The following is a 57,671-nucleotide window of genomic DNA, read 5'->3' on the forward strand; positions in this document are numbered from 1 at the left end:
CAATAGGTTGAATTTGCTGGATAAGAGAAGATGGATTACTGAGAATAGTTTATTAACATGTGGTGTACAGTTTTCAAGGCATGATTATATAGATAAAAGCTTTAGAAGTTCCGATGGTGACATCGGGGCTTTTTTCTTTTATATGTACATACAAAAAATAGTATGTCAAACATACAATAATATATATTTTACTGTATTCATCCTGCCAAATTATAATGAAAATAGAGTTATTAAAGTTCATATGATGAGCAGAATAAGCAAATGTCAGAAGCAAATGTCAGACCAACCCCATAGGACAGGAGAAAACATATGAGAAAATTTAAAACAGTATTTATGCGTGGCGGTACATCAAAAGGATGTCTTTTTAAGAAGGAAGACCTCCCTGCAGACAGAGCCGAGTGGGATGAAATATTTCTACAGGTGATGGGTTCACCGGATCCAAAGCAGATAGACGGAATGGGCGGAACAGTATCTTCAAATAACAAGATCGTTATCATTTGGAAGTCAGAAGAGCCTAACGTTGACATCGAGTATCTCGTAGGACAGGTCATAGTAGGAAAGCGACAGGTGGATTATAAATCAAACTGTGGTAATATGACTGCGGCTGTTCCGGCTTTCTGTGTCGAAGAGGGAATGGTGGAAATCAAGGAACCTGTTACTACAGTAAGGATGTTAAATAAGAATACGGATAAGTATATAAACGTTGACGTACCTATAGATCCCGAAACGCACACCTTTGCGAATGACGGTGACTGTGAGATCGCCGGTGTGGATGGTACAGCTGCAGAACTTAAGGTTGATTTCCTAAATCCTGCGGGTTCTAAAACAGGTAAGCTTCTTCCTACAGGAAATATTACAGATACTCTGGATATTCCGGGATTCGGTAAAATCGAAGCAACTATTATCGATGTTTCAAACCCTATAGTTCTTGTCAGAGCCGAGGATATCGGAATGAAGGGAACAGAGCTTCCGGAGCAGATAAACAACAATAAGGAAGTTATGGATCTGCTTGAGAAAATCAGAGGAACAGCATGTGTCATGATGGGATTTGCCGGTGATCTGAAGGAAGCGACCGATAACCAGCCGGGAGTACCAAAGGTCGGATTCGTGACTAAGCCGGAGGGATACATTGACATCGAAGATAATGAGGTTACAGCAGATAAGATGGATATTTGCGCAAGAGTGATTTCTGTCTTCAAATGTCATAAGGCTATTCCTCTTACGGCGGCAAGTTCTGTCTCTACCGCAGCTTTCCTTGAAGGGACAATAGTTAATAAGATCGTTGATGTAAAGAACGATCAAAAGACTGTTCGAATAGGACATCCAAGCGGCGTTATGACCATGGTACCGACTGTTGTCAAGGAGGGAACGAATCCTGCAGATTATAAGATACCGGGAGTGGCAGTACAGCGAACAGCCAGACGTATAATGGATGGATATGTCTATATAAGGAAATGAGCTGTTATAAAAAATAAGGACTGTAAGAAGAATTTTCCGTAAGTTAAGGTCTCAACAAAGTGTGTATGAGTTAATTTAATATATTTACTTCTGAAGATGCAGATATCAGGGGATGCCTGAGTCTGCATCTTTTTACGTTGAGATAAAGAAAAAGAGTAAAGAAAAAACAGAAAAATAATAAAGAATAAAAATGTTTGATATACTTATACTATAAAAAACTTTAAAACTATTCATAAACATAAATTTATATTTTATTGCAAAAATTTAATCATTTTAACAGAACTGTCGAAGTATAGATATGGAAGAAAATACAAAAGCACTTATCAGGCTGGAAAAAGTAGGAAAAATATACAAGAACGGACCGGTAGTATATGAAGCACTTCATGATGTGGATCTGGAGATCATGGAAGGCGAACTGGTTGTAATTCTGGGTCCAAGCGGTTCAGGAAAGAGTACACTTTTAAATGTGGTCGGTGGACTGGATGCTGCCACGGGAGGAAAGATTTACTTTGGAGATGAAGAAATCACGGCATTTAATGATGAAAGGCTGGGACGCTTCAGGGCGAAGGATGTGGGTATAATCTTTCAGTTCTATAACCTTGTACCGTCACTTACAGCATATGAAAATGTTGATTTAATGAGTGATCTCGGCATAGATATCATGGATCCTATAGATGCACTTAAATTAGTGGGACTTGCGGATAAAAAAGATAATTTCCCGTCTCAGATGTCAGGAGGACAGCAGCAAAGAATAGCCATAGCCCGTGCAATAGCAAAAAAACCGAGACTACTTTTATGCGACGAACCAACGGGTGCGCTGGATACACATACCGGTCGGGAAGTTCTAAAGCTACTACAGGATCAGAGCAGAATAGACGGAAGAACTGTAGTTATGGTCACTCATAATGCTTTGTTCGCAGAAATTGCGGATAAAGTTATCATGGTGAAGAACGGAACGATAGATGAGATCATCGCAAATGATAAGCCTAAGGATGCTTTAGAATTGGATTGGTAATGGATAATGAGTAAGAATCTGGCAAAAAAATTAATCAGAGATCTGAAAGAAAACTTGGTACAGTTTCTAGCTATTTTTCTGATGTGCTTTTTTGCCATGTTCATCATGGAATCTTTGGATTCTGTCGTTACCGGAATGGGTAATTCTGTAGATGAATATTTTACCTTGACCAATTTCATGGATATGAGTGTCGCTGCAGAAAAGTTTTCCAAAGAAGACATGTCACTGATACTTAATTTGCCTTCAGTAAAGAATGCAGAGCTTAGATATACCACCAATGGAAAAATAAATATCAGAGGTGAAGAAAAAAAGCTGGAGTTCAATTTTATCGAAGAGAACAATATATCGAAAATGATGTTATCAAAGGGAACTCATTACGATAAAGATCTACAAGGTATCTGGATAGACAGATATTTCGCAGAAGCGCAGGGAATAGAAGTAGGAGACAGCCTTTCTCTTAAATGTGACGGTGTAGCCTTTGATGAGATAGTAAAGGGGATAATAGAAAATCCTGATCATATTTATTTTAAAATAGATAATACATATACGGAGCCCAAGGTAGGAGAATACGGATATGCCTTTTTGGATTCCGGTGAGTATCCGGGATCAGAGTTACACTATGATACCATCTATATAGATCTCAAAAACGTATCTAATCAATTTAATCTCACAGATAACGATAAAAAAGAAATTGAAGCAGTAAAATTTGAAATACAGAATTTGTTTGCAAATACAAATGTGACATGTGAATCCAAAAAGGATAACGGAGCTCATCAGTCGATTCATAGTGATATCGAATCTAATGAAACTTTGGAAATCGTATTTCCATGTCTTTTCATTTCCATCGCCCTGCTGGGAATAGTATCTACCATGACGAGGCTTGTACTTAAGCAGAGAACGATAATCGGTACATTCAAGGCACTGGGCTTTGCAAGAGAAACGGTTTTCATACACTACATATCATACTCGGTTTTTGTATGTCTGATGGGATGTGTGCTCGGTGCTGTAGCCGGCTGGTATACTCTTGGAGCATACATTTTTGATGTTTTTAGATTATACTACTGCAATCCGTTTGCAAGACTGGAAATCTCACCCAGAGTAATAATAGTGATATCGCTTGTCCTTTTGATGTCAGCATTGACAAATTATCTATCCTGTAAGGGGATTCTTTCTCAAAGAGCATCGGAGATCTTGAGACCGGAGCCACCGGCAGTGTCAGGTGCCGGATTTATAGAGAAAACGTTTATATGGAAGAAGCTGAGCTTTGCCAGCAGATGGAACGTTAGAGACATTAACAGAAACAAAGTCAGGACTGTGGCAGGAATAATAGGTGTAACACTTTGTACAGCGCTTTTACTTACAGCTTTTGGCATGGACGAGCTCGATAAGGGAGTCTCGAAATGGCAGTATACAAGACTAACACCTGCAAACTTTGAGATAGGCTTTGCTCCGAATACATCTTACAGCACAGTATATGATTATTCGAGGCGATACAAAGGGCAGATGGTAGAGAAGATACAGACTGACGTAAATAAGAATGATGAAAAAGGACTCTACTATGTCACGGTCATGGATGAAGGGAATCTCTACCGTTTTCAGGATGCATCAGGAAAATATGTGGGGCTACCGGATAGTGGAGTGGCTGTCAGTTCAAAGGTCATGGAGGAGATGGAGCTCAGGATAGGAGACATCATCAGCTTCAGGATCCCGGGTGTGAAGGAAAAGTTCAAGGCGAAGATCTATTCAGTATTTAAGGCACCTGATGAGCAGGGTATAGCCATGAAACGTAAATTTTTTGAAAGCATAAATGGTGAGTTTAAGCCTAATCTTTTGTATACAAACATGACCGTACCCAAAAGATATATTACTGAAAGAGAAGAGATAATAAGTGTTTTTGAAAAGGAAGAATATATAAGAGCTATGAAGCTGAAAAGCGCCGCAACGGATCAGGAGGTTTATTATATAATGATTATCGCGGTAATGCTTGGAATAGTTGTTATGTATAATCTGGGAATCTTATCGTTCGTTGAAAAAATCAGAGAGGTGGCTACACTTAAGGTTCTCGGTTTTTCGACAAAGAATATACGATGGATACTTAATCAGCAGAGTATAATCATAGATGGAATTGGCACCGTTATCGGACTCATATTGGGAAAACAAATTCTTGTTTTTACCATGAGCAACATAGATTACTCAACAGATTATATATACAAGATAAGCTTTAAGCCATATTTAATTTCCATAATGGTCTCATTTATTCTTTCGATCACAGTAAATGCGATAATCTCATCACGAGCAAAGACCATTAATATGGTAGAGGCGCTAAAGGGAGTCGAGTGATGGTAAAATATTTAAAACGAGGACTTATAATTTTAGCATGCATCGTTGTTGCAGCTGCAGGAGTCTGGTATATTATGCAGCCTGAAGAAATGATAGTTATTGTTGCGGGTAAACAGGCTATCAATCCCGAGATCAACGGAACAGGAAGGATATCCGGAGGAAAAAAGATAACTGTCTATGCTGATGTTTCGGGAATAGTTGATTCCAAAGCGGTTCAGGTGGGTGACAGAGTAAAGTCAGGTGACAAGCTGGTTGATTACGTAATGGACAATCAGAAGCTAAAAGTGGATCTGGCAAAGACCGATGCTGAATTCAGTAAAAAGATCCTTGATGCGGACCGTAATAAAAAATCAACCTACGAAAAAATGATGAATGATGCTACGGCTCAGATAAATAATTGTGCCATGACATATACTTCACTTGAGGAACAGTTGAGAACTCTCGCTAACCAAAGCTATGCTGATGACCGGTTTATTGCAGAAGCCAAAAAAGAGTATGACAGGGATATACTAAGACTTCAGTCTCAGATAGTACAGAAGGAGCAGAATGTAGCGCAGACAGAGATCGAATTAAAGAAAATCGAATTACTTACCAAGGATGAAGAGGAAGCCAGCAAATCGAAGGTAGACAGAAAGACAGATAAGGCTATCGACTACCATGAGGATATAGCAACATTAAACAGAAAGCTGACAGATATTCAGGTGGACAGATTGACCCTTCCTGAGGAAGGTATGGACGCGGCAACACATGAAAAATATCTGCAGATACAGGCAAACATGGAGACTGTGCTTAAACTTTGGTCTGAGGCAAGGTCCCAAAAGGATTTTGCACAAAGTATGCTTGTGAGCACCGGGGATATATACAGCAGGGAACAGCAGGTTGCTTTAAATGATCAGGCACTTGAAAAGGCAGAAAGAGATCTTTCGGTGGCTCAGACAGGAACAAGATCAACAGCTGATGGAATCGTTACGGCATGCTTTATCGATAAAGGAGCTATGGTGGAAAAGGGTGCAGCTATAATGGAAATCGAAGCTGATGATATGTATCTGATAAAGATGAAGGTATCAAAGTATGATATCAACTCCATAAAACTCGGGCAAAAAGCCGAGGTGAGAATCGGAGACAAGATATACGAAGGAATAGTTGAGAGGATAAATCAGACAGCAGAAAATGATGCAAGCGGAAAAGCCAAGGCTGTTGTGGAAATAAAGCTGGACACAAAAGATGAGCTTATAGTGGGACTTGAGGCAGATGTGACATTGTCTCTCGATGAGGTATCTGATACTTTAAGCGTACCCAATGAATGTATATATGATGACGATGCTGGTTCATATGTTTATATGATAAATGATGGGGTTGTTACAAAGGTATATGTGACCTCGGGTGTAAGAGATAATGAGTGTACTCAGATAGAAGGCATAGAAGAGGGAGCTCATGTTATCATGGATCCATCTGTTACGGAATATGTCGGTGAAGAGGTTAAAGAGATAATATATGAGGCAGAATGATATCGACTTTTGGCATTCACGTTATGTGATATCCTATGCTATATTTAGAAGCAGAAAGTAAATTATAAGGGATCGGGAATATGGATTTTAGGGAACTGACTTACATAACTGCTGTTGCTGATAATCATTCAGTCACAGAAGCTGCAAAGCAACTGTATATTTCACAACCTTCATTAAGCTATATCATATCCAAGGTGGAGGAGGATCTGGGGGTAAAGCTCTTTGACAGAAAGACAAATCCCATAACACTCACATATGCCGGTGAACGATATGTGAAGACAGCAAGACAGATACTTGTTATGAAGGACAATCTGAGACGTGAGCTTTCAGATATAGGACATGGTAAGAAAGGTCGGATCAATATCGGTATACCGACTGAAAGAGCAGGGTATATGCTTCCGAAGGTCATAGGTGCTTTCAGAGAAATATATCCCAATATCAAGATTTATCTTCAGGAATCACGTTCTGAGGAGATCATCAACAATCTTATGAATGATAAGATCGCATTCTGTGTCCTGCCGGGGGGGAGATCCCATCTGCCGCCCGGAGTGAATGTGGAATATATCTATACAGAGAAGCTGTATCTCGTTGCGGGTAAGGGTATGATAACTGATGATATGATCATTCGACCCGGAACAGCTGATACGATTCCTGAGGTGGATTTCAATAAGCTTAATGTTTTTCCTTTCATCATCATGAAGAGAGGCCAATATATCCGACGGAAGGTTGAAGATATATTTAGAAGATTTGATTTTATACCGAAGGAAATAATGGAGGTATCCAGCTGTCTTTCAGCAACACAGCTTGCAAGTGCAGGACTCGGTATAACCATAGTTCCGGAAAGAGCCATAGAGCCTCTCAGAAATGCCGGCTTTGAGGTCTTCAATTACAGTGATGAAAGTGACAGCTGGGACGTGAATATCGTCTATAAAGAGGGTGTTTATCTGGATGATGCCGAGAGAACTCTGATAAGGACCATGCGGGATGTTTTTGCGAGATATCAGGGCATAAAGCCGGATACAATGGTATAAAACAGGTGATATGGAAAGCTCTCCTGCTTACATAGAAGAAATTTAATACAAATCATACATTTCAATATATTGTACTTATGGCAGGAAGATCCCTATAATCAAATTAAGATTATAGGGATTTTTTTTACTACGAATGAGAAAGAGCTGTTCTGGATGACAGGATACGGATATTTAATTTAATGATATAAATAATTATGGCAAAGGAGAATATATGGTTAGACTGACTGATCACGGTGTTTTTGTTAATGGAAATCAGGAAATTTCTCTTGAACCACCAAAGGATATTGCAGAAGCTTCGGCAGAGGTTACAGAGGCTTATATAGAAGAAGGTCGTAAAAAGACCATGTCCTACAGAATACTGTCAAAGCATAATCATAGTGGTGATATGAAAAATCTTAAGCTCAGGTTTGATTCCATGGTTTCTCCTGACAACAATTATGTAAACATTCTGCAGACCGCAAGAGCTGCAGGCCTCAGTGAGTTCAGGCTGCCATACGTTCTTTCAAACTGTCATAATACTCTCTGCGCTGTGGGCGGAACCATACTTGAAGATGATCACGCATTTGGACTTTCAAATGTAAAGAAGTATGGAGGTATATTTCTTCCACCATATAGAGGAGTTCTACATCAGTATATGCGTGAAATGATGGCGGGAAGTGAGAAGATGATACTTGGCTCAGATTCTCACACCCGTTACGGTGCGCTGGGCACCATGGGTATAGGAGAAGGCGGAGGAGAACTGGTCAAGCAGCTGGTGGGACATACATATGATATTCCATACCCTAAAATAATAGGAGTGAGACTTACGGGAAAGCCCGGACCGGGCGTTGGACCTATGGATGTGGCACTGTCACTTATCGAAAAGACCTTTTCAAACGGATTCAACAAGAATAATGTTCTTGAGTTCATGGGACCTGGAATAAGAAATATATCCATGGAATTCAGGATGGGAATAGATGTTATGACAACTGAGTCCGCTGCGCTTAGCTCCATCTGGTGTACGGATGAGCAGACGGAAGAATACCTTATGGAACATGGAAGAGCAGGAGACTATAAAAGGCTTAGCCCTGATAGAGGGGCTTACTATGACAGGTTCATAGAGATAGATATGGACACTGTGGAACCAATGATAGCACTTCCGTTTCATCCATCAAACGCGATGAGTATCAGAGAATTTAAAGCGGATATGGACAGGATCTTAGGAGAAGTTGAGGAAGACGGAAATAAAATTAAGGGTGGTGCCGGAAAGCCGTTCTGTATCAGACAGCATGTGAAATCCGGTGAATTTTATCCGGATCAGGCGCTGGTGTCAGGATGTGCCGGAGGTCTTTTCGAGAATATAGTGGCTGTTAGTGATATTCTTAAGTCAGGTATGGAGAATGAAACTTATGGAATCAAGGGTCAGGAGCTTAACCTTCATGTGAATCCTGCATCGCTGCCTATAATGGAAGATCTCATGACAAGAGGGATAGGATCTGAGCTGGCACTTTCAGGTGTGACCATGCGCCCTTGCATCTGTGGTCCATGCTTCGGAGTTACGGATGCACCTGCCAATGATCAACTATCCATACGTCATGTGACGAGAAATTATCCGAATCGTGAGGGAAGTAAGCCTACTCAGGGGCAGATGTCGGCAGTATGCCTTATGGATGCAAGGTCCATAGCGGCTACTGTAAGAAACGGCGGAAAACTCACTGCAGCAACGGAGCTTGATGTGGAGTACCGAAATATCAAGCATAATTTCAACAAGAATATATATGAGAAGCAGGTATTTTACAATTTCGGACATGGAGATCCTGATGCTGAAATAGTTAAGGGTCCTAATATAGCCGACTGGCCGGAGATGGCAGGATTAAAGACGCATCTTCTTTTGAAGGTGGCAGGTTCATATAAGGGCTCTGTAACTACAGACGAGCTCATACCATCAGGAGAGATAAGCTCCTATCGTTCAAATCCGGAAAAGATCTCAGGATATACCATGGTATCGAGAGATCCACAGTACGTGCCTGCGGCAAAGTCCGTGAGAACCATAAGCTCGAGGGCTAATCTGGATGATGGTGCCAATGCTATTACCTTCGGGTCTGTCATGATCTCGGATCAGATCGGTGACGGGTCAAGCCGTGAGCAGGCTGCATCCTGCCAGAAGGTTCTGGGAGGATTCGCAAATATAGCCAATGAATACTCTACAAAACGCTATCGCAGCAATCTCATAAACTGGGGACTGCTTCCTCTTCGTACCGAAGAGACTCTTGATATACCGGCAGGCAGTTACCTCTACATAAAAGATATAAGGGATATACTGAAAAGCGGAAAGAGTGATCTCAATGTATATGTTCTTGATGAGGGATTCGAAATAAAGGATGAGTCAGAGCTTATTGGACTCAGTACTTCAAATATAGAAAAACATAAGAAGAGGTGCATAAAAACTACACTTGATAAATTAACGGAGGAAGAAAGAGATATCATTCTATCCGGCAGTCTGATCATTTATTACAGAAAATAAGTCCTATATGTCTTTAAATCGAAATAAAAAAAAGCATTTCATTTGAAATGCTTTTTTTTATTTGATAACACGGAATTATATGACAGTTATACATACAGTGAATGGTGGAACAGAATCAGCGTAAAACAGACAGAACCTACATGTTATAGAAGATATTCCGAAAAATAATAAGGACATGGTTGACAAGTCCTTTAATCGGGTTTATGATATGAACCATAAGAGATAAGGACACATTAAGCAAGTCCTAAATAGCGTGATACAAAGTTAGCTGATATTGATGTTATCGGAAGTGATAACAGAACCTGTATATTAACTGACACAAAAAACAAATGAACAAACAGTGAGCAATGAAGCGGGAGGTAAGCCATGAGAGCAGCAGATGACAAAGCAGTTAAGACAGTAACTTTCTTTAGAGGCGACGGAATCGGACCTGAAATTTCAGATTCAGTATTTGCCATATTCCAGGCTGCACATGCTCCCGTTAAATTTGAGATATTCAATGTTGGCGAAGCCGAGTACAACAGAAACGGAAAGCTTATCCCGGATGAGGCATTTGCATCATTCGAGAAGACAAAGGTGCTTCTGAAGAGTCCTATCACAACACCTGTAGGAAAGGGCTTCCGTTCTCTCAATGTAACCATGAGAAAGAAGTATGATCTCTATGCAAACTTCCGTCCTGCGAAGTCAAATTCAGCGGTTCCTACACCATTCCCTAATACTGACATTGTCACATTCCGTGAGAATACCGAAGACCTGTATGCGGGAGTTGAGGAGAAAATCTCTGATAATGAGATGCACAGCATCAAAATCATAACAAGAGACAAGTCAGAGAGAATCTGCCGTTCAGCATTTGATTTCGCGGTACAGAACGGACGTAAGAAAGTGACATGTATTCACAAGGCTAATATCATGAAGCTTACGGACGGACTTTTCCTGGATGTTTTCTATGATGTGGCTAAGGACTATCCAAGTATCGAGGCAAAGGACATGATCGTAGATGCGTGCTGTATGAATCTGGTTCTGGATCCTACAAAGTTCGATGTAATGGTAACCGAGAATCTGTACGGAGACATCATCACTGATCTTACTTCAGGTCTCATTGGCGGAGTTGGTCTCATGCCTTCTGCAAATGTCGGCACAGACATGGCTATGTTTGAAGCAGTACACGGTTCAGCACCTGATATCGCCGGAAAGAATATCGCAAATCCTACCGCATTCCTCTGGTCAGCATGTATGATGCTCGATCATATAGGACTCGGTGAGTATGGAGATATGATAAGAACTGCCATCAAGAACGTAATGGATGAGGGAGTCCATACAACAAAGGATATCGGAGGCAACGCTTCCACAACAGAGTATACAGACGCAGTTATCAATGAGATAAAGAAACTACTTGCTATGGCGGCTTAACTAAAAAGTTTGCAGGGTGCAAAATTCTGCGTTTTTAAAGAAAATTTACACAGAGGTCGGTCAAGGAAAAACTTGGTGTGACCTCTGTGTTTTTTTGATCTGATTTTTTATAATGATGTCATAATTATGACATAACATTACGGAGCAGAATTCATGAACAGAATAAACAAATACAATCAGATTTATGCAGATGTGGCTCAGAAGTTCGGCCTGATCATGCTGGCCATCATCATGCTTTTTATTTTTTACATAGATTTCAAGAGTTATATGACCTACAGCGAGGTGCTGATCAAGCAGGAGGAGACTCAGCTTTTGTCCATTGCCCGTATAGTCGGAGACAATATGAACAACTATCTAAAGCAGGAGAGGGACAAGATAGACGTTACCTTCGCGAGGCAGAATGAAAGTTTAACTGAGATTCACAGTAAGAACAAATATCTGCTTGATGATAGTTTTCCTCTTTACAGAGGTTACGTGCTGGTGGATGAGAATCGTCAGATAGCTGATCTTGTGGTGTCCGGAGGAAATATCAAAAAAAACCGTGAAAAGATAATCACCGGTATGAAGCAGGTTTCGCTGGATAAAGTTTACAGGGCGGAGATCGAAGGTAAGCATTATTCCGAAGCGGACAAAGAATATACTCTTTATATCAAGAAAACTCTTAAGGTGGGAGAAAAGATGTATACGGCAATCTATGCCGTAAATATGAGCGAGATCTACAACAGGATCATCAAGCCGGTTCAGATAAACGGCGCCGGATTCATCTATGTTAAGGATGCAGCAAATACAATCATGATGCATCCTCATCAGGATGAGATAGGTACCTACGGATTTCATACTGTACATGAAAATACCACGGGGAATCCCAATGCTTTTGATGATCTTTTCAGGTGGACCAACTATCAGAAACAGGTGGCGGAAGGGTATGATGTGATCCAGTCCTACCGTCTGTACAACGAAGAACTGGTTCCTGAGAGTATGATAGGAGCATTTACAAAGCTGTATATACAGAACGAAGAGTGGACAGTAACGGCAGTGCTTCCCATGAACGTACTTTCCGGACCGCTTACACAGTTCATAACAATGTTTCTGCTCATCACTCTCATCATCTTTCTGCTCGCTATCATCGGAACAGCCGTCTGCATGAATATCGTAAGACAGGGAAAGGAAATAAATTATCTGAGAGAAATTAACAGCGGAATGGAGATGATACAGAAGCAGAGCGATGAGATACGAAACTATCAAAGAGTGCAGTCTCTCGGTATGATGGCAAGTCATATCGCTCATGAGTTCAACAATTTCCTAACGCCTGTCATGGTGTATGTGGATCTTCTGGAGGGGGACGAAACGATCTCAGATGAAAATCATGAGCTTCTGAAGGAAATGTCGGGTTCTCTGGATCAGGCAAAGCAGCTTTCCACAGACCTTCTTAGCTTTGCAAGACAGGATACGGGAGCGAAGCTTAGCTTTATGGATCTTCGGGATGAGACAAGTAAGGCCGTTAAGATCGTAAAGCGCCTGACGCCGCAAAAGATAAAGTTTGAAAGTGAAATCACAGAAGAAGACATTCACCTTTATGGAAGAAAGGGAAACATAGAGCATATACTATTGAATCTTTGTAAAAATGCCTATGACGCTATGGAAGGCGCCGCCATCAGAAGACTCAGGATAACACTTCAGAAAAAGGACGATGAGGCGGTACTTTCGGTTTCCGATACAGGCTGCGGTATTCCTGATGAGACTATAGAGCGTATCTTTGAACCTTTCTATACGACCAAGGGAAGCAGACAGGGAACGGGTCTCGGACTCAGTGTGGTAAAGAATATAGTTACATCCATGGGTGGAACCATGGATGTCAGGAGCAGCAATGAAGGCACCACATTCATCATGAGATTTCCTGTTACTGAGGATACCAAAGAAAATCAGATCAGCAGGATCGCTGCCATAAAGAGAATCGCAATCATATATAACAAGAAGATAAATATTGAAAGAATAGAAGAGATATTTAAAGGAAGTACTTACAGGGTGGAGTACTTTGATCATCCGGCAGCAGTAATTTCTCTGATACAGAAGAAAAAGAATTACTACGGCATGGTCATATCGGCATATGATCTGCCGCTGATGAATGGTGTGGAGACTCTGAAGATAGTGAGAAGACTGGAACCTGAGATCAGGCTGATACTTACATCGGATGAGAAGATAACTGAGTTTGAGTGGTATCTGAATAACGGATATTTCGACAGACATATCACCGTAAAAGAACTTTATAAGGAATTGAATACGTTGATATCACTGGATAAAATGCCTGACTTTCCACAGCCAAACGGAGAGTGAACTGTGGGAAGCAGGATATCAAATTTGTCAGACTTGATGTTATATGGAACCGGAAATTAAGGCTCTGATCTAATCGTGGCATGGTTGTGTGAAATCATTGAAGATTACAAAAGTGACAAAACTGTCACTGTTAGTTATGCCCGATTTATTGTGTTTTAGACCGCTCCGAATATATAATCTGCACATAGGTTAAAGAACGAAAGGAGAGGTTCTATTATGAAAAAGAGATTCTTAGGTTCTATTGCTGTTCTTACAGCGATGACAATGGCAGTTCTCGCAGGATGCGGTGGCAGCTCAAATGCTTCAAGCGGCGGACAGACAACAGAGACAAAGGCTGAGGCTTCAGGAGATGCAGCTGCATCTGACTGGACATGGGACAGAAACATCGAAATCGTTTGTCCTTGGGGAACAGGCGGTGGAGCTGATACAACACTCAGAGCTTTCGCAACTGCTCTTGAGAATGAGATCGGTGTTAAGGTTGTTGTTAACAACAAGTCCGGAGCGGGCGGAGTTACAGGTGTACAGTTCGCATCATCACAGCCGGCTGATGGATATACATATCTTCTCTGCACACAGTCACCTATGCTTGCTCAGATCACAGGTGCAACAGATTTCGATGTTTATGGATCAATTAAGCCACTTTGCCAGCTTGTACATGACGTAAACGTATTCGTAGCAGGAAAGAATGAGCCATACAACAACATGGAAGAGCTTAAGGAATACCTTAAGTCAAATCCTGGTTCAGTAAAGTGCGGTGTTATGACTATCACAGGTCTCGATGCAGCATGCGTACAGGGTGCATTTGACGGTGAGGTTGAGGCTGTAGCTTATACAGAGGGTTCACAGCTCAATGCTGATATCGTTGGTGGACACATCAACCTTGGATGTGAGGGACCTGCAGAGGTTTCAGCTATGGTTGAGTCAGGCGACATGAAGGTTATCGGCGCATGTACAGATCAGCACCTTACACTTGCAGGCTGGGAGAATGTTCAGACAACTGCTGACATCAACAACCAGACAACATATGGTCCTGCACGTGGTATCTTCTACATCCCTGGCACACCTGATGCAGCTATCAAGGCATTTGAGGCAGCAGCTGAGAAGGCTGTAGCATCTGACAGCTTCCAGGAGTTCTGTAAGCAGCAGGGTCTCGATCAGAGACAGGGCTGGCTCGGAACAGCTGATTATCAGAAGGAGTGGGATTCAGATTATGAGAATCTCAACGCTCTCTTTGGTACAAAGTAATTTTTGTAAAGTATAAAGTCAGTGTTTAGGTCGGGGGAACAGGTTCCTGTTTCCCCGATTTTGAAAATATTGTGTCAGATTTCTCAGTAGATCCGGCATTTGGCATCAGCCTCTTCGAGAAATATTTATGGGCTGATGTTCCGAGAAAGGGGGATATATTTTGGATATTTTATTTTCCGCATTTTTAATCATCGCAGGAGCAGGTCTCTTTGCAATGATCGGAGCAGATCCTGCTGCTGCAGCATCTGAAACCGAGCTTGGCGCAGCATTCTGGCCACAGATCGTACTTGCTATCATGATCGTTTTATCAGTTGTAAATATCATAACCAATGTTAAGAAGATGAAGGCTGAAGGAGGAAGCATCACTTCAGGAATCGATGTAGCAGGTTTCCTTAAGAGTAAGCTTTTTATAGGTATGATCATAGTGGCTGTTATGGCTTTGATCTTACCTATGATAGGTTTCATACCGACATGTATCATCTTTCTTATGGTTTATGGTATCCTGCTCAAGGCTCCGAATATTCCAAAGCTTGCGATCGCTGTAGTACTTATCACTATCGTGATCTATGTTCTTTTCCAGGGCGCTCTTGATATCATGCTTCCCAGAGGAACAGGTGTATTCCGTAGTTTTGCTCTTGCAGTTGAGTCAATATTACCATTCTAAAGAGAAGGAGAGAAAAACATGTTTGATTTATTAGTGACAGGATTTTCTATTGTGTTTACACCTTCTACCTTCCTCTTTATCGTGGGTGGTACAATCATCGGTGTAATCTTCGGTGCTATGCCTGGTGTATCAGCATCCATGGCGGTTGCTCTCGCACTGCCTTTCGCATATGCTATGAAGCCGATCGTAGCTATCGCGTTCCTTGTTTCGGTTTACTGTGCATCTATTACAGGTGGTGGAATCACTGCAATTCTTTTCAAGATTCCTGGAACTCCTTCATCTGCTCCGACAACCTTTGATGGTTATCCTATGGCTCAGAGAGGTGAGGCAGGTAAGGCTCTCGGATACTCACTTGTTGCATCAGCCTTCGGTGGACTTGTAGCAGCTTTCGCTATGGCGCTCATTTCTCCTCAGCTTGCAGCAGTTGCTCTTAAGTTCGGTCCTTCAGAGCTTTTTGCAGTATCCTTCCTCGGACTTTCAGTTCTTTCATGTCTCGACAGTGATAACATCGTAAAGACTCTCATCTCAGGATGTATCGGTCTTTTCCTTGCTACTATCGGTATGGATCCTATGCTTGGTATCGCACGTTTCACATTTGGAAGTTCAACACTTCTTTCCGGTATCGAGATGATTCCTGTAATGATCGGTCTTTTCGCTGTAACTGAAGTTCTTAAGCAGACTAACAAGCAGAAGAAGATCGATGTAGAAAAGGATTCAACAGCAAAGGGCGGAGATACTTCTGCAAAGCTTCCTTCCATCAAGGAGCTCTGGGAGACAAAGTGGACTATGGTTCGTGCTTCTGTACTTGGTACAGTTGTAGGTATCCTTCCGGGTGCCGGCGCAACTATCGCTTCCTTCCTTGCATATGCAATCGAGAAGAAGGTGTCAAAGCATCCTGAGCTTCTCGGAACAGGTATTCCTGATGGTATCGTAGCGTCTGAGGCAGCAAACAACGGTGCTACAGGTGGCGCAATGGTTCCGCTTCTTTCACTTGGTATCCCGGGTGGTAATGCTGCAGCTATCATGATGACAGCGCTCGTTATCCAGGGCGTACAGGTTGGACCGCTTCTTATCAAGCAGCAGCCGGAGTATCTTGCATCAGTATTTGCTTCAATGTTCGTAACAAATATCGTCATGGTTATCGTATCCATGGGAATCGCAAGAGTGTTCGCAAAGATCCTTTCAGTTCCATATTCTATCCTTGGACCTGTAATCGTTATCCTTGCAACAATCGGTGCTTATGCAACTAACAACAACACAGGTGACGTAGTACTTATGGTTGCAGCAGGTATCATCGGATATCTCTTCTCAAAGCTTAAGTACAATTCAGCTGCTCTTGTTCTCGGACTCGTTCTCGGACAGATGTGTGAGTCTAACTTCAGAAGAGCATATACTCTTAAGAACGGAAGCATCGTAGGTATCTTCGCATCTCCAATTACTTTCATAATTGTTGCAGCATGTGTGGTTATGCTCGTATATCCATTCGTTAAGCCGCTTATCTCTAAGAAGAAGGCTGCATAAATTTTCATAATAGACCAAAAGATATGTTCAGGCTCCCGCAGGATGCGGGGGCCTGTTTTGGTGAATAAAGAATATGTATATTTTAATAATATTTTTATAGTTAGCTGTCGATGAAAAGTTTGGGAAGGAACAGTCAAACTCTACTATTTTTGAGGGGGCAGATATGCTTAAGAAAATAGTCATCAGTGTTGTGGGCTTTATATTGGGATTTTGTATAACGGCTATTGCGGCAGATCCCAGGATCACCATGAATATAAAATATGAGGATTGCTATGAATACAGTACTTTGACATGCAAAAACCAGACTAATGGTTCCATTATGTGGAGTAAAACGCTGGATCCGCTTCCGGCTACAGAGCTCACTAGGTCCCAGTATCTGGGAATCAATAATGGATATGCATATGTTCTTCACGGTGGAACTATGCTTCTGCTGGATCCTCAGACCGGTTCTGTAAAGAAAGAGAATCCTGATTTCGGAGGTGCGAGTGCGATCTGGGTGTTCAGCTCATCAGGAAAGCTATATATGTGCGGTTACTATGGGCCTGATTTCTATGTAATTGATAAGGATGGCAAGACCGTAAGCCGGATTGAAAGCATAAATGATAAGTATTATTGGCCTGAAGCCATGAAATTTTCATCAGGTAATAATCTGATCCTGACCTATGGTGCAAAGGAAGGATCAGGAGAAGGAAGCTATCCTGTAGAGTTCGATGTTACAAAGTATTTCGGGAAAGTTGAAAAAAACTGATTTGAGATGATTACAGGTATGAGCGATGACCGTTTCAGGCAGTGCTCATACCTTTTTTCTGTTTAAATTGACTCATAATGGTCTCATGGATACAATAAAGCTTAGGTTTAAATTCAAAGATTTTTTTCTGGGTTAAGATTAAGGAGTTTTGATGGCGAACGAGAACATACTTGTAGTTGATGATGAGGCTGCGATACGTCTTGCGATACGTGTTGCTCTAAAAAGAGAGGGAATGCGTGTGACGGAGGCGGCTGATGGTAAAGATGCCATAGAGCTTCTTGATAATCAGAAATTCAGTCTGGTGATTCTGGATGTCATGATGCAGGAAATAGGCGGTTATGAGGTTCTTCAGCACATGAGGGACAGAAATGACATGACCCCTGTTCTCATGCTGTCCGGAAAGACTGATGAAGCGGATCAAGTCATGGGGCTCGATTATGGTGCCGACAGCTACCTGACCAAGCCTTTTCATACTGCACTTCTCATTCAGAATATAAAAGCTCTCATAAGACGTACTCAGGTCTATGCCAATGCAGGCTCCGATCAGGTTAAGGCTGGACGTTTCAGTGTAGACACCCTTAAGATGGAGTGCCTGAAGGACGGTGAAAGACTTGATTTCACAGGCAGGGAGACTATGCTTTTCAGATACTTTATGGAGCATCCCGGTGAGGTATTTACGAAGGAGCAGCTTTACAGACAGGTATGGGATGACACCGGAGCCGTGGTGGATGAAAATACAGTTACAGTCTATGTTAAGCGTATCAGAAGCAAGATAGAAGAGGATCCTAAAAATCCGGTGTATCTGAAGACTGTGAGAGGTGTGGGATACCGTTTCGATCAGGAATGATCAATATGATAACAGCATCAGTATACTGATATATGCCCTCTTTACCGGATAAACCGGTAAGGAGGGTGTTTTTGTGTTTACGTGAAGTCCCTTACTATTTTTATGTACTCTGTAGCGTGGTAAGGCAGGTAGCTGTTCTTACGATACGCGGCAACAAAATTGATAGGTGTGCTTGGTTCTCCTACAGAAAAGTATCTAAGGGGCTTTTCAAGCTTCATATGTTTCAAGTGAGTTTCAGTGATGAAGCAAACTCCATAATTACGTGAGGCCAGCTCGGCTTCGGCTCTTATGTTGCTTGTCTCAAGTATGATATTCGGAGTGATATGCTGCTGTCTGAAGAGTCTGTCAACTATGGTTCTGGTACGCTGATTAGGATTTTGCATTATCACGCCTTGATCGTGTTCAACAAGATGTTTAAGGTCAAGGTGAGGATATCGGCATCCCTCCATGGGATAGGCAAACTCACACAGTGGATTGTCTGGAGACATAACAAGAACCATCTCTTCATGGCTAATGATCTCTGTTTCTATATTTTGATTAGCATCAGGCTGGTTGTAAAAGGCAAGGTCAATGCTGCCGTTCAGGATCATTTCATTAAGATGGCTTGAACTTGATTCATGGATCTGTATCTTAACCTTTGGATATAGACTATGGAAAATAGGAAGTGTACAAGGGAGCATATAGGTTCCTCTCATGGCAGGGAAGCCTACATTGAGAAGGCCGGAATCGTGCTTTAATATATCACCAACTTCCTGGTCCAGTTCTTTTTTCAGGTTTAATATTTCTTTTGCCTTTGCAATATAACGTTCGCCAATATAGGTGGGAACATATCTGTTTCCAATACGGTTAAACAAAGGCTGACCAACGTAAGACTCGGTATTTTGAAGAAATCTCGATAATGATGGCTGTGTAAGGAAAAGTGCTTCTGCGGCTTTTGAAATATTACCGTGTTCTTCAATCGCAAGAATGTATGAAAGGTCTTTGAAATCCATATGATTCTCCCTTCTTAAATATGATTAAACATACCATTTTCACAACTATACGTCCAATGCATATTTTTTATCGAATAAATGCATTGGATATATATAAATACAAATGATATCGTATAGACATAGATAAACAGATGCGCGCTGTTCATTGAAAACTCAGGGAAGTATCTCTCACACTCCCCCGATGAGAGATACTTCCGAAAAGTGAAAAGATTATATAAATCTCTCGCTTTGGCTGTTCCTGTATCCGATTTTTTGGACATGGGACTATATGAAGGAGGTTCACATGACAGAAGTGCATGAGGGTATGATCAAGCTGCCGGTTTCCATCATCAGAGGAGGAACCAGCAAGGGTGTATATATTTTGGAAGAGGATCTTCCAAAGGATAAAAATGAATGGGATGCAGTTCTTCTCAGAATGATGGGCAGTCCCGACCGTAAACAGATAGATGGTCTTGGCGGATCCCAGTCCGTTACAAGTAAGGTTGCCATAATAAAGAAGTCAGAAAGACCGGATGCGGATGTTGATTATACATTTGCTCAGGTATCGGTAGATAAACCAATCGTAAGTTATAAAGGAAATTGCGGAAATATTTCCTCAGGCGTAGGACCCTTTGCAATAGAAAAGGGACTTGTAGAAGCAAGGGAAGGAACTACAAGTGTACGCATATATAATACAAATACAGACAAGATAATCGTTGGAGAAGTAAGCACTAAGAATGGTGAAGTGAAGTACGAAGGCGATTTTGCCATCGCAGGTGTGCCGGGAACAGCGTCTCCCATAAAGCTTAAGTTCGTAGATCCTTCAGGAACACTTGGAAACGGACTTCTTCCTACAGGCAATGTAGTGGATGTTCTCGAGGTTCCGGGTTACGGAAAAGTTGAAGTATCAATAGTTGATGCGGCAAATCCACTGGTTTTTGCAAAGGCTGTTGACCTCGGACTTAAGGGAGGCGAAACACCTGATGAGATAAACGGCGATGAAGAAAAGCTTGATCTTCTTGAAAAAGTAAGAGGTCTTGCGGCTGTAAAGCTCGGATTAATTTCAGATTACACAAAGTCAGCCTGGGAGACACCGGGAATTCCGAAGATGACCTTTGTAGCAGAGGCTGCCGACTATACAACAGCAGATGGCAAGGCACTTAAGAAATCAGATATCGATCTTCTTTCCAGAATGATGTCCATGCAGAAGGCTCATCCGAGCTATGCCATGACAGGTGCCATGTGTACAGCTGCGGCAGCAGTCATCAAGGGAAGTATCGTCAATCAGGTACTTTCAAAGGATACAGATACACAGTTTATCCGTATAGGACATGCAAGCGGAGTGCTCGAATGCGGCGTTGACTATGTTGAAGATGCAGAGAATAAGGATGTTCCTAAGATCGATGACACCTTTGGATTCAGAACTGCAAACCTCATCATGGAAGGTAAGGCTGTCATTAGACTTTGATAGAGTATAAGAGTATAGAAATAGAGAGAAATAAAGAGAAATAAAGAGAAATAAAGTAAGATGGTAGAGTTCGTTTTACCTGTGTGAAAAAGGGTGAAGGTATACAGGTAAACGTTAATACAATGTATATTTCAGGAGATACAGATTATGAATTTCGCATTAATATCCCTTGTGGTACTTGCTATAGTAGTTGCCATAGGATTTATAAAAAAGATCAACATAGGTTTCTTTTCAATCGGCGCAGCATTTCTTCTCGGTCTTGCCGGAGATCTTTCAGCAAAGGACATCACAAAAGGCTTTTCAAGTTCAATGTTCGTAACACTGGTTGGTGTAACCTTCCTTTTCGGTATGGCATCACAGAACGGAACACTGGATCTTTTTTCAAAAAAGGTCGTTGCTCTTGTAGGCAAGAGAACATATCTTATTCCTGTTCTTATGTTTGCGCTTTCAGCATTTATCTCAGCTATCGGACCCGGACACATCGCAGCCGGAATTCTCATGACAACATTTGCAGTATACCTTGCATTTGAGCTTGATATCAATCCTATGGCTACAGCGCTTTATGCTAAGCTCGGTGCCAATGCAGGCTGCGCGTCGCCTTTGTCAATGACGGGTATTCTCGCGAAGAACCTCAGTGAGCCTCTCGGATATACAGGATTTGGATTACACCTTTTCCTTACAACACTTCTTTCAGGCTTTGTATTTACAGCTATCATGTATATCTACTACAAGGGCTACAAGGTTAAGGCAGACAATCCTCTTAAGCTTTCAGATATTCCTGCATTCAATCGTAATCAGAAGATCACAATGTTTGCTATCGCTGTTATGGTCGTATGCTGTATCGGTTTCAAGCTCGACACAGGCCTTTTCGCATTTGTTGCGGCAGCAGTTCTGATCCTTCTCGGATGTGCAGATGAAAAGAAGGCCATCAAGGGAATTCCATGGGGAACACTGATGCTCATCTGTGGTGTAGGTCTTCTCGTTAATGTTATCGATAAGCTTGGCGGTATCACACTTATCTCTGATTTCTTAAGCTCACTTATGACAAAGAGCACAGCAACTCCTATTATGGCAGCTACATCCGGAATCCTTTCATGGGTAAGCTCAACAACAGGTGTTGTAATGCCTACACTTTATCCTATCGCTGATAACATCGTTAAGAACTTCGGCGATGGAGTAAGCTATGTTGAGATCATCTCATCACTTACAGCTACATCATTTGCAGCTGCCATCAGCCCTCTTTCAACAGGTGGTGCTATCATCATGTCTTCTTACTCTGCAGCCAAGGAGACAACAACAGAAGAGATGAACAAGATGTTCCGTACACTTTTCCTTCTTTCTGTTATGAACGTAGTTATCAATGTGGTTATGTCAGCTCTCGGAGTATTTAATCTCGGCGGACTTTTCTACTGATGAGAAGATAATGATGTATCAAATATAAAGATGTTTAAAATGTACCGGTTTTACTGGAACTTGGATATGAAGTAAGACCGGTGCATTTTTATTACGATAAAGAATATAAGATATAGGTAAAAACTTATACATAATATTGTATACAATAGGAAAAACCTATACTTGGCATATAGATATAAATATTTTACTATTGTGTCATGTCAAATTAGAATAATTACATAAAAAGAAAAACACAGAGAAACAGAAAAAGGCGATATAATATACATGTTCATTTGTTAAAGTTACATGTGATATTGTATAGTTTGCTTAGTATCTACGTGCTCTTATGTTAGAATGTTGTTCCCCATAAGAAGGGAGTCATTAAGGAGGTTTATTATGGTCAAGCTTCATGAAGGCGGCGTATATCTGGTAAACGGAACAGAACTTGTTCCTGAGGCAGAGGCAGCCAAGGTAGAGCAGCTTACTGGCAAGGCTGCGGATAAGGCAGAGGCAAAGAAGGGTACCATTGCTTATGGTATCATGAAGTCACATAACACAAACGATACTATGGACAATCTTAAGATCAAGTTCGATGCCATGGTATCACATGATATCACATTCGTAGGTATCATTCAGACAGCGAGAGCTTCAGGTATGGAGAAGTTCCCACTTCCTTATGTTCTTACATGCTGCCACAATTCTCTTTGTGCAGTTGGCGGAACCATCAACGATGATGATCACTACTTCGGTCTCTCAGCAGCAAAGAAGTACGGTGGAATCTATGTACCACCACATGTTGCAGTTTGCCACCAGTTCATGCGTGAGAAGTTCGCAGGCGGCGGAAAGATGATTCTCGGATCAGACTCACACACACGTTACGGCGCACTCGGAACCATGGCTATCGGAGAGGGCGGTGGAGAGCTTTCAAAGCAGCTTCTCGAGCAGACTTATGATGTTGCATATCCGGGTGTAGTTTGTATCTACCTTACAGGAAAGCCAGCACCATTTGTTGGACCTCATGATATCGCTCTTGCCATCGAGAGAGCAGTATTTAAGAACGGCTATGTTAAGAATAAGGTAATGGAGTTCGTAGGACCTGGTGTATCTTCCATGACAACAGATTTCAGAAACGGTGTCGATGTTATGACAACAGAGACAACATGTCTTTCATCTGTATGGAGAACAGATGAGGATACAAAGGAGTTCCTTACCATGCATGGAAGAGGAGAGGATTTCAAGCAGCTTGATCCGTCAGAGGTTGCATACTATGACGGTTGTGTAGAAGTTGACCTTTCAGCTGTTCGTCCTATGATCGCCCTTCCATTCCACCCGTCAAATGCTTACGAGATCACAGAGCTCTATGACAACCTTGAGGATATCCTTCGTGAGACAGAGAAGGAAGCTGAGAAGGTTGCAGAGGGAAGAGCACACTTTACTCTTCTTGACAAGATCACAGCTGATCACAAGCTTCAGGTACAGCAGGGTATCATCGCAGGATGTGCCGGCGGTAATTATACAAACGTTGTTGAGGCAGCTCATGCACTTAAGGGCAAGAGCATCGGTGACGGTGAGTTCTATCTCAGCGTATATCCGTCATCCCAGCCTGTTTATACAGACCTTGACCGTAAGGGGCTTCTTGCAGATCTTATGGATGCGGGTGCTATCATCCGTTCAGCATTCTGCGGACCTTGCTTCGGTGCAGGAGATACACCTGCAAACAATGCACTTTCTATCCGCCATACAACACGTAACTTCCCTAACCGTGAAGGTTCTAAGCCGGGTAACGGTCAGATGTCAGCTGTATGTCTTATGGATGCACGTTCAATCGCTGCTACAGCTGCTAACGGCGGTAAGCTCACATCTGCTGAAGAGCTTGATTGCTGGGGCGACATCCCTGAGTACAACTACGATGACAAGGCTTACCAGAACAGATTATATCAGGGCTGGGGTAAGGCAGACCTTGATCAGGAGCTTCGTTTCGGACCAAATATCAAGGACTGGCCGGAGCAGGAGTCTATGACAGACAACATTCTTCTGAAGGTTGCTTCAAAGATCCTTGATCCTGTTACAACAACCGATGAGCTTATCCCATCAGGTGAGACTTCATCCTTCAGATCAAATCCTCTCGGACTTGCAGAGTTTACACTTTCAAGAAGAGATCCTGAGTACGTAGGACGTGCAAAGGCTGTAAGAGATCTTGAGGCAGAGCGTAAGAACGGTACTGTTCCATCTGAGATAGCTGATGTATTTAAGGTTGTCAATACTATTCCGGGACAGGAAAGCGTTAAGGCTTCTGATGTGGAGATCGGTTCAACGATCTATTCCAACAAGCCGGGTGACGGTTCAGCTCGTGAGCAGGCTGCTTCCTGCCAGAGAGTACTTGGCGGTCTTGCAAACATCACTCAGGAGTATGCTACAAAGAGATACAGATCCAACTGTATGAACTGGGGTATGGTTCCGTTCCATCTCAAAGGAGAGCCGGACAAGTTCGAAGTAGATGATTACATCTATGTTCCTGGCATCAAGAAGGCACTTCAGGATGATAAGCTTGAGGATATCAAGGCTTATGTTATCAAGGATGGCAAGGCAACAGAGATCGAGCTTTATGTTCTTCCTATGACTCCAAACGAGCGTCAGATCGTTCAGGACGGATGTCTCATCAACTTCAACAAGTTCGGTCATTCAAAGAACTTTGCTTAATTAATAATCAGATAAATCAGTTTCAAGGTGCTGCGGAGATCATCTCCGTAGCACTTTTTTATAGTGGGAAGATGACGAAACGGAGCTTTCTAATCCGAAAAGAGGGGGATATCCTGTTGAATGACATCTCCAGGCATACTTTATTAAAAATTAAGAATTACAATGGATAAAAGCTATTTAAAAAATTAATACCCCAATTGCTTAAATTTGATAATGAAAAATAATTTTATAATATTTTAGGACATGATAAAGCGTTTTCAAGACAAAAAATATAGGATAAGCCTATGATTGCCATAATACGATAACTATTTTACTATAGGTGCCATGCGTATTATTATTGAAATACTACAATTAAAAAGTTTAAATTCCGTGATTGCTAGGATATAATTGCTAGTAGTTGGGGCGCGATACCTAAGCGCTGCGGGATGTGAAAATGATGACGAATAAGAGCTGCTTTTTTCTATAATTTGCGACTTTTAGGACTCATTGTAAAAGAACTTTATGTAACATTGTTTGCGCGGGATCAAGGGGAAAGATCCTGCATCCAAGGAGGAAACTATGGAAATTAAGAAACCTGCTGTAGCGGGCACTATGGAATCCAGTGACTGCCAGGTTACTGTTGAGCCTGGAGAGGGAAAGATCGATTTCACATTGGACTCTGCAGTAGCTCATCAGTTCGGAAATCAGATCAAGAAGGTAACACTCGAGACATTAGCAAATCTTGGGGTAGATAACGTAAAGATTTCTATCGTTGATAAGGGTGCTCTTGATTGCACAATCAAGGCTCGTATCGAGGGAGCTGTTTTCCGTTCAGTAGACCAGTATAAAGATTTACCATGGGGAGGTGCAATCAGATGATTGAGAATCCTAATAAGAAAAGATTAAGAAGATCCATGATGTTCCTGAATGCTCAGAAGCCTTCACTCATTAAGGATCCGTATATTTACAAGATTGACTCTCTCATGCTGGATCTCGAGGATGCAGTTGCTGTAACAGCGAAGGATACTGCAAGATTCTCTCTGTATCATGCTCTTAAGACCATTGATTACAGAGGATCAGAGCGTGTAGTTCGTATCAACGGTCTCGATACAGATCTCTGGGAAGAGGATATCCGTGTCTGCGTAGCAGGTGGTGCTGATGTTATCCGTATTCCTAAGACAGAGGATGCTTCCATGGTTCGCGCGGTTGAAGAGAAGATCGTAGCAGCTGAGGAAGAGTTTAACAGAGAGCCTGGTTCAACTCTTATCATGTCAGCTCTTGAGTCATGTAAGGGCGTTATGAATGCATATGAGGTATGTACATCATCAGATCGTATGATTGGTGTTGCCCTTTCAGGCGGTGACTATACAAAGGATCTCCAGACACGCATCACAGGAACAGGTGTTGAGCTCATGGGTGCCCGTCAGCAGATGATCATCGCAGCTCGTGCAGCCGGCGTTCAGTGTTTCGATACAGTATGGACAAACCTTGATGATATGGAAGGTTTCCGTAAGGAAGTTCAGATGATACATGATATGGGATTTGATGGTAAGTCATGTATCAACCCTCGTCAGATCGACATCGTTCATGATATCTATACTCCTACTCAGAAGGAAATCATTTTCTCTGAGAAGGTAATCAAGGAGATCGATGACAAGAAGGCAAAGGGCATCGGTGTATTTACTGTTGACGGAAAGATGATCGATATCGCTTTCTATGACGGTGCAAAGAGAAACATCATGCTTGCAAAGGCTGCCGGAGTTTATAAGGGGGATCTGTAATTATGATTAATGCAGTTGGTAGAGATATACCTGAGGAAATCTTAAAGGCAACAGGTAAGGAAGTTTTCCAGGGAACTCATCACTTTGATGGTTTTGAGTATCAGACAGCTTCTCACAAGGTTAAGTGCGTTATCAATTCAAACGGCACAAAGCTTGTTGACAGTATTCATGATGTACTTGTTAAGTGCGGAATCAAGGATGGTATGACACTTTCATTCCATCATCATTTCCGTAACGGTGATAAGGTTCTTAACATGGTTATGGAAGAAGTTCATAACATGGGTATCAAGAACATCACTATCTGTGCTTCTTCACTCGGAAGCCAGAATGACCCTATCGTTTACATGCTTGATGACGGAACCATCACAGAAATCCAGTCATCCGGTGTTCGTGGACAGATCGGTAAGGCAATCTCAGAGGGCAGACTTCAGGGACTTGCTATCATGCGTTCACACGGTGCACGTTCAAGAGCTATCGAGAGCGGTGAGACTCATATCGATATCGCATTCATCGGTGCTCCTACAGCTGATGAGTACGGTAACCTTAACGCTAACGGCGGTAAGGCAGATTGCGGTGTTCTTTCATACTCTGCAGCAGATGCTATGTATGCAGACCGCGTAGTTGCTATCACAGATACACTTGTACCTTTCCCAAATCTTCCTGCACAGATCACACAGACATATGTTGACTATGTAGTTAAGGTTGATGAGATCGGTGATCCTACAAAGATCGCTACAGGTGCTGCAAAGCCTACAACAGACCAGAGAAAGCTTCTCATGGCCAAGTACTGTACTGATTTCGTTGTAGCTACTCCTTACTTTAAGGAAGGCTTCTCATATCAGACAGGTGTAGGTGGAGCTTCTATAGCTTCAACCAAGTTCCTTGCTGAGATCATGAGAGAGAAGAACATCCATATGTCTTTCGGCGTTGGTGGTATCGCTAAGCCAATGTGTGATCTTCTTGAGGAGGGGCTTATTAAGACTCTTGTAGATACACAGGACTTCGATCAGGATGCTATCAAGTCTGTGGCTACAAATCCTAACCATCACTACATCACAGCAAGTGAGTATGCTGATCCGTTTAACAAGGGTGCTTATGTTAACAAGCTTGACTTCGTTATCCTCGCTGCTCTTGAGGTTGATACACACTTCAACTGTAACGTAGTAGTAGGTTCTGACGGTGTCATCACAGGTGCACAGGGTGGACATCCTGATACAGCTGCAGGTGCTAAGTGTACTATCGTTATCGCACCTATCATGCAGGGAAGAATTCCTACAATCTGCACAGATTGTACAACTGTAACAACTCCTGGTGAGGACGTTGACGTTGTTGTTACTGATTACGGTATCGCGATCAATCCTAAGAGAACAGACCTTATCGAGGCTACAAAGGATAAGGGACTTCCTCTCAAGACTATCGAGGAGCTTAGAGATATTGCTTACAGTATCACAGGCGAGCCTGAGAAGGTTCAGTTCGGTGACCGTGTAGTTGGTATCATCGAGGGTCGTGATGGAACTATCATGGACGTTGTTCGTCAGATCAAGAAGTTCGAGTTCAATAACTGATAGTTTAGATAAATAATATAAAGAATACGGCGTTGTGGACGATCAGGGGGATAAGCCACAACGCCTTCTTTTTGCCATAAAATGGTGTAGAATATATACAATACGGTTTCGTTATCCAAAAGAAATTTCCGTTCAGGAAAGTACTTTTGAATCATGAGAGCGAAATTATTCTGCAGTGTACATGAAGAAATAAATCAGATGGAGTATTATGACGGAGAATTACTATTTTGCCGAGGGACAGCCTTTTTCAGGAAGGGAGCTTGACAGGCTGAAGGCTTTTCTTATGGGAAGAGGTCTTGATTATGACGAAAGGATCACCCACACAGTTTGCATAATGGATGAAGATACGGGGGAAATCGCTGCTACAGGGTCACTAAGCGGTATAATTTTAAAATGCGTAGCGGTTTCAGAGAAGCATCATGGTCAGGGGCTTTTGAATGAGCTCATGTCTAAGCTCTATGAGATAATGGTCAGCAAAGGAACTTCCCATTTCGTAGGCTTCACCAAACCAAAAAATCTTCCTATATTTAATCATATGGGTCTTTACCCCATTGTTTCAACGGAACACATCGTTTATCTCGAAAATCGCAAGGATGAATTTTTAAAGTATCTGAACAGGCTAAGAGAAAAGGCCGACAGGATGATAGATGAAAAGGCATTGGAAAGAAACCACGAGGTGATGGAAAAGATAAGTGATGAGCTTCTGAATGGAGAACTACAGAAGTGTGCCAATGCAGGCTCTCCGGACACAGATATTTTTCCGGGGTATCTGATACCGGCGCAGGACATACCGGACTATTTTATTAACGATAAAAAAAATTCATTGAATTACAGGCAGGAGCTTTTTGACAGCCTTAAAAGAACGATAGCCGAAGCTGTAAAGTCTATGGATTAAATCAGAAACAGAGTTATGGAGAAAAAAATGGAAATGAAGCTTGATTATGAACATGAGGTAACTGTACCGGAGATGCTTGAGGCAAGAGACCACAGAGTCGAGATGCAGAGAGATCTCATAGCTGAGTTTCATCATCCGGTGATCTGCTTTATGCTGAACATTCCCGGACCGCATAAGGTAGGAGAAGACTTTGAGAAGGCATTCAGATACGGTGTTGAGAGTATAGATGAGATACTTCATAAGCATAGAATGAAAAAGGATGTTGAGAAGGAAGAAGCCTTCGTCACGGGATATATCTATTATGCTTCTGTTGATGCTGATGCTATAGACATTAAAAAAGCCATGTGTGAGATCGAGGAGAGGGACAGAATAGGAAGAATCTTTGATATAGATGTTCTTCGGACAGACGGTTCCAAGGTCAGCCGTGAAGAGTTCGGCATGGGTCCGAGAAAATGTCTCATGTGTGAGCTGGAAGCACATATCTGTGCGAGAAACAGGACTCATACTGTGAGTTCCATGGTGGAAGAGATCCATAGAATAATCAAAGAATCATTTGCAGGATAAGAAAAGGTATGGATTATGCGGGATAGAAGCAGGGCGGAATTTCATAGTATAGAAGAGCTTAAGGAAATAGTTGGATGGAACGTGCGTAATGCTCTGCTTGGAGAAGTGTATGCTACACCGAAGCCGGGACTTGTGGACAGGAGAGACACGGGCTCTCATAAAGACATGTCCTATGAGACATTTCTTGCGAGTACAGAGGCTATAACTCCGTATATGGTGGAGATGTTCGAAGCGGGGCTTAAGGGCTCAAAAGCAGACAGTGAAAAAGTATTTCTCGGTATAAGAAAGACGGGAATTGAGGCAGAGAATGCCATGTATGCCGCAACGGGCAATGTCAATACCCATAAGGGCATGATATTTACAATGGGGATACTTCTCGCCGCGGCTGGAATAATTGCCGGTGAAAGGCTTGAATGCAATGATACATGTAATAACGGGAGACTTTTCGATATAGGAGAAATTCTTGAAACCGGCAGGAACATGTCTTACCGGATACTGGAGAAGGACTTCATAGAAATGGAAAAACGTGAGCCAAAGTCCCATGGTGAAAAGCTCTATCATAGGTATGGTGAGAAGGGCATACGCGGTCAGGCTATGGAAGGCTTTCCTATAATAAAAGATATAGGATTGGGTGCCATGAGGACATATCTCGGAATAGTCGGGGATGAATCTCTCAGAGCAGGTATCTCCGAGAGAGCAACATTGAGAAAAGACCTGATTTACGGTGAAGGGAATATGAGGGATGAGCACTTTGAAAATGCCGTAAACATTAGCACCCTTATACAGATCATGTCTAAGCTTAACGATACCAATGTTCTCACCAGAAGCTCCTATGAAGATATGGAGTGGCTTAAGTCTGAGAGCTCTGAAATCGTGAAGATGGGGGCGGCATTCAGCGAAGAAGGGCTTTCTGCTATAGAGGAACTTAATGTAAAATGTATAGAGAAGAATATCAGTCCCGGAGGGGCAGCCGATATTCTTGCAGTGACCATATTACTTTTAAAGCTAGAGGGGTTGAGCTATGTATGAGTGTCCGAGCTGCGGCGGAGATCTGAGATTTGATATACCGTCACAGATGCTGAGGTGTGAGCATTGTGAAAGCACATTTGACCCGTATTCTGTAGAAAGAGATCAGGATGCGGAAGAGAGAACATTGGAGTTAAATAAAGATGAGGTGACCGGCAGAGATTCGGGTGAAGCATCGGCAGAAATCACGGAACAGAAGACAGCCGGGGATATGGATCCGCAGGATGCGGGAGAAAAGAATCGCGGATTGCAGGTGACTATATTCACTTGCAGGAGCTGCGGAGCTGAGATTTCAAGTACAAACCTGAGTGCTGCCGGCTTCTGCAGTTACTGCGGACAGCCTGCTGTATTTTCTTCGAGAGTCAGCAATGAAAGACGACCGGAGAAGATCATCCCGTTTAAGATAGATAAGTCAACCTGCAAGGAGATGTTCACCGCCAGAATGAAGGGAGCTTTGTATGCTCCTAAGGATCTCGCGGATCCGGAGGCTCTTTCGGGATTTGTAGGCATTTACATGCCATACTGGGTGTATGGATTCTCTGTTGGACCGCAGGCCGTGATACCTGTGTCCAGAACGAAGACACAGGGAAGATATGAGATAACAGATAAATATAATCTCACCATGGACATCGACGGAAAGTTCGATGGGATAGCATTTGACGCTTCAAGCTCATTTAATGACCATATAGCTGAGGTTATAGCACCTTATGATGCGAAGGATATGATAGAGTTTACCCCATCCTTCCTGTGCGGATTCTATGCAGACGTGCCGGATGTTCCTTCCATCACATACAAGGATGACGCAGAGGTATATGTGCTTAAGCACACCTTTGAATCCATAGATAAGGAGTGTAAAAAGAAGGGGTTTGACAGAGACAGCCTCGGAAATGTTTCAAGTGCAGAGGGAATGGTGAACCTTAAATATGAGGGTGAAAAGGAAGCTATGCTTCCGGTGTGGTTCCTGACCTACAGAAAGGGAGACCGTATATGTTATTCTGTTATGAATGGTGTCACGGGAAAGCTTTCTGCAGATATTCCGGTGGACTTTAAAAAGTTTTATATCACTTCCTTCCTCTTATCCATTCCTATATTTATAATGCTGAACATGCAGTTTACGGTTCAGCCGAAAGCTGTACTTATATTCTCGCTTATTATGGCTCTTATCACAGGAATACTGTACATGATAGAAATTGATAAGATCGAGAAAAAGGAAGATCCGAGAGAAGACCAGGGTTATGTAGCAGCAAGATGCAATGGAGCCTTCAAAAGCGGTGAAAAGGTAAAGGTCAATGCCTACAATGATTTCAAGGATAAGACAGCTGCAAAAAAGGAGTCTCATTTAGGCGGATGCAGCTCGGTTTTGGGGTATCTGTTCATCGCGTATTGGGGTCTCGAGATAATACTGGGTGCGGCATTCATCATAATGGAGTACTGGTTCATCATCGTTTCTCTGCTTTTTATCGCTGGAATCATTCTTCTTGTTATCTATATGCTTGATAGTAAAAATGCAGAGAAGGCAAGGGAAAAGGGGAATAAGAAGGAGGCAAAAAAATACAGCTATAGAGAGATGATGGGCGTTATACTTGGACTTGTAACGGCTGTTGTGGTGCTTATATGGAATCCTGTTGAAGATATTATTTTCTATGGAGCCAGCACAGCGGTATTTGCGGGAATAGTATATACCATTACCGGAATCATCCAAAAGTACAATATCCTGTCCACTCATCCGATACCTGAGTACTTCGATAGGGAAGGAGGTAACATTCATGCTTAAAAAGAAATCAAAGCTTTTCGGGATGTTACTGGCAGACCTTACCATGAAGAATGTCATGAAGCATTATAAGGCTCACAAGGATGAGATAAGGAACAACAGATTCTCCTCATTCTTGAGAGTGCTGTTTGGTGTGGCTGCAATTGTTTTTCTATGTGCCTCAGAGAGTTTTGCCTATGAGGTGAAATATACAAATCCATCCACAAATTATGTTGTCTATATAGATGACAGGGCGGATCTCATCACTGATGATGAGGAAGAGAGTCTCGTGGCGTCCATGAAGGGCATCACGGAATACGGTAATGCGGCTTTTATGACCAGCGAAGAGTCCCACAGTGATTCCACAGCATATTTTACGGAAGGAAAATATCAGGAGCTTTTTGGCTGGGAAAGCGGTACCATGTTCATGATCGACATGGCTGACAGAGAGATCTTTATACACAGTGACGGTGAAGTGTACGAGCACATCACTGATGACAAGGCAGAGACTATTACGGACAATGCCTACAGAGCCGCTGGAAGAGGTGAGTACTATGCCTGTGCGGCGCTTGTATTTGAACAGATGCGGAAGGTTCTGGAGGGTGGACGTATAGCCCAGCCCATGAAGTACACCAGTAATGCTGTTCTCGCCATCATTCTGGCTCTCCTTATAAATTACGGTCTTCTCTCGTTTTCAAGAAGAAAGTATACCAAAGAGATCAGGAGTGACGAGGTTCTGGTACATGCAGTGAACACTTTTGCGCTGGGTGCATGTGTGGAGCATTTCCTGAGACAGACAAAGAAGTATATACCGCCTTCATCGAGCAGCGGAGGCGGCAGTCATCACAGCAGCGGTGGCGGATATCACAGCAGTGGCGGCGGTGGACACCATGGCGGAGGCGGCGGTCACAGATTTTGAGAGTGGAGGAGTTTTCCATCAGGAAAACTCCGACCGACAAGGCCCGAGCAAAGCTCGGGTCCCGAAGGGATCAGGTGAAGGCCTACCCAAGGCCGAACCTGACCGGCGGAGCGCAGCGGGTATGGTCAAGAGAATTATAGTTTTCCATCAGGGAAACTCCGACCGACATGGCGTTTTTTCTAAAGGAAAAATCGTTTTGCGAAGCAAAATCCTCGCTGGTTATCAGAACCAGTGAGGACCACTACGCCCAAGTATCTCATTTAATCAGAAAAGGAATTTATATATGGCAGAAGCAAATTACGCAATATCTTCAGTAGGAAAAAGCGACAGATATATGATGGAGCAGGTGGAAAATCTTCTTGAAAGAGAAGGAATACACCTTGATAAAAATCTGGACTATACAGCAGCAATGCTGGATGATGATTACAATGTCATCGCCACAGGAAGCTGTTTCGGAAATACTCTGAGATGTATGGCTGTAAGTTCAGATCACCAGGGTGAGGCGCTTATGAATGATATAGTGTCTCATCTTATAGAATATCAGTACAGCAGAGGAAATTATCACCTCTTCATGTATACCAAGTGTAATACAGCCCTTTTCTTCAACAGTCTCGGCTTCAGAGAAATAGCTAGAATGGAAGAGGCAAATATAGTGTTTATGGAGAATAAGAGAACAGGCTTTAAGGACTATCTCGAGAATCTCCGCAAGGAATCTGTAGAGCAGCTTGAAAGTATGGATGGTGAGGCGGCAAAGAGCTATCTAGAAGCACTTAAGGCTGATGAAAATGCAGTGAGCGAGTGTTCGGCCTCGAATAATATAGAGGGTATAAGGATCGGAGCTGTAGTCATGAACGCCAATCCTTTTACATTGGGGCACAGATATCTGGTTGAAAAGGCTATGGAGGGTTGTGATATCCTTCATCTCTTTATGGTGTCAGAGGATGCGAGCCTCGTACCTTTCAGTGTAAGAAAGAGACTCATAGAGGAAGGAACATCGGATTTCAAAAACATCATATATCATGATTCCGGCTCATACATCATAAGCTCTGCAACATTCCCGGCCTACTTTCAGAAAGGTGATAATGCTGTAATCAAGAGTCAGGCTGGTATAGATCTACATGTTTTTGAAGGTATCGCAGGAAAGCTTCACGTAAATGCCCGCTACGTTGGTGATGAACCGACTTCTCTGGTTACAGGTATCTACAATGATATCATGGCAGAAGCATTGCCAAAGGCAGGAGTAGAGTGCCATATCATTCCGAGAAAGGAATTCGGAGGAAAGGCTATTTCAGCTTCCACTGTTAGAAAAGCTATTCATGACGGTGATATGGATGCCATAAAGGACCTTGTGCCGGAGTCCACATACAGCTTTTTCATAAGTGATGAGGCTAAGTCTGTTGTGGAAAGGATAAAGGCGGAGAGTGATGTTATTCACTACTGATTAGAAAAGTCTTGCAATAATGATACTTATATATTAAAATATGTCAGTATTTTGTGAGCTCGAATGCCGTAGAGGCTTATTATGAAGCCACAAAGCACGATTATTTAATAAAAATTAGATAAAAACAGAATAGAAATATTCAGTGGTTTCATTATTTAGGAGGATTTTATGGTATCAGCAGGTGATTTCAGAAACGGTGTCACACTCGAGATCGACGGACAGGTTGTTCAGATTATTGAGTTCCAGCACGTTAAGCCAGGTAAGGGAGCAGCTTTCGTTAGAACAAAGCTTAAGAACGTTATCAACGGTGGTGTAACAGAGCGTACATTCCGTCCAACAGAGAAGTTCCCACCAGCACATATCGACAGACAGGATATGCAGTATCTTTACGATGATGGTGAGATGTACAACTTCATGAACCCTGAGACATTCGAGCAGATCGCACTTTCACACGATGAGATCGCTGATTCTATGAAGTTCGTTAAGGAGAACGAGACAGTTCGTGTTGATTCATACCAGGGTAAGGTTTTCGCAGTAGAGCCACCTCTTAAGGTTACTCTTGAGGTTGTTCATACTGAGCCGGGTGTAAAGGGCAACACAGCTACAGGTGCTACAAAGCCTGCAACACTTGAGACTGGTGTAGAGATTCAGGTACCTCTTTTCGTAAACATCGGTGACAAGGTTATCGTTTCTACACAGACAGGTCAGTACGAGTCTCGTGGCTAATATATCTTGAATAAAGATTTACGGAGAAATCTCCGTTATGAGAAAGGTTTCCCGCAAGGAAGCCTTTTTCTTTTTTCTGAAAGGAGTTTTACTTTGACTACAATACTTAATGTTATAGGAGATGCTGTAAGAACCGGATTTGCTCTTGCAGGTTATGATTCTGAGCTTGGAAAGGTGACGATCTCTAATCGCCCTGATCTATGCGAGTATCAGTGCAACGGTGCCATGGCAGGTGCAAAGCAGTATCACAAGAAGCCGATAGATATCGCAAATGAGGTTGTTGAGAAGCTTAAGGATATGAAGCGTGACGATGTTGTCATGTTCTCAGAGGTCACAGCAGTTATGCCCGGATTCATCAACATTAATCTTTCAGCAGAACTGGTTAAGAAGTATCTCAACGAGATGACCTTCCATGAGGATCTGGGACTCGATGCCCACGAAGGAAAGAAGATCATAGTTGACTACGGCGGAGCAAACGTAGCTAAGCCTCTTCATGTAGGTCATCTTCGTTCAGCAGTTATCGGAGAGACCATCAAGCGTATGGCGCTTCAGCAGGGCAATGAGGTCATCGGTGATGTACATCTCGGTGACTGGGGACTTCAGATGGGGCTCATCATCGCCGAGCTTGAGGACAGAGGACAGCTTGATGAAGATCTCAATATCTCGCAGCTTGAAGAGGTCTATCCTTTTGCATCTAAAAAGGCAAAGGACAAGAATGAAGACGGTACACTTGTAAACCCTGATTTTGCAGAGAGAGCTCATACAGCAACTGTAAAGCTTCAGGAGGGGGATCCCAAGTACCGTGAGGTATGGAAGAAGATCATGCAGGTTTCTGTAGCGGATCTCAAGAAGAATTACGGAAATCTGGATGTTCATTTTGATCTCTGGAAGGGAGAGAGTGACGCTCAGCCATACATCCCGGGACTTATTCAGGATCTTCAGGATAAGGGACTTGCTTATGAGTCACAGGGGGCTCTTGTTGTGGATGTCTGTGAGGAGTCAGATCCTAAGGAGATTCCTCCATGTATGGTTCGTAAGTCAGACGGCGGTGCTCTTTATGCCACATCAGATCTCGGTACCATCATTGAAAGAGAGAAGCTTTACAAGCCGGACGAGTACATTTATATCGCTGACAGCCGTCAGTCTCTCCACTATACCCAGTTCTTCAGAGTTGCCAGAAAGGCAGGCTTCGTAAGACCTGAGGAGGAGCTCAAGTTTATCGGTTTCGGAACCATGAACGGTAAGGATGGAAAGCCATTTAAGACCCGTGAGGGTGGTGTTCTCCGTCTCGAGAATCTTATAAGGGAGACAAACGATAAGGTTTATGAGCGTATCAGGGAATCAAGAGGTGATGAGATAACAGAGGAAGAGGCTAAGAATATAGCTTCCATCGTTGGTCTTGCAGCTCTTAAGTACGGTGACCTCAGCAATCAGGCCACCAAGGATTACGTCTTTGACCTTGACAAGTTCACATCCTTCGAGGGAAATACAGGACCTTATATCCTTTATACCATCGTTCGTATCAGCTCTATCATCCGTAAGTTCATGCTGGAGCAGGGCATAGCTCAGGATGTAAAGGTAGAGGATTATATCAGGGATCATGCAGTTGATTTCTCCATCCTTCCGGTTGAGGACAAGAGCGGACGCGGACTCCAGACTCTTCTCACAAGATACCATGATGAGATAAACGGTGCATGGAAGGATCTGGCTCCTCACCGTATATGCTCATATATCTATGAAGTATCAAACGCATTCAACAGCTTCTATCATGACGTTAAGTTCCTTGGCGAGCCTGATGAAGCAAAGAAGCAGGGCTATATGGCTCTTCTCATGCTCACATGGAAGGTGCTGAACACCTGCATCAACACACTGGGATTCAGTGCACCTGAGAGAATGTGAGTGGAGGCAATCAGAGCCGAGCCTGACCGGCGGAGCGCAGCGGGTACGGTCAACTAAATTCATCAAGAAGGAGAAAGAAAAAATGAAATACTTTATCGCAAGTGATATACATGGCTCTGCATACTGGTGCAGAAAGACTCTTGAAGCATTTTCTCAGAGTGGTGCCGAGCGCCTTGTTATATTAGGTGACATCCTCTATCATGGACCCCGTAACGAGCTTCCGAAGGACTATTCACCGAAAGACGTGATTTCAATGCTTAATCCTCTGAAAGATCGTATCTGGGCAGTACGCGGAAACTGTGATGCGGAAGTGGATCAGATGGTTCTCGAATTTCCTATCATGGCTGACTATGCAGTACTTGTGCTTAATGGACATACTATTTTCACCACACATGGTCATCTTTTCAATGAGGAGCAGCTTCCTCCTATTATGGAGGGTGATGCCATACTTCATGGTCATACTCATCTGGTAAATGCCGAGAAACTTGAGAAGGACGGAAAGAGCTTCTACCATCTGAATCCCGGAAGTACATCACTTCCCAAGGGAGGATATCCTAACAGCTATGCTATTCTGGACGGTGATGTATTTACAGTCAATGATTTCGATGGAAATGTTATCAAGAGCATAACATTGGGATGAAGCTATAGAAAAATTATCATTGTTTGACATTGATAAAAAAAGTCATAAACTTGAATATGGTGATTTTGATCACTGTAAAACTAAAATATAAGGAGGATACAAATGGACAGTTGTGATAGTCGAAGTCGAAGTTTATATAACGATGGACTGACTTTAGGTATACAAAGTGTCTTTTTGTATACCTATATCCTGTAAGGCTTTATTTCGCATATTATTGAGTCTCATCCATCGTTTTTATTTCACGACATTTCACATCTGTTGTGTGATTACGCGATGGATTTTTTGCGCCCTTTTTTCAGGGCGGAGAGGAGGCTTGAAATGAATAAAGAGATATTGAAAGAACCGGTATTTGTAAATGATATAGTCATGCTGATAAGGAGCGGATGCTCTGATACGGAACTCAGAGAAAAGCTCGAGGACTACCATGACAATGATATAGCAGAGAGTCTTGAACAGCTTGAACCTTCCGAAAGAAAACGTCTGTTTTCCATACTTGGAACAGAATGGTGTTCCGAGGTCTTTGCCTACATAGATGATCCAAAGCCTTATATCAAGGAATTCGGAGCAAAGCAGATCGCGGAATTTATCAATGAGATGGATTCTGATGATGCTGCCGATATCCTGGAGATGCTGGATGAAGGTACACGGAGTGAGATAAGCTCTTATCTTGATGATGATGTGAAAGCCGACATTAATCTCATCAATTCCTATTCGGATGATGAAATCGGAAGTCTCATCACAACCAACTATATCGAGATAAAAAAGACCCTTTCTATATCAGAGGCCACTCAGGAGCTTATACGACAGGCCGGTGAAAATGACAATATTTCTACAATTTATGTCAATGATGAAGATGGAAAGTATTGCGGTACCATAGATCTGAAGGACCTGATCATTGCCAGAAGAACAGACGATCTTGATACCATCATATCTTATTCATATCCATATCTTCTAGATAAGGAAAGGATTTCGGATTGTATCGATAGGATAAAGGATTACGAAGAGAATTCACTTCCGGTCCTTGATTCAGAGAAAAAACTGTTGGGTATACTGACGCCCCAGAGCGTGATAGAGGCTGTAGATGATGAGCTGGGTGATGATTATGCAAAGCTGGGTGGTCTTACTTCAGAAGAGGATCTCAGGGAAACCACCAAAGAAAGCATTAAAAAGCGTCTTCCATGGCTTATAGTTCTTTTGTTCCTGGGAATGCTTGTTTCCACGGTGGTAGGTGCATTTGAAGGCGTTGTGGCTATTCTGCCTATTATAATATGCTTCCAGTCACTGATCCTTGATATGGCTGGAAATGTAGGAACCCAGTCCCTTGCGGTTACCATCCGCGTTCTTATGGACGAGAATCTGAAGGGAAAAGAGAAGCTTATGCTCGTTGTGAAAGAGGCGAAGGTCGGGATCGGCAACGGAATGCTGTTGGGAATCATGACTGTGATCTTCCTGGGAATATACATCACCATCGTGAAGGGATACGGATGGAATGAGGCATTTCTGATCTCCGCCTGTGTCGGAGTCTCGCTGCTACTTGCCATGGTCATATCAAGTCTGGTAGGAACGCTGGTGCCTATGTTTTTTCATAGGCTTAATATAGATCCGGCAGTTGCTTCCGGCCCCCTTATCACGACCCTTAACGATCTTGTGGCGGTAGTTACATATTATGGTCTTGCGTGGGTCTTTCTCATCAAAATAATGAGCCTTGCTTAACAGGATTAATTAAATATAGTGCCGCTGACACGGAGAAATGAAGTTTTCCTGTCAGCGGCACTTTTATTCTATCGAAGACTTCGTCCTATATAGCCACATCCTTCGATGAGTTCCTGACCTTCTTTAGTCAGTATCCAGTCCACCAGTTTTTTTACGTTTTGATTTTCATTATCCTTTCGGTATACTGCATAGAAAGATGCCACAAGAGGATAAGTGCCGTTTTTAATGTTTTCCTCATCAGGATATGCTCCGTTTAATGAAAGCATCTTAACATTTTCATTTGCAACCATACCCGATAAATAATATCTGAAGGAATAGCCTATAGATGCACCGAAAACCGCAAATATATCTCTTCGGGAGATCATGTCGTTTTCCATGAATTTCTCCATCATGGTCTGACTGCCGGAGTTCCTGATCCTGATAAGAGGATCTATAAGTCTGTCAGGTCCACCGACCACTTTCCAGTTTTTGATCTTTCCACGATATATTCCTTTTACAGCATCTATGGAAAGATCATCCACAGGATTCTTTTTGTTGACAAAAAATACAAATGCTTCAAGTCCTATGGGGACGATTTCCAGCTCTACTCCCTGTTGCCGTGCTGACTCAAGCTGCTGTCCGGAGGGGTGTGCAGTGAAAAACAGGTCGACGGAGCCATCCAAAAGAGCATCAAATCCCCGTATTGTGTTGTGATACTGCATGACACTGTCGGACGCGAAATTCTCGCCATACTGATTGTCGTCGGAAAAAGCGCCACCTTTGTAGGTGACTGTTCCCTCGGGATATACAGCATCTATTATGGAAGCATATACCGGTACCAGTGCTGCAGCACCGTCAAGTACAGGCAGATCATCTTCATTTGAAAAATGTAAGGATGAACCGGTTCTTGCCAGCTGAGAATCCTTCTCAAAAGGCAGATACTTCGCAACGTCAACCATCCTTGTCTGATTTACACCGCTGTAGTTGTTTCCTACGCGGGAGGTGACAGCAGCATACAGAAAGACATTGACAGAAATAAAGAAAAGAAGGAGTGCCGCAATGATGAGACATTTTTTCATAGCCACACTTCCTTCGATATAAAATAAATAATGGATGAATGCTTATATGCGTAAAGTATATAAGCCGCATGAACAGCAGTAAGTATAACACCGGCTATAACGATCAGTATCACGATCCTCAAAAATAATTTATCGCTCATTTTACATGTTTTGAACTATGGCTATGGTCAGAAGGATCAAAAGCACCGCAAGGACGATTATGGAAATCAGCATTCCGGCACTGAGTATCAAAAGCACGGTTATACCGAGTTTTCGCTTTCTGCCTTCCGCTTTTGCAGCTTTTCCGTCCTGTATGAAAAGATAAAGTGAGAGGAGGAAAATGATAATGAACGGAGCAATATAGACAAGGTCTTTATACATATAAATCCTCCGGTGTCACATCGCGATCCTTCGGTTTTTCATAACGAAAACATATGCGGGGGGAAGATTCCACATTTCTTTCAGAGTCTCGTTAATGCTGAGATATCGCTCAAAAAAGTCTCGTTTAATAAGGCTGTACTGAAATGTAATGAACTCTCCGCGGTTACCTAATGCGGTCCTTGTTGCATTCAGTACTTTGTCGGAAATGTCACCCGGAAGAGATGTGAAAGGAAGACCTGAAATGATGTAATCAGCATGGTCATAACCGTAAGCCCTAAGATATTCCATGACGTATTCTGCATTTCCATGGATAAGATGTACATTTTTCTCTCCGCGGAATCTGTGTGCCAGCTTTTTGCAGAATTCCTCATTCTGTTCGATAAGGAGCAAAACGGTTTCAGGCCTTCTGTGAGCGATCAGCTCTTTTGTAAATGAGCCTGTGCCGGGACCGTACTCGACGATTACCTCGGCATTGTCAAAATCAATGGGTTTCATCATCTTTCTGGAAAGCTTCCTGCCGCTTGGGGCAACTGCACCTATACTACGGGGATGTTTGATATATTCATAAATAAAACTCATAGTCCTCACCACCTGATTTGTTCATTTCCATTAATCATACCAGTGTTTCATATATAATTACTATGAAAAATGTATAAAAAACTTTATAATGGCAATAGCTATACAGATTATGTTATGATAATAATATGTTTAGTTTATGATGTTCGTTCATATAGGAGCATTGGTATGGATTTAGTAGAGAAGAATAAGCGTGAACTTATCGTTGATGCAGAGGTCGAAAAACTTGATAATGTACTTGATTTCATAAGCGGATATCTTTCTGAGCTCGGATGCAGCATGGCACTTGAGATGAAGATAAATGTCGCTTGCGAAGAAATTTTTGTAAATATAGCTCATTACGCATACAAAAAGATTTCTCCTGACTTAAAGGGAAAAGCGGTGATAATCCTCTCTCTGGATGACTCTGAAGAAAATTTTCAGATCATGTTCAGGGATAAGGGTATAGCGTACAATCCTCTGGAAAAATCAGATCCGGATGTAAGCCTGAGTGCAGAGGAGAGAGACATTGGCGGACTCGGTATATATATGGTGAAGAAATCTATGGATGCTGTATTATATGAACGTCAGGGTGATGAAAATGTCCTGGTTCTGGTGAAGAATCTAAAGATGAAATAAGTCTATATCACCATTATAGAAGATTCATGTTCGGAGAAAGAAATTCAGATCAAAAAAGCCATCAGCTCATGTTAAATACATGCCTGATGGCTTTTACTATATAAGTTAATTCACGCAGCCCTGTCTCTCGATGACACCTATGTTCTGAAGTGCGGATTGAATATGAAAAAAATGTAAGTTCGGAATAATTATTACACGTTATGTTCGATAAATGCTTAAAACTTGACACTTATACCCCTAGGTGGTATAAAATGAGCATAACAGATAGGATATAGGGGTATATTGGCTGTATTCCATTATTATCCGACCGTTATTACATAAGACGGCAGTTGGAGCCGGATTTCCGGATTCAGTATTTGAAAAGGAAGGTGATATTCATGTCATGTTGCTGCAGCACTGATGATAATGAGAGACATAAGCATAAGCCCAGAACACCGGAACAGGAGAAGGCTCTTGTCAACAGACTGAATCGTATAGAAGGACAGATCTGTGGTATCAGAAAGATGATACAGGAAAACAGATATTGTCCGGATGTGCTCATACAGGTAAGCTCGGTTCAGGCATCTCTGAATTCCTTCAATAAGGAGCTCCTTTCCGCACATATAAAGACATGTGTTGTTGATGATATAAAGGAAGGAAATGAGGCGGTTGTGGACGAGCTCTGTGAACTTCTGAAAAAGACCATGAAGTGATGGTATAAGTTAAACAGTAATAAATGATCTTTAACTGTTAGCAGTCGGGACGTCCGACTGCTAAATTTTTATCTTTTGTTTATGTTTTTTCACAATGAATACACATTTAACCGGTATATTTGGTATCATCAATTCAAACTTATGACATATAGGGGATGAGAAGTAGAAAGGGCATCTTATGGTAAATATCTTCAATGTATTTAAAAGGAAAAGTTTATCATCACAGCTGAATCTGGCTAATGAGAACTATTCCGGTAACAATCAGAATAATCAGAACGACAACGGGTTCAACAACTTCAATGATTTTTTCAACCGTTTCAACCCGAACAATCAGAATAACAACGGAAACAGTTATAAGCCACGTAACAGAAGACCACTTGTCTTTTATTACTTCGTGGCACTTATAATCATCCTTCTTTTAAACACTTTCGTTTTTCCGTCACTTCTATCACGATCAGTTCGTGATACTACATACTCAGAGTTTATCAATGCTGTGAATAACAGCGCTGTCACCAAGGTGAACCTGAACGATGACTCCATAGTATATGTGGCAAATGTCAACGGCCAGGCTATCACCTGTCGTACGGGACGTCTGAAAAACCAGTTCGTGGAAGCATCGGTGCTGGACACACTTAACAATCAGAATGTCAATTTCGAGGAAGACATTCCTGTTGAGACAAGTCCTATCCTTTCCTTCCTGTTAAGCTGGATCTTCCCTATCCTTATTTTCTGGGCTCTGGGCAACTGGCTCTCCAAGAGAATGGCTTCCTCCATGGGCTCCATGGGTGGCGGCGGAATGTTCGGAGGCTTCGGAAAGTCCAATGCAAGAGAATATGAAGCTACAGGTGAGAACAAGGTAAGCTTCAAGGATGTAGCAGGTGAAGATGAGGCCAAGGAGCTTCTCAGCGAGATGGTCGATTATCTTAAGGAACCTGACAAGTACACAGAGATCGGTGCGCATATTCCTAAGGGAGCTCTTCTTGTAGGTCCTCCCGGAACAGGTAAGACCCTGCTTGCCAAGGCTGTGGCAGGTGAGGCCAATGTTCCTTTCTTCTCTATCTCAGGTTCTGAGTTCGTAGAGATGTTCGTGGGAATGGGCGCTGCCAAGGTAAGAGATCTTTTTGATCAGGCTAAGAAGAAATCGCCTTGTATCGTATTCATCGATGAGATCGATGCCATAGGTAAAAAGAGAGGCGGTGGAGCTGTCGGCGGAAACGATGAGCGTGAGCAGACTCTGAATCAGCTTCTTACCGAGATGGATGGATTTGATTCATCAAAGGCTATCATCATCCTTGCGGCAACAAACCAGCCGGATTCTCTGGATCCAGCCCTTCTTCGTCCGGGCAGATTTGACAGAAGAGTTCCTGTAGAGCTTCCGGATTTCCAGGGAAGAATCGATATACTGAAGGTTCACGCCAGAGACATTAAGATGGCTGAGAATGTCAATCTCGAAGCTATCGCAAAGGCGGCAGCAGGTGCCAGCGGCGCAGAGCTTGCAAACATCATCAATGAGTCAGCTCTCCGTGCCGTAAGAGCCGGACGTGAGAGAGTTATCCAGTCGGATCTCGAGGAGTCCATCGAAGTAGTTATCGCCGGTTATCAGAAGAAGAACAAGGTTATGACAGATAAGGAAAAGCTTATCGTCTCATATCATGAGGTTGGTCACGCTCTTGTGGCGGCTCTTCAGAAGAACAGCGCACCTGTTCAGAAGATAACCATCATTCCGAGAACCTCGGGAGCCCTCGGTTACACCATGCAGGTTGAAGAAGAGGGAAATCATTACCTCTACTCAAAGGAGGAGCTGGAGAACAAGATAGCTACTCTTACCGGAGGACGCTGCGCAGAAGAGCTTATATTCCATACATGCACCACAGGTGCAAGTAATGATATAGAGCAGGCTACCAAGTATGCAAGAGCCATGATCACACGCTACGGTATGGCGGATGAGATAGGCATGGTTGCCATGGAGCATATACAGAACCAGTATCTCGGTGGTGATGCATCACTCACATGTTCTCCTGAGACCCAGACCATGATCGATAAGATGACAGTTGATCTCGTTAAGAAGCAGCATGATAAGGCATATAAGCTTCTTCAGGATAATATCAACAAGCTTCATGAGATCACCAAGTTCCTCTACGAGAAGGAGACCATCACAGGTGCCGAGTTTATGGATATACTTAACAGAAAGGAGATCGATCCTTCTGTTATAGCTCCGTCAGCAGAGTCTGATATGTGATGGATTTCCGGAAGGCTATATTAAAGCCCGATCTTCGGGATGATCCGTGTAAATAAGAATATAAAAATAAGAGTCACAGACTTAAACCGGTGAATGATCCGATGACAGTCAGTGGCTCTTTTTTTGCACCAAAAGAACTGATTATAATAATTGTTAAAAATTTGTTGAAATTTGGTTCTTTTATACAAACAATCGTCATTTTGTATAGATAATAATCATTGCTCCCTATATAATTAGTACATGTTTGTTGGTCTTTTGACTTTCGGGAAGCAGTTAAAAGTATTTGGTAATGACCAAAGAGATTTGTTAATGGAGTATTTGAAATGCGTGATCTTGATTATTTGAAGTTATTAGCCAAGCAGTTTCCTACTGCAACAGATGCAGGTGCTGAAATCATTAACCTGCGCGCCATCTGTGCCCTGCCTAAGGGAACAGAGTATTTCTTCTCGGATCTTCATGGCGAGAGTGATGCCTTTATTTACCTTATGCGTTCAGCATCAGGTATCGTAAGAGATAAGATCGATGAGACCTTCGGAAATCTTTTACCTGAGGAAGAGCAGTTAGAGCTCGCAAATCTTATCTATTATCCAAGGGACATTCTTTCTTCTTCACAGCATAAGGAGAAGGATTCGGCTGAGTGGCAGCGTATAACCATTCACCGTCTCATCAATATCTGCCGCGTAGTTTCATCCAAATTCACACGTTCCAAGGTTCGTAAAAAGATGCCGAAGAACTATGCGTATGCCATCGATGAACTTCTCCATATCGACAGTCACGACGAGGATAAGAAAGGATATCTTCGTGAGATCATGAATGCCATCATAGACATTGACATGGGAGACGATTTCATCATCGCACTGTGTGAGCTCATCCAGAACCTGGTCATCGATAATCTTCATATCATCGGAGACATCTTTGACAGAGGACCACATGCCGACCGTATCATGGAGGAGCTTATGAGCTTCCATGACGTGGATATACAGTGGGGCAATCATGACGCTGACTGGATGGGAGCGGTCTGCGGTAATCCGGCATGTATCGCCAATGTTCTACGCATCGCAACCTCATACAATTCTTTCGACGTGCTGGAGGATGGCTACGGCATCAATCTGAGACCTCTTTCCATGTATGCCGAAGAGGTTTACGGAGATGATCCATGCGAATGCTTCCAGCCACATCTTCTGGATTCCAATGTTTCCGACTCGGTTTCTCCGGCTCTTGCAGCAAAGATGTGTAAAGCCATATCCATCATCATGCTGAAGGAGGAGGGACTTCTCATAAAGCGTCATCCTGAGTATCATCTGGAGCATAGATTGCTTCTTGAAAAGGTGGACTATGAGAAGGGGACTGTAAACATCGACGGAAAGGTATACCCTCTTAAGGATAAGAACTTCCCTACCATAGATCCGAAGCATCCTTACAAGCTTACAGAGCGGGAAGAGGCTCTCATGAAGACTCTTATCTACAGTTTTACCCATTCCCAGCTCCTTCAGAAGCATATACGTTTTTTCTTTACAAACGGCTCTATGTATAAGGTTGTAAACAACAACATCCTTTATCACGGCTGCATCCCTATGGAGAAGGACGGAAGCTTCAGAAAGATAACCACACCTGACGGGGTATTCTCCGGAAAGGCGCTGCTTGATTATTTTAATGACAAGGCAATCGACGCCTATTTCCTTAACGGGGAGAATGATCCACAGGGTAAGCTCTATGCCACAGACTTTTTCTGGTACATGTGGTGCGGACCTAACTCACCTCTTTTCGGAAAAGACAAGATTACGACCTTTGAGCACTGCTTCATCGAGGATACTGCGACACACAAGGAAAGATTCAATGCCTACTACGACCTCGTGAAGGATGAGAAGTATGTGGACAAGATCTTTGAGGAGTTCGGTGTCAATGCGTCTGCCTCGCATATTGTAAATGGTCATGTTCCTGTGAAAACCAAGTTGGGCGAGTCACCTATCAAGGCAAACGGCAAGCTTTTCATTATCGACGGCGGTATCTCAAAGGCCTACCATTCGAGAACAGGTATAGCAGGATATACACTTATCTACAATTCACGTCATCTTGCACTTGCAGAGCATAAGGGCTTCAAGAAGGGCTCGGAGAATACACCTGAGATACAGCTTGTTGAACAGATGAAGACGAGAGTTCGTGTCGGAGAAACCGACAACGGCAGAGAGCTTAAGAAGCAGATATCAGATCTTGAAGAGCTTCTTGCAGCTTATAGAAACGGTGACATACTTGAACAGGGTGAAGTGATTCCGAAGAAGAGGTAAAGAGTAAATGCTTTTAATGAGATTATCCTGATAAGCAAACAGAGTATTTAGCGTATGTAAGGGAGTAAAACCTGATTAGTATTTAGTATAGTATAAAAGACCTTTTGTGACGCGATTTGTCACAAAAGGTCTTTTTGTATTGTATGAAAAGGGGTAGAAATTGTACTACAAATAAAAAACAAATCCGCTGAATATGCAATAAAATAATCAATAAGATAACCCATAAAAAGAAGAAAATAGTATAATTTGCACAAATAACGTTAGACAAACATAGGACAAAGTGTTACGATAATGACAGATGATTTAGTGTTTCCGAAAAGGAAACAGGAGCGAGAAAAAAATCCAAGGAGGAAAATTCATGAGAAAAAGACTTGTTACGAGAAAAATCATGGCAGTGGCTACAGCGGCTGCGATGGCGGCAAGTGCATTGACAGCCTGCGGTTCATCGGGAACACAGGCAACGGAAGCCATGAAGACTGAAGCGGCAAAGACGGAAGCTGCCACTCAGGCTGCAGCACCTGAGACCGAGAAGGCTTCAGAAAAGGCAGCAGATGAGGCTGTTACCATCAAGTTCCAGTATTGGGCTGATAACACTGATTATTCAGCTCTCATGCAGGACATCATCAAGAAGTTTAATTCGGAGAACGGAAAGGGGATCACTGTAGTAGGTGAAGAGCAGCCATGGGATGGCGGAGCTTATGCAGAGAACCTTTTCAATGCCAAGATGGGCGGATCAGATGTTGATGTTTCTACATGGAAGCTCACATCCACACCTCTTTTTGTAAACAACGATCTGCTTCTTGACCTTACGCCTTATGTAGACGCTATGGATACAAAGAGCGACATCGACGATAACATTTACAGCGTTATGAAGGAAGCCGGCGGAGACAGCTCCAAGATGTTCGTTATGCCATGGAACATACAGGTACTCTATGTATATTACAGACCGTCTATCTTTGAGAAGGCAGGTATCACAGAAGTTCCGAAGACATATGAGGAATTCCTTGAGGATATAAAGAAGTGTACTCTCGATACAGACGGAGACGGAAAGACAGATGTCTACGGCTTCGGTATGAGAGGCGCAAAGGGCGGACAGGAGCCTTGGGGCTCATTTGTACACGGTGAAGGCGGAAGCTTTGAGGATCTTACATCCGATGCATCAGTAGCCGGCATGCAGGACTTTATTGATCTCTATACAAACGGATATGTACCGCCAACCGCAACATCAGACGGATTCAATGAGATCATCGCAAACTTCCAGTCAGGTCTTACAGCTATGACCATCCACCATACAGGATCTTCCGGAAAGATGGAAGAGATCTTCGGTGACGATGTATCAGCATTCCCGTTCCCTGCAGGTAAAGGACAGTGGACATCTATGGGAGATACAGAGACTGTTATCTTCAGTTCATGTGAGCATCCTGATGCAGCTTTTGAGTGGGTCAAGTACCTCGCAACAGGTGAAGGACAGAAGATGTGGTGCGAAGGCACAGGAAACGTTCCTGTATCAAAGACAGTCGGAGCAGGAGACTACTTCCAGAATAACCGTTTCATGAAGGCTTCTCTCGACGGTGAGAGCTATGCAGGTATCCTTCCTATCAGAGATACAACAACAGAATGGATCAGTGACCTTTGGCCGAATACAGTTGCTCAGGCTCTTACAGGAGACATCACTGCAGCAGATGCTATGCAGATCCTTCAGGATGGACTCTGGAAATAAGTGAATTAAAGTAAAAATGACATTGGTCTCAAAAGTGGTAAACAGACTTATGAAACTTATGTCATCACATAGGGGACTCTGTATTTGTTCAGTCGGGGCTAAGTCCCCGACTGAGCTATGAAAAGAGACAACTGAGGAGATAGACATGACTAAAAAGCGTTCTGTGTGGCCTTTTCTCCTTGTGGCTCCTGCGACACTGATCATCATGTGCGTAGTATTCATACCTGTTATGAATGCAATCATGATGAGTTTTCAGAATTATGATCTGAGGCGTCCCAAGGATATAGCCTTTATCGGACTTACCAATTATTCCAGCGCCCTGCTGGATAAACAATTTATAAATGCAGTCATCAGAACCATACTGTGGGTCATTTTTGGTGTAGGCTTTCAGTTTTTTTTCGGATTTGTACTTGCGCTGATACTTAATTCGCATTTCAGAGGCAGAGGCTTTGTAAGAGCGGTGAGCATGGTGCCCTGGGTAACTCCGGGAGTTCTCATCGGTCTCATGTGGAGGTGGATATATGATGGAAATGCAGGTGTACTTAATGATGTGCTCATGAAGCTTAACATCATAAACGACAAGATAGCATTTCTGTCCCAGAAGCCCACAGCCTTTCCTTCGGTTATCGTGACCATAGTATGGCAGGGCATACCATTCTTCGCACTCATGCTTCTGGCTGCGCTTCAGGGCGTATCCACCGATATGTATGAAGCGGCGGAGATAGACGGAGCCAGCAGACTGCAGAGGCTTTTCTACATTACCATACCTTCCATAAAGAATACGATATTTGTAACCGGACTTCTGAGGATCATATGGGTAGCGAACTCTGTTGATGTGATCTTCAACATGACTGAGGGCGGACCTGCTTATTCGACCCAGACCCTGTCGGTATACATCTATAACAAGGCAAATGCTCTTAATCTTGGCTATGCATCTGCCATGGCCATCTGCCTGGCGCTGCTGCTTCTTGTGGTCGTAGTACCGTATCTGAGGATGAACTTTAAGGAGGAGAAGTGATGAAGAGAGAACCTAAAGCACTGACTGTCCTTAAATTCACGGTTCTGTTCCTGATGCTGTTGTTTTTACTGTTTCCGTTTTACTGGACATTTTTAACATCTATAAAGCCCTACGACGAGCTCTATGGAAAGGTGGTCACATACTGGACGGCAAACCCTGATTTTTCAGCCTACGGAAAGCTGTTCACAAGTACAGTAGACTTCTTTTCGGCTATGAAAAACAGTTTTATCGTAGCGTTCTGTACAACATTAGTTACACTTACAGTGGCGACCATGGCGGCATATGCATTTTCCAGATACATATTCCCCGGAAGAAGAGTACTCATGAGTATCTTCCTCTGCAATAATATGTTTCCGACGGTGCTCCTACTGATTCCTCTTTATTCCATCATGAGAAATCTGCATCTATTATATACGCCTTCATCTCTGGTACTTGCATATACCACATTTACCATTCCGTTTTCTGTCTGGCTGCTCATAGGATTCATCAACGATCTGCCCATGTCTCTTGAAGAGGCTGCCATGGTGGATGGATGTAACCGTGGACAGGCATTTATGAAGATAGTATTTCCGATTTTGAGGCCCAGCATCATCGCTACAGGCGTATATATCTTCATGCAGTCATGGAATGAATATACATTTGCCATGATGTTCACAAATACTGCGACACGTACCATACCTGTAGCTCTGAAGTCACTTATCGGACAGCTTGGCGTACAGTGGGATCTCCTTACTGCAGGAGGCATCCTTACCATCATACCTGTGTGTATCATGTTCTTCTTTGCCCAGAAGAGACTGGTGGAGGGACTAACGGCCGGCGCAGTAAAAGGATAGTGAATATTTTTAGATTGTGATACAAATGAGCTGTTTTTATGTTTGTATTTCACAAAAATTAATGTTAAAAAATAGACAACATCTACAAAATCTTTTTATTTACAGTACAAAAGCAGAATTATGTTGACATAATTTCTGCATATATTAAAGTTTACTCTAGCATTTTTAATGCCGAACATATTGAGGAGGAGTTTTATATGGATTACGAAAAGAAAGCGAAAGAAATCCGTGCTGAAATTTTGAAGATGCTTTTTGCATGTCAGTCAGGACATCCGGGCGGATCTCTTTCATGCGTAGAGATGCTGATGGCACTTTACTATGACACAATGAAGGGTCTCGATCCTAAGGATCCGAAGAATCCTGACCGTGACAGATTTGTTCTCAGTAAGGGACATTCCTGCCCTACACTTTACGCAATACTTGCTGATCTTGGATATTTTCCTAAGTCTGATCTTGCAAGCCTTCGTCAGCTTCACAGTCACCTTCAGGGACATCCTGACTGCAAGAAGACACCAGGTGTTGATGTAAATACCGGCTCTCTCGGACAGGGTGCTTCTGTTTCTATCGGACTTGCACTTGGTGCAAAGGTTCAGAAGAAGACATGGCAGACTTACACAGTTCTTGGCGATGGTGAGTGCCAGGAAGGTCTCGTATGGGAGGCAGCTATGGCGGCAGCTCATTACAAGCTTGATAATCTTACATGGATGCTCGATTACAATCATCTCCAGATCGACGGATCTAACGAAGAGGTTATGAGCCTCGGAGACATCAATGCGAAGTTCAAGGCATTCGGATGGGAAGTATATGATGTTGACGGACATGATATCAAGGCTATCGACGAAGCACTTCAGGCTCCTCACAACGGAAAGCCAAAGTTCATCTGCTGCCATACAGTGAAGGGCAAGGGCGTTTCATTTATGGAGAACCAGTTCGGTTGGCACGGAAGTCCTATGAATAAGGAACAGTTCGAGAAAGCATTTGCGGAGCAGGAGGTTTGATGTTATGGGAAAGTCATTAAGAGTTGCATTTGGTGAAACACTCGCAAAATTAGGTGAGGAGAATGAGAATATCGTAGCGCTTGATGCTGACCTTGCCAATGCCACACAGTCAAAGTATTTCAAGGAGAAGTTCCCTGAGAGATTCTTTGATATGGGCATCGCTGAGGCTAACATGGTAGATACAGCTGCAGGTCTTGCTCATGTAGGGCTCACCCCTTTCGTATCCACATTCGCTCTTTTCGGTGCAGGACGTGCCTATGAAGAGATCCGTAATTCAGTAGCTTATGAGAACCTCAATGTTAAGTTCGCATTTTCACATTCAGGCCTTTCAGTAGGTGAGGACGGCGGTTCACACCAGTCAGTAGAGGATATCGCTCTTATGAGAGTTATGCCTAACATGAGAGTTATCGTTCCGGCTGATCCTAAGGAGACAGAGAAGGCTGTACGTGCTGCAGCAGCACTTGACGGCCCTGTATATGTTCGTGTAGGAAGACCTGTAGTGGAGGACATTCCTGAGCTTGATGAGAAGCCTTTTGAGTTTGGTAAGGCTACAGTTATCAAGGACGGTACAGATGCGGCTATAATTGCCTGCGGACTGATGGTTCCTGTAGCTCTTGAGGCTGCAAAGACTCTTGAAGCTGAGGGTATCAGCACGGCTGTTATTAATATGCATACTATTAAGCCTATCGATGCTGAGACTATTCTCAAGTATAACGGCAAGGTGAAGGCTATGGTTTCCATGGAAGAGCACAGTGTGATCGGTGGTCTCGGTTCAGCTGTTGCCGAGGTTCTTGCAGGTAATGCAGGTGCCAAGTTCTCTATCATCGGTATCAACGATCTGTTCGGTCAGTCAGGTAAGCCGGATAACCTTTTCAAGGAGTATGGTCTTACAGCTGAGCATGCAGTTGAAGAAATCAAGAAGATGCTGTGAAAGAAGGGCTTTGTCATGGCAGAGATTTTAAATTATGAGTTCAGTGGTGAAGGTATGCATCGTGTCTACGAGAACGAAAAGTGGACAGTTGGCATAAAGAATTGGAAGCCGGCTAATGATATTACCGGTATAGCCAATGTAGAGAGACACAACACTACAGACGAAATGTTTGTTCTTGTAGAGGGAAGGTGTACTCTTGTATACGGAAACGAGAAGGATTCCGGAGAACTTCAATTTGATGCGGTACATATGGAGAAGGGTAAATTGTATGTTATACCCAGATCTCTGTGGCATAATACCATTACCGAGAAGGACACAAAGATGTTCCTGATCGAGGATTCTAACTGCAGCGGTGAAAACAGTGATGTTCGCGACCTTTCTCAGGAAGAAATCGAAGCGATAAAGGCTCTGGTCTGATACTATCTGTATCGGCGGATTTTGATTTTACATATCAATCTAAAAAACAAATACAGTTTTTTACAGGAAGAGTATCCCTTTATTGGGATGCTCTTTTTTGTTATACAAAGCGCATAAATACGCACAATAAAATAATGAAAAATATTATAGAAATTGGTTGAAATGACATTAATTGTATTCTAAAATAGATATCAGAAAAAAGATTGTACGACATTTTTGGGAATATTGTATGACAATTATGCAAAGTGCTGTTACCGGATCTAAAGTTTCCGGGATATGCCGGCTCGTTATCAGAGGAGATAGAAAAAGAGCTGATTTCCCAAAGAAAAAAGGAGGAAAAATGAAAAAAAGAGTTGTATCATTGGCACTTGCTGTAACCTGTGCAGTAAGCACACTTGCAGGTTGCGGTTCATCTTCTGCAACTGCCACAACAACAGCCGCAGCAGCAGAGAAGAAAGAGGAGACAAAAAAAGAGACAGAGAAGGCTACTGAAGCTGCAGCAACCGAGGCACAGAAGGAGGCCGAAGGAGAGCTTGCAGGTCTTGAGCCTGTAACATTGACCATCTATTCTCCGGGTAATGAGAATTCAGTACCTACAAAGACTATTGCAGAGTATGCAAGACTTGTTAAGGAAGCTTCAAACGGACAGATCACACTCGATGTTCACAGCTCAGGTGAGCTTGGAAATGATGCAGAGGCTCTTGCTTCAACCAGACTTGGAACTATCGACCTCATCTTTGCAGGTACATCAGGATTTACAGAGTTCTATGACAAGGCAAAGATCCTTGATATGCCATTCCTTTTCAAGGATGCTGATCAGGCTTATGAAGTAACTAACGGAGAGCTGGGAGACAAGATCTTCTCAGGATTTGAGGATGTTGGTCTCGTTTATCTCGCTGAAGGTGACAACGGTATGAGACAGGTTTCAACTACAGAAGCCGGCGGACCTATTCATTCAGCAGCTGATGTTGATGGCGTTAAGCTTCGTGTACCTACAAGCCAGGTTTACCTCGATGTATGGCAGACACTGGGCGCTAACCCTGTAGCACTTGCTCTTAATGAGCTTGCTATCGCTCTTTCAAACGGTACTGCAGAGGGTCAGGATAACGCAACATATCACCTCGTAGCAAATGCAACATATGATGATATCAAGTACTTCAGCTTCATCAACTATATGTGGATGGGATGCACCATGGCAGCTAACAAGGACAGCTGGGATGCTCTTCCTGAGCAGTATCAGACCATCCTCAGAGAAGAGGCTAAGAAGGCAGCCAAGTATTCTTTCGATACTATTAAGGAAGATAATGTAACTGCAAGAAAGACTCTTGAAGAAGCAGGTGTTCAGTTCGATGATAACCCTGATATCCAGTCATTCAAGGATAAGCTTGATATTCCTAACTTCTACAAGAAGTATGAGAACGAGAGCTGGTACGATCAGGAACTCCTTGATGCACTTCTTGCAGTTAATAAGTGATTGATACCATTGATCATCTGACGCTGAACAGCTTTATGTATTCATCGGATACAGGTAAGTCGATTCAGATATGATGAGGTACAGTTAAAAGGAAAACAGCAGGAGTCCTATTGGGTATCCTGCTGTTTTTTGAAGATAATCCGCCCGAAAGCGGACATTATCGAGATAAAAGGTCTGAAATATAATGAATTCAGGCTTTACCCGATGGAATAAAGAAAGGGGACAGTTGTGAGACTATATCGTAAATTATTGGACATTATAAAATTGATCTCCACAGTGATAATGCTCGTCTGCATTTTGGGCATAGTATGTCTCATGTTATCAGAGCTGATAGTCAGAAACACAATCAATATTTCCTTCAGATTTTCAACTGAGCTGAACGGATTTATGTTCATGTGGATGGCGTTTATGGGACTGATTATCCTTGTGGATGAAAGCAGAATGATCAATCTGGATATGATATATGCCAGAGTGCCGGAAAAGGTAAGAGATATCTTTTGGGTGATCATCAGAATAGCTACCGTATTCCTCGGAATCGTAATGATCATTTCATATAAGGATATGTATCCCATACTTGCCACAAGTAAGTTTTCAACTATGCAGAAGCTGACAAAAGCATGGCATTATCTGCCTTGTGCCATAGCAGGAGGTTATTTCGTGCTTGTGTCCGTTTATGAACTTTTGGATAAGCTTACGGGAAAGAAAAATGAGGGAGGTAAAGAGAAATGATAGTATTTTTGACAGCATTCCTCGTTCTGCTTTTAATAGGAGCTCCGATAAGTATCGCCATAGGAGCCGGAGCAACTGCCGGTTGTATAGCACTTGGATATCCGCTTCAGATCGTAGGTCAGAAGATGGTTACAGGAGTTGATTCATATCTCCTTATAGCGGTACCGCTGTTTATCTTTGCCGGAAATCTCATGAATGAAGGAAAGATAACAACAAAGATTTTTGACTTTGCAAAGAATCTGGTGGGTTGGATACCAGGAGGTCTCGGACATGCAAATATCGTAGCAAGTATAATCTTTGCAGGTATGTCAGGTTCAGCCGCTGCAGATGCCGGTGGTCTCGGAGTCATCGAAATGAAGGCTATGCGTGATAACGGCTATGACGACGAGTTTTCAGCCTCCGTTACTTCTGCATCATCGGTAATAGGACCTATCTTCCCTCCAAGTATCCCGCTTATCATTTACGGATCAGTTGCTTCTGTTTCGGTTGCCAAGCTCTTCATGGGAGGAGTTATTCCTGGTCTTCTTATGGGACTTGCTCTTATGATCCTGGTTTTCTTTTTTGCGGTTAAGAGAGGATATGAGAGGACAGCTTTCAGTTTGAAGGCACTTGCTGAGAGCTTTAAGGGTTCCATACTTTCACTGGTAACTCCGTTTATTATACTTGCGGGCTTCACAACAGGATGGATAACACCTACAGAAGCTTCGTGTATAGCGGTTGTATATTCACTGGTTATTGCTGCTCTGGTGTACAGATCCATAGGACTGAAGGATTTCATAAGATGTGCAAAGGATTCAGCTGTAGGTGCAGCCAATACACTTTTTATTATCGGTACATCCACACTGTTTACCTATGTAATGGTAAAGGAGGGTATCTCCAGAGAAATAGCTAACTTTATTCTGGGAATAAGCTCAAATACGGCAGTGATACTTCTGATCATAAACATTATTCTTTTGATCCTCGGTATGTTCATGGAGCCGGGAGCTATACTTACTCTGATGCTTCCTGTACTTGTTCCTATAGCTCAGGGAATTGGTCTTGACCTTGTACACTTCGGTGTCATCATGGTTCTTAACCTCATGATAGGTCAGGTAACACCGCCATTTGGCGTATGTCTTTTCATCATAAGTGATCTGGCACATCTCAGACTTGAAATACTTTATAAGGGCATACTTCCATTCCTTATTCCGCTTCTCGTTACGCTTATGATGTGTACATATATTCCGGGAATCGTAACATGGCTACCGAATGTACTTTTGGGAGCATAAAGGACTTTGGAGATCAATAGTCTAAACTGTAACAATTAATTTTCAATGTAGTCAGACCGCAGAAACTTGCGGTGGAATGGAGATCTTATGAACAGACTTTCAGCTACACAGAAAACTATAAATGAATTAAAGGAATATCTTCTTTCTGATGAGGCGAAGATCGGCGACAAGCTTGCGACCGAGAAGGAGGTCTGTGAGAGGCTTCGGGTCGGAAGAGGGACGGTAAGAGAGGCGTTTAGAAATCTCGAGGCTGAGGGATATCTTTCCATAAAACCGGGAAAGGGTGCCTTCATAGTCAGGAAGTCGCAGAATGATAATGATGCACTGGTGAGCTGGTTCACAAAGAATCGTGGACGTATTCAGGACTATGTGGAGTTCAGAAACATCATCGAGCCCGCGGCT

The 57,671-nt window shown here is 42.7% G+C and carries 48 protein-coding genes (1 of these 48 running past the window's edge); 44 read left to right on the forward strand and 4 right to left on the reverse strand.

The genetic code is table 11. From position 1 onward, the window contains the following. From BXO88_RS16710 to BXO88_RS08170, 14 genes are all read left to right on the forward strand, one after another. On the forward strand, positions 1-313 hold a 313-nt coding region (locus BXO88_RS16710), incomplete at its 5' end, for a hypothetical protein (RefSeq protein ID WP_206099978.1). Continuing rightward, positions 310-1,458: a 2-methylaconitate cis-trans isomerase PrpF family protein gene (locus BXO88_RS08110; RefSeq protein ID WP_078037241.1), complete on the forward strand. Its 1,149-nt coding sequence runs from the start codon at positions 310-312 to the stop codon at positions 1,456-1,458. The genes BXO88_RS16710 and BXO88_RS08110, both read left to right, overlap by 4 nt. Before the next feature lie 298 nt (positions 1,459-1,756). Then, a complete protein-coding gene (locus BXO88_RS08115) occupies positions 1,757-2,473 on the forward strand; it encodes an ABC transporter ATP-binding protein (RefSeq protein ID WP_078037242.1) in 717 nt (238 codons plus the stop codon). A gap of 54 nt (positions 2,474-2,527) precedes the next feature. After that, positions 2,528-4,813 carry an ABC transporter permease gene (locus tag BXO88_RS08120; protein ID WP_168171654.1) on the forward strand — a complete coding sequence of 762 codons (2,286 nt, stop codon included), beginning with the start codon at positions 2,528-2,530 and terminating at the stop codon, positions 4,811-4,813. Further along, entirely contained in the window at positions 4,813-6,321 is a 1,509-nt protein-coding gene (locus BXO88_RS08125) for an HlyD family secretion protein (protein ID WP_078037244.1), read from the forward strand. Before BXO88_RS08120 ends, BXO88_RS08125 begins: the two co-directional genes overlap by 1 nt. A gap of 80 nt (positions 6,322-6,401) precedes the next feature. Beyond that, positions 6,402-7,352 (forward strand): LysR family transcriptional regulator, encoded by a 951-nt coding sequence (locus BXO88_RS08130; protein WP_078037245.1) that lies wholly within the window; start codon positions 6,402-6,404, stop codon positions 7,350-7,352. Positions 7,353-7,563: 211 nt separating this feature from the next. Further along, complete coding sequence (locus BXO88_RS08135) at positions 7,564-9,855, forward strand: hydratase (protein ID WP_078037246.1); 2,292 nt, start codon at positions 7,564-7,566, stop codon at positions 9,853-9,855. 366 nt (positions 9,856-10,221) lie between these two features. Next, positions 10,222-11,265, forward strand: a complete 1,044-nt coding sequence (locus BXO88_RS08140) for an isocitrate/isopropylmalate dehydrogenase family protein (RefSeq protein WP_078037247.1) — start codon at positions 10,222-10,224, stop codon at positions 11,263-11,265. A 153-nt stretch (positions 11,266-11,418) separates the two neighbouring features. Beyond that, complete coding sequence (locus BXO88_RS08145) at positions 11,419-13,599, forward strand: hybrid sensor histidine kinase/response regulator (protein ID WP_078037248.1); 2,181 nt, start codon at positions 11,419-11,421, stop codon at positions 13,597-13,599. Between the two features lie 216 nt (positions 13,600-13,815). Continuing rightward, positions 13,816-14,844, forward strand: a complete 1,029-nt coding sequence (locus BXO88_RS08150; protein WP_078037249.1) for a Bug family tripartite tricarboxylate transporter substrate binding protein — start codon at positions 13,816-13,818, stop codon at positions 14,842-14,844. A 160-nt stretch (positions 14,845-15,004) separates the two neighbouring features. After that, the gene (locus tag BXO88_RS08155) at positions 15,005-15,508 is read left to right on the forward strand and encodes a tripartite tricarboxylate transporter TctB family protein (RefSeq protein ID WP_078037250.1); all 504 of its coding nucleotides are present in this window, start codon (positions 15,005-15,007) and stop codon (positions 15,506-15,508) included. A gap of 18 nt (positions 15,509-15,526) precedes the next feature. Then, positions 15,527-17,029, forward strand: coding sequence for a tripartite tricarboxylate transporter permease (locus tag BXO88_RS08160; protein ID WP_078037251.1), 1,503 nt, complete (start codon positions 15,527-15,529; stop codon positions 17,027-17,029). A 163-nt stretch (positions 17,030-17,192) separates the two neighbouring features. Continuing rightward, positions 17,193-17,777, forward strand: a complete 585-nt coding sequence (locus tag BXO88_RS08165) for a hypothetical protein (protein WP_078037252.1) — start codon at positions 17,193-17,195, stop codon at positions 17,775-17,777. A gap of 151 nt (positions 17,778-17,928) precedes the next feature. Continuing rightward, positions 17,929-18,624, forward strand: coding sequence for a response regulator transcription factor (locus BXO88_RS08170; protein WP_078037253.1), 696 nt, complete (start codon positions 17,929-17,931; stop codon positions 18,622-18,624). 77 nt (positions 18,625-18,701) lie between these two features. Here BXO88_RS08170 and BXO88_RS08175 read toward each other — a convergent pair whose 3' ends face one another. Beyond that, positions 18,702-19,616 (reverse strand): LysR family transcriptional regulator, encoded by a 915-nt coding sequence (locus BXO88_RS08175; protein WP_078037254.1) that lies wholly within the window; start codon positions 19,614-19,616, stop codon positions 18,702-18,704. 283 nt (positions 19,617-19,899) lie between these two features. Between BXO88_RS08175 and BXO88_RS08180 the strand changes: the two genes are divergently transcribed. From BXO88_RS08180 to mgtE, 16 genes are all read left to right on the forward strand, one after another. Further along, the gene (locus BXO88_RS08180) at positions 19,900-21,063 is read left to right on the forward strand and encodes a 2-methylaconitate cis-trans isomerase PrpF family protein (RefSeq protein ID WP_078037255.1); all 1,164 of its coding nucleotides are present in this window, start codon (positions 19,900-19,902) and stop codon (positions 21,061-21,063) included. Positions 21,064-21,210: 147 nt separating this feature from the next. Continuing rightward, the gene (locus tag BXO88_RS08185) at positions 21,211-22,476 is read left to right on the forward strand and encodes an SLC13 family permease (RefSeq protein WP_078037256.1); all 1,266 of its coding nucleotides are present in this window, start codon (positions 21,211-21,213) and stop codon (positions 22,474-22,476) included. A gap of 375 nt (positions 22,477-22,851) precedes the next feature. Beyond that, positions 22,852-25,155: a hydratase gene (locus tag BXO88_RS08190; RefSeq protein WP_078037257.1), complete on the forward strand. Its 2,304-nt coding sequence runs from the start codon at positions 22,852-22,854 to the stop codon at positions 25,153-25,155. Between the two features lie 558 nt (positions 25,156-25,713). After that, the gene (gene citD / locus BXO88_RS08195) at positions 25,714-26,013 is read left to right on the forward strand and encodes a citrate lyase acyl carrier protein (protein WP_078037258.1); all 300 of its coding nucleotides are present in this window, start codon (positions 25,714-25,716) and stop codon (positions 26,011-26,013) included. Further along, positions 26,013-26,915, forward strand: coding sequence for an aldolase/citrate lyase family protein (locus BXO88_RS08200; RefSeq protein WP_044996009.1), 903 nt, complete (start codon positions 26,013-26,015; stop codon positions 26,913-26,915). Before citD ends, BXO88_RS08200 begins: the two co-directional genes overlap by 1 nt. 2 nt (positions 26,916-26,917) lie before the next feature. Next, entirely contained in the window at positions 26,918-28,480 is a 1,563-nt protein-coding gene (gene citF, locus BXO88_RS08205) for a citrate lyase subunit alpha (RefSeq protein WP_044995980.1), read from the forward strand. Between the two features lie 208 nt (positions 28,481-28,688). Next, positions 28,689-29,375 carry a hypothetical protein gene (locus BXO88_RS08210; RefSeq protein WP_078037259.1) on the forward strand — a complete coding sequence of 229 codons (687 nt, stop codon included), beginning with the start codon at positions 28,689-28,691 and terminating at the stop codon, positions 29,373-29,375. 27 nt (positions 29,376-29,402) lie between these two features. Further along, a complete protein-coding gene (citX, locus tag BXO88_RS08215; RefSeq protein ID WP_168171655.1) occupies positions 29,403-29,939 on the forward strand; it encodes a citrate lyase holo-[acyl-carrier protein] synthase in 537 nt (178 codons plus the stop codon). Positions 29,940-29,954: 15 nt separating this feature from the next. Then, positions 29,955-30,968 (forward strand): triphosphoribosyl-dephospho-CoA synthase, encoded by a 1,014-nt coding sequence (locus tag BXO88_RS08220; RefSeq protein WP_078037261.1) that lies wholly within the window; start codon positions 29,955-29,957, stop codon positions 30,966-30,968. After that, on the forward strand, positions 30,961-32,739 hold the full coding sequence (locus BXO88_RS08225) for an efflux RND transporter permease subunit (RefSeq protein ID WP_078037262.1): 1,779 nt from the start codon (positions 30,961-30,963) through the stop codon (positions 32,737-32,739). The genes BXO88_RS08220 and BXO88_RS08225 overlap by 8 nt, the downstream gene beginning before the upstream one ends. After that, positions 32,732-33,634, forward strand: coding sequence for a TPM domain-containing protein (locus BXO88_RS08230; RefSeq protein ID WP_078037263.1), 903 nt, complete (start codon positions 32,732-32,734; stop codon positions 33,632-33,634). Before BXO88_RS08225 ends, BXO88_RS08230 begins: the two co-directional genes overlap by 8 nt. Positions 33,635-33,917: 283 nt before the next feature. Beyond that, a complete protein-coding gene (locus BXO88_RS08240; RefSeq protein ID WP_078037265.1) occupies positions 33,918-35,075 on the forward strand; it encodes a [citrate (pro-3S)-lyase] ligase in 1,158 nt (385 codons plus the stop codon). Positions 35,076-35,243: 168 nt separating this feature from the next. Further along, a complete protein-coding gene (efp, locus tag BXO88_RS08245; protein ID WP_036606547.1) occupies positions 35,244-35,801 on the forward strand; it encodes an elongation factor P in 558 nt (185 codons plus the stop codon). Between the two features lie 93 nt (positions 35,802-35,894). Further along, a complete protein-coding gene (gene argS, locus BXO88_RS08250) occupies positions 35,895-37,700 on the forward strand; it encodes an arginine--tRNA ligase (RefSeq protein ID WP_078037266.1) in 1,806 nt (601 codons plus the stop codon). 82 nt (positions 37,701-37,782) lie between these two features. Further along, positions 37,783-38,340 (forward strand): phosphodiesterase, encoded by a 558-nt coding sequence (gene yfcE / locus BXO88_RS08255; RefSeq protein ID WP_078037267.1) that lies wholly within the window; start codon positions 37,783-37,785, stop codon positions 38,338-38,340. A gap of 318 nt (positions 38,341-38,658) precedes the next feature. Further along, positions 38,659-40,053, forward strand: coding sequence for a magnesium transporter (gene mgtE / locus BXO88_RS08260; RefSeq protein ID WP_078037268.1), 1,395 nt, complete (start codon positions 38,659-38,661; stop codon positions 40,051-40,053). A 68-nt stretch (positions 40,054-40,121) separates the two neighbouring features. On the opposite strand, the gene BXO88_RS08265 is transcribed toward mgtE, so the two are convergent. From BXO88_RS08265 to BXO88_RS08275, 3 genes are all read right to left on the reverse strand, one after another. After that, the gene (locus tag BXO88_RS08265; protein WP_078037269.1) at positions 40,122-41,111 is read right to left on the reverse strand and encodes a PstS family phosphate ABC transporter substrate-binding protein; all 990 of its coding nucleotides are present in this window, start codon (positions 41,109-41,111) and stop codon (positions 40,122-40,124) included. A gap of 141 nt (positions 41,112-41,252) precedes the next feature. After that, a complete protein-coding gene (locus BXO88_RS08270; protein WP_078037270.1) occupies positions 41,253-41,471 on the reverse strand; it encodes a hypothetical protein in 219 nt (72 codons plus the stop codon). A gap of 15 nt (positions 41,472-41,486) precedes the next feature. Beyond that, positions 41,487-42,050 carry a class I SAM-dependent methyltransferase gene (locus BXO88_RS08275; protein WP_078037271.1) on the reverse strand — a complete coding sequence of 188 codons (564 nt, stop codon included), beginning with the start codon at positions 42,048-42,050 and terminating at the stop codon, positions 41,487-41,489. Between the two features lie 165 nt (positions 42,051-42,215). On the opposite strand from BXO88_RS08275, the gene BXO88_RS08280 reads away from it, so the two are divergent. The 14 genes from BXO88_RS08280 to BXO88_RS08345 form a co-directional block, all read left to right on the forward strand. Next, the gene (locus tag BXO88_RS08280) at positions 42,216-42,665 is read left to right on the forward strand and encodes an ATP-binding protein (RefSeq protein ID WP_078037272.1); all 450 of its coding nucleotides are present in this window, start codon (positions 42,216-42,218) and stop codon (positions 42,663-42,665) included. A 377-nt stretch (positions 42,666-43,042) separates the two neighbouring features. Beyond that, a complete protein-coding gene (locus BXO88_RS08285) occupies positions 43,043-43,357 on the forward strand; it encodes a metal-sensing transcriptional repressor (RefSeq protein WP_078037273.1) in 315 nt (104 codons plus the stop codon). A gap of 178 nt (positions 43,358-43,535) precedes the next feature. After that, the gene (gene ftsH, locus BXO88_RS08290) at positions 43,536-45,596 is read left to right on the forward strand and encodes an ATP-dependent zinc metalloprotease FtsH (protein WP_078037274.1); all 2,061 of its coding nucleotides are present in this window, start codon (positions 43,536-43,538) and stop codon (positions 45,594-45,596) included. A gap of 323 nt (positions 45,597-45,919) precedes the next feature. After that, positions 45,920-47,881, forward strand: a complete 1,962-nt coding sequence (locus BXO88_RS08295) for a fructose-1,6-bisphosphatase (protein WP_078037275.1) — start codon at positions 45,920-45,922, stop codon at positions 47,879-47,881. A 358-nt stretch (positions 47,882-48,239) separates the two neighbouring features. Continuing rightward, complete coding sequence (locus BXO88_RS08300) at positions 48,240-49,601, forward strand: ABC transporter substrate-binding protein (RefSeq protein WP_078037276.1); 1,362 nt, start codon at positions 48,240-48,242, stop codon at positions 49,599-49,601. Between the two features lie 145 nt (positions 49,602-49,746). Then, positions 49,747-50,619, forward strand: a complete 873-nt coding sequence (locus tag BXO88_RS08305; protein WP_078037277.1) for a carbohydrate ABC transporter permease — start codon at positions 49,747-49,749, stop codon at positions 50,617-50,619. Next, positions 50,619-51,452, forward strand: a complete 834-nt coding sequence (locus BXO88_RS08310; protein ID WP_078037279.1) for a carbohydrate ABC transporter permease — start codon at positions 50,619-50,621, stop codon at positions 51,450-51,452. The genes BXO88_RS08305 and BXO88_RS08310 overlap by 1 nt, the downstream gene beginning before the upstream one ends. 197 nt (positions 51,453-51,649) lie before the next feature. Beyond that, the gene (locus BXO88_RS08315) at positions 51,650-52,450 is read left to right on the forward strand and encodes a transketolase (protein ID WP_078037280.1); all 801 of its coding nucleotides are present in this window, start codon (positions 51,650-51,652) and stop codon (positions 52,448-52,450) included. A gap of 4 nt (positions 52,451-52,454) precedes the next feature. Beyond that, the gene (locus BXO88_RS08320) at positions 52,455-53,381 is read left to right on the forward strand and encodes a transketolase family protein (RefSeq protein ID WP_078037281.1); all 927 of its coding nucleotides are present in this window, start codon (positions 52,455-52,457) and stop codon (positions 53,379-53,381) included. A 15-nt stretch (positions 53,382-53,396) separates the two neighbouring features. Beyond that, positions 53,397-53,798, forward strand: a complete 402-nt coding sequence (locus BXO88_RS08325; protein ID WP_078037282.1) for a cupin domain-containing protein — start codon at positions 53,397-53,399, stop codon at positions 53,796-53,798. Between the two features lie 340 nt (positions 53,799-54,138). Further along, complete coding sequence (locus BXO88_RS08330; RefSeq protein WP_078037283.1) at positions 54,139-55,272, forward strand: TRAP transporter substrate-binding protein; 1,134 nt, start codon at positions 54,139-54,141, stop codon at positions 55,270-55,272. Positions 55,273-55,500: 228 nt separating this feature from the next. Then, complete coding sequence (locus BXO88_RS08335) at positions 55,501-56,001, forward strand: TRAP transporter small permease (protein WP_078037284.1); 501 nt, start codon at positions 55,501-55,503, stop codon at positions 55,999-56,001. Then, positions 55,998-57,269: a TRAP transporter large permease gene (locus tag BXO88_RS08340; RefSeq protein ID WP_078037285.1), complete on the forward strand. Its 1,272-nt coding sequence runs from the start codon at positions 55,998-56,000 to the stop codon at positions 57,267-57,269. Before BXO88_RS08335 ends, BXO88_RS08340 begins: the two co-directional genes overlap by 4 nt. 87 nt (positions 57,270-57,356) lie before the next feature. Then, positions 57,357-57,671 carry the 5' end (the start) of a FadR/GntR family transcriptional regulator gene (locus tag BXO88_RS08345; RefSeq protein WP_078037286.1) on the forward strand. Its footprint extends 372 nt past the window's final position, so 315 of the gene's 687 nt are visible here — the first part of the coding sequence; its start codon is at positions 57,357-57,359; its stop codon lies beyond the right edge, outside the window.

Source organism: Oribacterium sp. C9, from assembly GCF_002007235.1.
Taxonomy (GTDB): Bacteria; Bacillota; Clostridia; order Lachnospirales; family Lachnospiraceae; genus Oribacterium.

Bases quoted from the DNA above. Each gene is read 5' to 3' on its own strand.
- BXO88_RS08280 (WP_078037272.1), top strand. From the start codon at position 42,216: ATGGATTTAGTAGAGAAGAATAAGCGTGAACTTATCGTTGATGCAGAG.
- BXO88_RS08175 (WP_078037254.1), bottom strand. From the start codon at position 19,616: ATGGATTTCAAAGACCTTTCATACATTCTTGCGATTGAAGAACACGGT.
- BXO88_RS08310 (WP_078037279.1), top strand. From the start codon at position 50,619: ATGAAGAGAGAACCTAAAGCACTGACTGTCCTTAAATTCACGGTTCTG.
- citF (WP_044995980.1), top strand. From the start codon at position 26,918: ATGATTAATGCAGTTGGTAGAGATATACCTGAGGAAATCTTAAAGGCA.
- yfcE (WP_078037267.1), top strand. From the start codon at position 37,783: ATGAAATACTTTATCGCAAGTGATATACATGGCTCTGCATACTGGTGC.
- BXO88_RS08225 (WP_078037262.1), top strand. From the start codon at position 30,961: ATGTATGAGTGTCCGAGCTGCGGCGGAGATCTGAGATTTGATATACCG.
- BXO88_RS08210 (WP_078037259.1), top strand. From the start codon at position 28,689: ATGACGGAGAATTACTATTTTGCCGAGGGACAGCCTTTTTCAGGAAGG.
- BXO88_RS08320 (WP_078037281.1), top strand. From the start codon at position 52,455: ATGGGAAAGTCATTAAGAGTTGCATTTGGTGAAACACTCGCAAAATTA.
- BXO88_RS08130 (WP_078037245.1), top strand. From the start codon at position 6,402: ATGGATTTTAGGGAACTGACTTACATAACTGCTGTTGCTGATAATCAT.
- BXO88_RS08115 (WP_078037242.1), top strand. From the start codon at position 1,757: ATGGAAGAAAATACAAAAGCACTTATCAGGCTGGAAAAAGTAGGAAAA.
- BXO88_RS08140 (WP_078037247.1), top strand. From the start codon at position 10,222: ATGAGAGCAGCAGATGACAAAGCAGTTAAGACAGTAACTTTCTTTAGA.
- BXO88_RS08185 (WP_078037256.1), top strand. From the start codon at position 21,211: ATGAATTTCGCATTAATATCCCTTGTGGTACTTGCTATAGTAGTTGCC.
- BXO88_RS08110 (WP_078037241.1), top strand. From the start codon at position 310: ATGAGAAAATTTAAAACAGTATTTATGCGTGGCGGTACATCAAAAGGA.
- BXO88_RS08220 (WP_078037261.1), top strand. From the start codon at position 29,955: ATGCGGGATAGAAGCAGGGCGGAATTTCATAGTATAGAAGAGCTTAAG.
- BXO88_RS08275 (WP_078037271.1), bottom strand. From the start codon at position 42,050: ATGAGTTTTATTTATGAATATATCAAACATCCCCGTAGTATAGGTGCA.
- BXO88_RS08230 (WP_078037263.1), top strand. From the start codon at position 32,732: ATGCTTAAAAAGAAATCAAAGCTTTTCGGGATGTTACTGGCAGACCTT.
- BXO88_RS08265 (WP_078037269.1), bottom strand. From the start codon at position 41,111: ATGAAAAAATGTCTCATCATTGCGGCACTCCTTCTTTTCTTTATTTCT.
- BXO88_RS08240 (WP_078037265.1), top strand. From the start codon at position 33,918: ATGGCAGAAGCAAATTACGCAATATCTTCAGTAGGAAAAAGCGACAGA.
- BXO88_RS08190 (WP_078037257.1), top strand. From the start codon at position 22,852: ATGGTCAAGCTTCATGAAGGCGGCGTATATCTGGTAAACGGAACAGAA.
- BXO88_RS08145 (WP_078037248.1), top strand. From the start codon at position 11,419: ATGAACAGAATAAACAAATACAATCAGATTTATGCAGATGTGGCTCAG.
- citD (WP_078037258.1), top strand. From the start codon at position 25,714: ATGGAAATTAAGAAACCTGCTGTAGCGGGCACTATGGAATCCAGTGAC.
- BXO88_RS08160 (WP_078037251.1), top strand. From the start codon at position 15,527: ATGTTTGATTTATTAGTGACAGGATTTTCTATTGTGTTTACACCTTCT.
- BXO88_RS08330 (WP_078037283.1), top strand. From the start codon at position 54,139: ATGAAAAAAAGAGTTGTATCATTGGCACTTGCTGTAACCTGTGCAGTA.
- BXO88_RS08135 (WP_078037246.1), top strand. From the start codon at position 7,564: ATGGTTAGACTGACTGATCACGGTGTTTTTGTTAATGGAAATCAGGAA.
- BXO88_RS08325 (WP_078037282.1), top strand. From the start codon at position 53,397: ATGGCAGAGATTTTAAATTATGAGTTCAGTGGTGAAGGTATGCATCGT.
- BXO88_RS08165 (WP_078037252.1), top strand. From the start codon at position 17,193: ATGCTTAAGAAAATAGTCATCAGTGTTGTGGGCTTTATATTGGGATTT.
- BXO88_RS08295 (WP_078037275.1), top strand. From the start codon at position 45,920: ATGCGTGATCTTGATTATTTGAAGTTATTAGCCAAGCAGTTTCCTACT.
- BXO88_RS08150 (WP_078037249.1), top strand. From the start codon at position 13,816: ATGAAAAAGAGATTCTTAGGTTCTATTGCTGTTCTTACAGCGATGACA.
- BXO88_RS08300 (WP_078037276.1), top strand. From the start codon at position 48,240: ATGAGAAAAAGACTTGTTACGAGAAAAATCATGGCAGTGGCTACAGCG.
- ftsH (WP_078037274.1), top strand. From the start codon at position 43,536: ATGGTAAATATCTTCAATGTATTTAAAAGGAAAAGTTTATCATCACAG.
- mgtE (WP_078037268.1), top strand. From the start codon at position 38,659: ATGAATAAAGAGATATTGAAAGAACCGGTATTTGTAAATGATATAGTC.
- BXO88_RS08315 (WP_078037280.1), top strand. From the start codon at position 51,650: ATGGATTACGAAAAGAAAGCGAAAGAAATCCGTGCTGAAATTTTGAAG.
- BXO88_RS08285 (WP_078037273.1), top strand. From the start codon at position 43,043: ATGTCATGTTGCTGCAGCACTGATGATAATGAGAGACATAAGCATAAG.
- BXO88_RS08270 (WP_078037270.1), bottom strand. From the start codon at position 41,471: ATGTATAAAGACCTTGTCTATATTGCTCCGTTCATTATCATTTTCCTC.
- BXO88_RS08125 (WP_078037244.1), top strand. From the start codon at position 4,813: ATGGTAAAATATTTAAAACGAGGACTTATAATTTTAGCATGCATCGTT.
- BXO88_RS08180 (WP_078037255.1), top strand. From the start codon at position 19,900: ATGACAGAAGTGCATGAGGGTATGATCAAGCTGCCGGTTTCCATCATC.
- BXO88_RS08340 (WP_078037285.1), top strand. From the start codon at position 55,998: ATGATAGTATTTTTGACAGCATTCCTCGTTCTGCTTTTAATAGGAGCT.
- BXO88_RS08305 (WP_078037277.1), top strand. From the start codon at position 49,747: ATGACTAAAAAGCGTTCTGTGTGGCCTTTTCTCCTTGTGGCTCCTGCG.
- efp (WP_036606547.1), top strand. From the start codon at position 35,244: ATGGTATCAGCAGGTGATTTCAGAAACGGTGTCACACTCGAGATCGAC.
- citX (WP_168171655.1), top strand. From the start codon at position 29,403: ATGGAAATGAAGCTTGATTATGAACATGAGGTAACTGTACCGGAGATG.
- BXO88_RS08170 (WP_078037253.1), top strand. From the start codon at position 17,929: ATGGCGAACGAGAACATACTTGTAGTTGATGATGAGGCTGCGATACGT.